The organism is bacterium (assembly GCA_035549195.1).
Classification (GTDB): Bacteria; Oederibacteriota; Muellerivitia; order Muellerivitales; family Muellerivitaceae; genus DASZRK01.
The window spans coordinates 1-57,671 of record DASZRK010000012.1; the positions used below are offsets into that span (position 1 = coordinate 1).

The following is a 57,671-nucleotide window of genomic DNA, read 5'->3' on the forward strand; positions in this document are numbered from 1 at the left end:
GTATTCACCGGCCAAAATCTTGACACGGACGCCGTTCTTTTCAACGATCGGGAGTTTTTCCGAGGCAATGTCCTGGTATTTGGGTTCGGTCATCTTGAATTGACCGGGAAGGTTCAACCAAAGTTGATATCCCCAGGCGAGCCCATCGGTCTGTTCAGGCATCTCGCTGTGGATGATGCCGCGCCCTGCCGTCATCCATTGGACCGAACCGGCGGTCAGGTGTCCCTCGTGGCCTTTCGAGTCCCGATGCGTGAAGGCCCCGGCCATCATGTAGGTAATGGTCTCGAAACCCCGGTGCGGATGGTCCGGGAACCCGCCGGCGTAATCGTTCGGATCGTCGTTCTTGAATTCGTCCAAGAGCAGGAAGGGATCCAATTGGTTGAGCTCAGGAGAGCCCAGGATCCTCTTGAGCTTGACCCCGGCCCCGTCGGATGTATCCATTCCCCGGATGATCTTGGTGATTTCCCTTTGATTTTCCATGGTTTTCTCCTTATATCTGTCCCTCAATGTAAGGAAAAAAGCGGGAAGGTCCAGGGAAAGGCCTTTCAATCGGGTCACCCATGGGAAACCGGACGTTAAAACTAATTTATTTTTCATGTTTTTCAACCGATTTGGTTTAAATCCCGGCCCAAAAAATAGCACGATTAGTGTCGTATTTTGCAAATGACCGGAAAGAGAAATCCAAATCAAATTCGTTCCTGGTTAGAATAACGCACAGACGATTAATGCCTTAATCGACCAACCCATCGGTCAACCGACCTCAACTTCCGGTTAAGGACAGAACATGCGGATACCCTCGATTTTCAACTGCGGTCGTTCTTCTTCCCTCGATAAGTTCTTTCGCTCGAATTTTTTTCTTCCTTTTTCACGCCGGAGTGCGGGGTGCCCGCTCTTGTACGCATCATTGCGTATTAAATCCAGGAGGAGCGAACTTATGGATCCGACCGGCTTTAAAGCCGTCGAAAATTCCCAGGCCGATTCGCGGGTCGGGGTCTTTTCCGGTCGGAAGCCGCTTCTTCCGTGGATCTTTGGCGCATTGGCGTTGCTGCTCTTCGTCCAAACCACACCGCTTGGCGCCCAAACCCTGGAGGACGGGTCCTCGCCTACGGATTATAAGAAGATGAGCCTGGAAGACCTGATGAACATGGATGTCACTTCCGTGGAAAAACAGGCGGTCCCTTATGGGCGGGCGCCGGCCGCCATCGTGGTCGTCACGGGGGATGAGATCCATCGGTCCGGCGTTTCGAGCATTCCGGAGGCCCTGCGGTTGGCGGATAACTTGGAAGTGGCCCAGCTCTCTTCCTCGGGTTGGAACATCAGCGCCCGGGGGTTCAATGCATCCGTGGGCAATAAGATCCTAGCCCTCATGGACGGCCGCAGCATTTATACCGCTCTTTTTTCGGGTGTGATCTGGAGCTCCCAGGATTACTTTCTTCAAGACATTGACCGGATCGAGGTCATCAGCGGTCCCGGGGGGACCCTTTGGGGCGCTAATGCGGTCAATGGGGTCATCAATATCACCACCAAGAGCGCCAAGGACACCCAAGGGTTCCTTTTGGAAGGAGGGGGAGGGACCCAACCGCGGGATTTCTTCGGGGCAAGATATGGGGGGGTGTTGGCGGAGGGTTTGTATTACCGGGTTTACGCTAAATATTTCGACAGGGCTTCGGAAAATTATCCGGATGGGACCGACGCCCAAGACCATTGGGACCGTGGTCAAGGAGGTTTCCGCATCGATAATGATCCAACCTCAACGGATTATTTCACTCTCCAGGGCGATCTTTTCGGGAGTGATACGAGTGTCATGCCTGGCGGGGAAGGGATGAACAGGGCCGACGGTTCGTCGGTCGGGGGGAATTTGCTGGGGCGGTGGACCCGCCGTTTCACGCAAGAGGATGACCTCACGGTCCAGGTTTATTTCGATCGTAACCACATGGAAGCCCCCTTCCAAGGGGCTGATGCTTTTCCGGCGTTCCCTCCCTTCTACCCCGCTTCTCCCGCGATCCCACCGGGGACCCTGAAGGATGACCTTTCCACCTATGACCTCGACCTTCACGACCGGTTCCCGCTCGACGATAGGAATCGGGTCGTCTGGGGCCTGGGATACCGGTTCACCCACGAGGCCATCGAGAATGCACCGGTGGTGGGTTTTGTTCCTGGGACGCGGGACCTGAACCTTTTCAGCGGTTTCGCCCAGGATGAGGTCAAAGTTTGGGAGGATTTCTTTCTCACGTTGGGGAGCAAGGTCGAGCACAACGATTATACGGGTTATGAATTTGAACCGAACGGCCGCCTCCAGTGGAACGTTTCGGACAAACAAATGGTCTGGGGGGCGGTCTCGCGGGCGGTTCGGACGCCTTCGCATTATGACCGGGACCTGGAACAACCGGGACCCGATCATCCTTATATCTTCAAGGTCATCCCCAATTCGGATTTCGTCTCGGAGAACGTGGTGGCCTATGAACTGGGCTACCGGGCCCAGTTTGATCCAAAAACAACCGGTTCACTCTCCCTTTTCTTCAACAATTATGACCACTTGCGCAGCCAGGCCAGCACGATCGTTATGGGCGATCCCAATGCCCTTATCCAGCTTTATTTCCAAAATGAACTGATGGCTCAGACCTATGGATTGGAGCTCGCCACCGATTATCAAGCCCTGGATGGATGGCGCCTCCATTTCGGCTATGACCTGCTCCAGGAGAACATTTGGGTGGGGCCCGGGGGCGATCAGAATAACGGACTCAATGAGACGGCCGATCCGATCAATCAAGTTTTCCTGCGGTCGGCGATGGACCTGCCGGCCGGTTTCGAACTGGATGGGTCCTTCCGTTGGATCGATGCCGTTCATAACAATGACGCCAGTACCCCAGGATTGGTGCCTGACTACGCTGAATTGAATGTCCGTTTGGGATGGAAGGTCGACAAGGGCGTTGAGATATCGGTGGTGGGACAAAATCTGCTGCATGATCACCATGTGGAAGGTGGATATCCTGGACCGGCCCAGGAAGAGATCGCTCGCAGCGTCTATGGAAAGGCGGACTTGCGGTTTTGAACTGGAGCCTTGGAAGGAAAACCTATCTAGTCCCGGCTCTTTTCCTTGTCTTGAGCCTTCACCCGGTCGTCATGGGTTTTGCGCGAGCCGAGATCTCCAAGGAGTACCAGGTCAAGGCGGTGTTCCTCTTCAATTTCGCCCAATTCGTCCAATGGCCGAAAACGGCCTTCGAAAAACCGGACGCGCCCTTTTGCATCGGGGTCCTGGGCGACGATCCCTTCGACGGATTCATCGATGAGACCATAAAAGGGGAGAAGGTGAACGGTCATCCCATGGTCATCCACCGCTTTCATAGTTCCGAGGAGGCCAAGAACTGCCAGATCCTTTTTGTCAGCCATTCGGCGGAAGGGGAGGTGGGCCGGATCCTGCGGGACCTAAAAGGGCAGGACGTCTTGACCGTGGGCGACGACTCGAGGTTCACCGATAGCGGGGGCGTCATCGGCTTCTTCCTGGAAAACAACAAGATCCGTTTCAAGATCAATCTGGAAGCCGCCAAAAGGGGACATTTGGTCATCAGTTCCAAGATCCTGAGGCTCGCAGAAGTCTCCGGACCCGGCAAGGAGTAAGGAATGTTCCTGGACAACATGCCCATCCGCCGAAAGCTCATGATGGTCCTTCTATTGACCAGCGGGTCGGTCCTGTTGCTGACGTGGGTCTCCTTCATCACCTATGAAGTGGTGACCCTTCACCGGGGCATGGTCGACAGTTTAACGACCCGTTCCCGCATCATCGCCTCCAACGTGACCGCGGCGTTGGCTTTCCAGAACGAATCGGACGCCACGCAGGTCCTGGCTTCCCTCAAGACGGACCGGCGGATCCTCGCGGCCTGCGTTTATGACCTGAAGGGGAGGATCTTCGCCCGCTATCCGGGCGACAAGCCTGCCGCCGATTTTCCCGATAGCTCGGGGACCACCGGATACCGGAACGGCTACCTGGAAGTCTTCGCCCCGGTCACGGAAGGCGACCACCCCTACGGGACCATTTTCCTACGATCCAACCTTTCCGCTTTGACCGACCGCTATTGGGCCTATGCCTGGCTCTCGGCCTCCGTCATCGCGGGGTCCTTGCTGTTGGGTTACCTGCTCGCCGTTGCCCTGCAAGCACAGATCTCCGGGCCCATCCTGGCCCTTTCGGAAGTGGCCCGGAAGATCACCCGGGACCAGGATTTCTCCCTCCGCATCCCGAAGGGCGGTCGTGACGAGATGGGGACCCTCCAGGATTCCTTCAATCGGATGCTGGAGGAGGTCCAGACCCAACAACGCATCGTGCTCGAAAGAACGAGGCTCCTGGACCTGGTCATGCGCAACATGTCGGAAGGCATCGTGGTGGCGGACCAAGAAGGGCGTATGACCTATTTCAACCAGGCGGCCGAAAGGATCGTGGGGAAGGGCATCTCTTCCCAAGGGCCGTCCCAATGGACAAAGGAATATGGGGTCTTTCGGGAAGACAAGGTGACCCCTTATCCTGAACAGGAATCGCCCTTGGTCTTGGCCGTGCAGGGGAAGGAAGCGAACGGCGTGATCCAGTTCCTCAGGAACGCGGGCAATCCGGAAGGGGTGTTCATTAGCGTTAATGCACGGCCTTTGAAGGACGAGGATGGCAAAGTGAACGGTGGGTTGGTGGTGTTGCATGACCTGACCGCGGCCTTGAAAGCGGAAGCGGATTTGCGGGCCTCGGAAGCCAATTATCGTGAGATATTCGAGAAGATCAGCGATACGCTTTATGTCCACGACCTGAAAACGGGGCGGATATTGGACGTGAACAACCGGGTCACCGAATTGATCGGCTATACCCGGAATGAAGTGCTTGGGTCCGATCCCGCCCTGTTCACCACCGGCAACCCCGGCTATACCCTGGCGGATGCGGCCGCCTGGATGAAAAGGGCCCAGGACGAAGGGCCCCAGATCTTCGAATGGCAGGCGCGCCATAAGAACGGGGAGGTCCGTTGGGTTGAGGTCCATTTACGCCGGACCGTCATCGGGGGGCAGGATCGCCTGTTGGCCATGGTGCGGGACATTTCGGAACGCCGCCGGTTACAAGAGACCTTGAAGGCGCAGGACTTCGTATCCTCGATCCTCGAGAACGTCCCGAACATGATCTTCGTGAAGGAGGCCAAGGACCTCCGTTTCGTCATGTTCAATAAGGCCGGGGAGGAGCTCCTGGGCCTTTCCCGGGCCGAGCTGATCGGTAAGAACGACCATGACCTTTTCCCCGCCGAACAAGCGGAATTCTTCATTTCCAAGGATCGGGCCGTCCTGAACGGGGGAAAGCTCCTGGATATCCCGGAAGAATCCATCGATACCAAGGAGAACGGCCGAAGGACCCTCCATACCCGTAAGATCCCTGTCATGGGAAAGGACGGGAAACCGCTCTATCTTCTCGGGATCTCCGAGGACGTCACGGATCAGAAAGAACGGGAAAGGCTCAGGGTCTATACGGCGGCCCTGGAGGTCAGCAACAAAGAGCTCCAGGATTTCGTCTTCGTCGCTTCCCACGACCTGCAGGAACCCTTGCGGAAGGTCCAATCCTTCGGGGAGTTCCTCCGGGACGAGTTCCAAGAGGTCCTGGGCGAGACGGGCCGCGGCTACGTGGACCGGATGCAGAATGCCGCGGGGCGGATGCAGAGGCTCATCAACGACCTCCTGGCCCTGACCCGGGTGACGACCAAGGCCAAGCCTTTCCTTCCCGTGGATATGGGCCCGGTCCTGAAGGACGTCCTTTCGGACCTTGAAGTGAGGATCGGCGAGAGGAAGGCCAAGGTCGAGGTCGGGGAAATGCCGAGGATCGAGGCCGATGCCACCCAGATGCGTCAATTGTTCCAAAACCTCATCGGGAACGCCTTGAAATTCCAAAGGCCAGGGGTGGAACCTGAGGTGAAAGTGGGCGCCCAGATCGCGGGGAACGGAAAGACCTGCCGGTTCACGGTCGAGGACAACGGCATCGGTTTCGACAACAAATACGCCGACCAGATCTTTAAGGTCTTCGAGAGACTTCACGGGAAGGACGAATATGAGGGGACCGGCATCGGGTTGGCGGTCTGCCGTAAGGTGGTGGAAAGGCACGGAGGGAGCATCCGGGCGGAAGGAAAGCCGGGGCAAGGAGCCTGTTTCATCGTTGAGCTGCCGGTCCATCACAAAGCTTGAAGCAAGGGGGGGATATGTCCGAGGACAAATCGATGCTGCCGATCCTGATGGTGGACGATGACAAGGACGACCGGTTCCTGACGGAAAAGGCACTGCGGGCGAACCGGGTCATCAATCCGATCCGATTCTTGGAGGATGGGGAGGAAATGCTCGAATATCTCCAGCGGAAGGGGAAGTTCCTGTCGCCGGGGTCCGCTCCGAAGCCTTGCTTCATCCTTTTGGACCTGAACATGCCCAAAATGGACGGCCGCCAGGCCCTGGAGATCCTCAAGGCCGATCCCGAGCTACGCCGTATCCCGGTGGTGATCCTGACCACCTCCCAAGCGGAGGAAGACATCATCCGCAGCTACAACCTGGGGGCCAACTCCTTCATCACGAAACCGATCAATTTCGACCGTTTGGTCGAATTAATGGCTTCCTTGAAAGAGTATTGGCTGGAGATCGTTGAATTGCCCACCGCGGCAACGGAGCCCGGCCATTGAGCCCATCCGGAAAGAAAACGAAGGAGGAAGGTCATGCAGGGTGATCCAACGAAAGCCCGCCCCATACTGGTGGTGGACGATGATGCCGACGACCGGATGATGATCGAGAAGGCCTTGCGGAAGGAAGGGGTCGAGAACCCCATCCGGTTCCTGGGGAACGGCGAGGAACTGATGGATTACCTTAAACGGAAAGGTGATTTCTCCAAGATCGAGGACCTGTGGCCCTGTTTCATCCTTTTGGACCTGAACATGCCCCGTATGGACGGGCGGAAGGCCCTTCTTTTCATCAAGGCCGATCCAGAGGTCAAGAAGATCCCGGTGCTGGTCCTCAGTACCTCCAACGCGGAGGAAGACATCATGAGGAGTTACAACCTGGGCGCCAACTCCTTCATCCGCAAACCGGTGAATTTCGAGGACCTGCTGGCCATGGCCCGGTCCCTCAAGAACTATTGGTTGAAGCTCGTCGAGTTGCCGCCCGGCAACAGTTTGGCCCATCCGTGACGGCGGCTCCGGTCCGGATCCTGGTCGTCGAGGACGACGCGGATGACTTCCTCATCCTGCGGAAGATCTTCGATGGCTTGAAAAGAGGGACCTACGAATTGGACCGGGTGGAGACCTATGCCTCGGCCTTGAAAAAACTGGAAAGCGGGGGTCATGACCTCTGCCTGTTGGATTTCCGCCTGGAAGGCCGCAATGGCCTTGAACTTCTCCAAGAATTAAGGCGAAAAGGCTCGACCCTGCCGGTCATCTTCCTGACGGGCCTCGGCTCCGGGGATATGGACCTGGAGGCCATGCGGCTGGGGGCCTCGGATTTCCTCCACAAGGACAGGCTCGATCCCGATTCCCTGGAACGGTCGATCCGCTATTCTCTGGAGCGCCGAAAGGCGGAGGAGAACCGCTTCCGTCTCGCCTCGATCGTAGAATCCTCCCACGATGCCATCTACCTGGTCGGCTCCGGGGGCGAGATCCTGAGCTGGAACCCCGGCGCCCAGAGGACATATCGTTATACCCCCGATGAGATCATCGGACGTCCCGTGCTTTCGTTGGTCCCGAAGGAACGGCAGGAGGAATTCGATCGACATCTGCGGGTGACCCGACAAGGGAAAAGCGCGGTCAACCTGCTGGAAACCCACCTGACCAAAAATGGGGGCAAGGCACGCCTTTCGATCTGCCTGTCGCCGGTCCAGGATCCCGGGGGAAAGGCGATGAATGTCTCGGTCATCGCCCGGGACCTGACGGAAAGCGAAAGGTCCCGGCTGACCCAGGAAACGTTGAGGGCCGAACGGGACATCCTGCTGGAGAGGCTCCAGACCTACCTGGAAAAAATGCCCCTGGCCTTCATCCTGACCGACCCCAATTTCAACTATACCTATTGGAACCCCGCCGCCCAGCTCCTGTTCGGATATACCTTCGATGAAGTGGAAGGGAAACAGGGTCTCCTGATCGGGCCGGAGGCCATGGCCGCCTTGGGCGCCGAGATCCGGGAGACGGTCCAAAAAGGGGGTGGCTTGCGGGGAAAGGCGATCACTTGCCGGCGGAAGGGCGGCAAGGAGCTCCTTTGCGAGTGGTACGTTTCCCCCCTTCGGGACGAAGTGGGGCAATTCTCCGGGATGATGTGCATGGCCCTGGATATCACCGATCGGGCGGCCTCGGAGAAGGCCTTAGCGGAGAGCGAGGAAGGATTCCGCAAGATCTTCCAGGAAAGTCCGATCGGCCTGGCGCTCGTGGACCTGGATTCGAAGCTCCTTTTCGCCAACCCGGGCCTTGAACATTTTTTGGGTTATGGAAGCAAGGAACTGGTCGGCCGGCCTTTTGGGGAGTTCACCCACCCGGAGGATAGGGACAAGGACCTCGAACGTTACCGGGAGCTTTCCGAAGGCAGGATCCACAGTTACGAGATGGATAAACGCTATATCCGGAAGGATGGACGGGTGGTCTGGGGACACTTGACGGTGACCCTCATCCGCAACGCGGACGGGAAGTCCCTTTACGCCTTGGGGATGGTCATCGACATCACCGAACGGATCCAGGCGGAAGAAGCCCAGCGGCGGCTGGCTTCCATCCTGGAACAGACCCAGGACGGGGTCGTGGTCTCGGACACCCGGGGGACCATCCTGGACTGGAACCAGGGCGCCGAGAGGATCTATGGCTACAAGGCCCGGGAGATCATCGGCCGTTCCAGCGACATCCTGGAACCTTCGGGAAAAAAAGGCGAGATCGACGAGATGCGCCGAAAGATCATGACGAGTTTGGAGCCCGTCAGTTACGAGACCAACCGGCTCCGCAAGGACGGGCGCCTGATCCATATCGCGGCGACCTTGAGCCCCATGCGGGACATGGAAGGACGGGTCACCGGTTATTCGGCCATCATCCGGGACATCACCGAACAGAAAAAGGCCGAGGAGGTCCGCGCCCAATTGGCGGCCATCCTCCAGCAGACCACGGACGCGGTGGTCGGAACGGACCTGGACGGCAATATCTTCAGTTGGAACCGCGGGGCGGAAAACCTGTTCCAATACAGTTTCGAGGAGGTCCTGGGCCGTCCGGCCACGATCCTCTCTCCCGAGGACCGTAAGCATGAGGCCCAGGAACTGCGGGCCATCGTCCTGGCGGGGGAGAACATCTCCGATTTCGAGACGGTCCGGATGCGCAAGGACGAAAAGACCATGGACGTCTCCATCTCCATGTCCCCCATCCGGGACTCCTCGGGAAAGATGATCGGCGTTTCGGCCATCCACCGCGACATCAGCGAGCGCAAGAAGTCCGAGGAATCCCTGCGCCAACACGAGGAGCAACTACGCCAGATCGAGAAGATGAACGCCATCGGCCGGCTGGCGGGCGGTGTGGCCCACGATTTCAACAACCTGCTTTCGGTCATCGGCGGGAACGCCGAGTTCCTGAAGTCCAGCCTGGACGCCAAGAGCCCCAATCAGGAGGAGGTCGGCGAGATCCAGAAGGCGGTCCAACGGGGGGCCGACCTGGCCAAACAACTGCTGGTCTTCGGCCAGAAACAGGTCTCCCAGCCCCAGCCGGTGAACCTCAACGAGGTCTCGGCGGACATGAAGAAGATGCTCAAGCGCTTGATCGACGCCAATGTGGAGCTGGCCATCATCCAGGACCCGGACCTCCGTCCCATCCTGGCCGATCCGGGCCAGATCCAGCAGATCATCCTGAACCTGGTCATCAACGCCCGGGACGCCATGCCCCAGGGCGGGAACCTCATCCTGGAGACGAAACGGGTGCCGGCGGAAAAACTGGAGGCCGAGGGCCGGCCGACGCTCCCTGTCGGGGATTATGTCCGCTTCGCGGTCACCGACACGGGCACGGGCATGAGTCCCGAGGTCCAGCGGCATATCTTCGAGCCCTTCTTCACCACCAAGGCCAACAAGGGGACGGGGCTGGGGCTGGCCACGGTCTATACCCTGACCCGCAAATGGAGCGGGCATATCTTCGTCCATTCCTCGCCGGGGATCGGGACCACCTTCACCCTTTATTTCCCCGCCATGGTCTCGGTGGAGGGTTTCGAGGAAAAGCCCAAGCAGGCCACCTTGATCCCGGTGGGGAGCGAGACCATCCTCCTGGCGGAGGACGAGGACCAGGTCCGCAAGGTCCTGGTCCGTTCCCTGGAACGCTACGGCTACAAGGTCCTGCCGGCGGCCAACGGGTTGGAGGCCGTGAAGGTGGCCTGGGATCACAAGGGGGACATCGACCTGCTCTTGACCGACACCATCATGCCCAAGATGAACGGCCGGGAATTGATGGTGGAACTCAAGAAGAACCGGCCCAAGGCCAAGGTGATCTTCATTTCCGGCTATCCGAAAGAGGTCCTTTCCCAACAGGGCATATTGGATGCCGGGATCCATCTGATCCAAAAACCATTCGAATTGGAGGACCTGGTCCAGCATATCCGCCGGGTCCTGGACGAGAAATAGGACCGGGGCCGACCTTAGAGCCGTTCCCCTTCGTCGATCCAAAGCCGGATCTCCAGGGGAAAACCCTCGATCTCCATGGTCGCCGCGGACCGGGTGGTCTCTTCGGGCCAATCGGCGGGGATGGATGGGAAGGGATGGATAGGGCCCAGGAAAAAAAGGTGGGGCTTCCAGAAGGAATGGACCAGGTAAAGGCAGAAGAGGGAAACCAGTTCCTCGAAGATGTCCTCTTCCGGATAACGCCCCAGGACGGTGTTCTCCCGGCGCGACCGAAGCCAAAGGGCGAATTCCCGGGTGCTGCGGACCACCAATAAGCCCTTCACCGCTCCCGACAGGGTCACCATCCGCTCCATGGGCAGATAGGCCGGTCCTTCCGCCGGGGTCCCCTTATGAAGGATCCGGCCCACGCCCCAGATCCGCAGGACCCGTTCGAGGAGGTGGGAAAGGTCCAGGAAGAGGAAGGCCCGGGGGTCCAAGGTCCTGGTCCCTTCGGTCCCGATGGTCATGACGCCCTCCTGGAAGCCGGGTTCGGGTCCAGCCAACAGCGGATCTCCAGGGGTTCCCCTTTCATCCAAAGCCGGCTGTAGGTGTGGCATTGGAAGGGAGAAGGTCTTTCAACGGTCCCGACGGGCCGGGCCATGAGCGGGTCCAATCCCAGGAACCGGTCCTTCCAAAGGGATTGGGCCAAATAGGTGGCATAGAGCGCGGCCAATTCACGGAAGGCTGATTCCGCATCGGGGAAATCCCGCCCCTTGAAGCTCTGGGCCTCCCAAAGGGCGCCGACCAGGCGGCGGGTGGTCTTGAGGGTCAGCATGCCTTGGAGCGAGCCGTGGAATGAGACCTGCCATTCCTTCCAATCCCGGGAGCCTGCCACGCGGCCTTCCTCGTCCAGGTGAACGGGCCATCCGGCCCAATAAGAAAGGAAATCCTTGAAAAGGATCGAGAGCTCCAAGCTATGGGGTGCCCGGAAGGGCTTGTGGGTGATGGTCGGGAATGCCAGGGATGGGCTCATGGTCCGCTCCTTCGGATAGGTTCTTGACCTTTCCTAGGGCAAAAGGGATGCCATGGCGGGGAGTGAAAAAACGGCATTTCCTTCGATCAAGGGGCGGGATAGGGCGTATTTATTCCCAAGGCGGGTAAAAAGGTAACAGATCGGATCAGGCCAGGAACCAGACCAATCCGGAAAAAGCCAGGCAGTAGACCCCGAACCAGGCCCAGCGGCCTTTTTCGAGCCATGAGGAAAGCAGGTGCAGGGCCAGGAGTCCGGCCCCAAAGCTCAAGATCATCCCCAAAAGGCTCGGGAGGAAAAGCGAAAGGACGTCCGAGGCGCCCATCCCCCAAAAGGCATGGGTTTTCATCAGGCGATGGGCCTCCCGAAGGACCACCGGCGGGGTGAGGACCAGGGCCAGGGCAAAACTGAAGTCCTCGGACCTCTTCTTGTCGATGCCAAGGATGAGCCCGGCCGAAATGGTGGCCCCGGACCGCGAGAACCCCCGGAAGGGCAGGCAGAGCCCCTGGAACATCCCGATCCAATAGGCTTCCGGGATCCCGAAGGTCTTCTTGGTGCTGGTATGTCCTTCCCGGAACGCCGCGATGAGGATGACGGCCCCGACCGTCGCCAGGGAAAGGGAGATGAGCTTCAGGTTCCCGAAGATCATCTCGATGCTCGCGTCCGGGATCCCTTGGAGCGAAATGTTCTCGATCAGGGATTTGAGGCCGAAGCCCAAAAGGCCGGTGGTCAACGAGGAAAGGAAGACCAGCCTGAGCAGGGACAAGGTGTTTTTCCGGTCGCGGAAATAGGTTTTTTTCCAATCCTTCCCGAAAAAAACCAGGACGGACCCCATGGTCCCGGTATGAAGCATGACCAAAAGAAGGGTCATCTCAGGGGAGGTGGGGTCGATCCCCATCATTTTTTCGGCCACGATCACGTGGGCGGAACTGGAGACGGGAAGCAGTTCGGTGAAACCTTGGATCACGGCCAACAGCAGGATCTGGAAAAAGTGCATGGCCGACCTTTGGGAAAATCCGGGCGACAAAGGAGGATACCATATTTCCTTTCGCAAATTCATCCGGCGCTCCTTCGCGGGGCGTGAACGGCCTGTTACAATAACGCCCTTTCAGAAAGGGTCCCTTTGGTCACCAAGATCGCTTTCCTCTATTTCGCCTCCATGGCTTGGGGTTGCCTCGTGCTCCTTCCCCTGGTGAAGCTCCGGGAGGTGGGCCAGGGCTTCTATCGTTTCTTCGGTTTTACCTGCGTGGCGCTCGATACCTTGGCAGTGGGGCTGGCCCTTTTTTCCGGGCCCGAGTTCGAGCCCGCCTACCGTCAGGCGGCCTGGGCCTTGGGCGCCTCCCTTTTCTTCACCCTTTGCTTCACCATCGCCTTGAAGGTGCGGGTCCGCTGGTTCCTTTGGACCTGTTTCATGGGGGCCCTATTGGCCGGACTACCGGCCATCGCCTATTGGCCCTGGGAAGGCCAGGGGGCGCTGGGGTGGCTGGCGGTCCGAACCCTTTCCTCGGCCCTTCTCCTGGGCTCGGTGACCCTGGCCATGATGCTCGGGCACTGGTACCTGGTGACCCCCAAACTCTCGATCGCTCCCTTGAAGCGCTATTCCAACAGCTATATCCTCCTCACGGTTTGGATGGCCCTTTTGATCGCCGGGGGTTATTGGAGCAGCAAGGCCGTCCAGGAAAGCCAGGGCCTTCCCCTTTTCGTCCGGGAAGAGTTCATCTTCATCCTGTTCCGGGTGGCTTGGGGCCTGCTCCCGCCCTTGGGGATGGCCTATTGGATCTGGGAGACGGTCCGTACCAGGTCCACCCAATCCGCGACCGGGATCCTTTATGCGGCCATGGTCTGTACGCTGATGGGGGAGGCCATGGGCCTTTACCTTACCTTGAGAACAGGACTGCCCTTTTAATGGAGATCAACACCTATTGCCCTGAGTGCGAGAACGGCATCTTTCTCTCCGAGCTTCCGGGAAGGGGCCTGATCCCCTGCGCCCGATGCGGAAAGGGCCGGGAAGCGACGGGCGACGGCCGGCTGGACACCAAGGGCTCCGTGGAAAAATGTTACCTTTGCGGTTGTACCGAGTTCTACCGGCAGAAGGATTTCAATACCAAGCTGGGCCTCTGGTTGATCGTGCTCATGATCGCCGCCGCCCTCATCTTCAACCGGTGGTTCATGCAGATCCTCATCGGCTTCGCCTTGTTGGACCTGGCCCTCTATTTCGGCTTGGGCGACATCGTCATCTGCTATAAATGCGGGGCGATCTACCGGGGGTTCCCGATCCCGGACAAGGTCGGCGGTTTCGACCTGAAGGTCCACGACCAGTATGTTTTCAAAAAGAAAGCCGCTGAAGGAGATGAAAAGTGACCGAACCCAATCCAGGACCGGGCCCCCAGGGCCCCGTCTATGCGCCCGAATCGGGGTTGTCCCTCTTCGTGAAGCTTTTCCTTATCCCGGCGGGCATCGTGCTGGTCGCCCTGGGGATCTTCTTCCTGGGCACCCTGGCCCTCCAGCATCCCAAGAGCGCCGAGCAATACCTGCAGGAGCTCAAGAGCGACAGCACCAGCCGCCGTTGGCAGGCCGCCTATGAGCTTTCCCGGATGTTGAACCAGGGGGAAAAGGTGCAGTTCGACGAGAACCTGCAGGGCGAATTGGTGAAGACCTTCCAAGGCGCGGCCCAGGACGATCCCCGCATCCGCGAATACCTGGCCCTGGTGTTGGGGCGCCTCAAGGTGAAGGGGGCCGTGCCCGCCCTTTGTTCCGCCTTGAAGGACGAATCGGTGGACGTGAAGGTCTATAGCCTCTGGGCCATTGGCAACATCGAGGACCCTTCGGGCGGCGCTTCGGTGCTATCGGCCCTGTCCGACCCCGACCTGGGGGTCCGCCGCATGGCGGTGGGGGCTTTGAGCGCGTTGCGTTACGCACCGGCCAAGTCCGCGTTGGGATCCTTATTGAAGGATGAGAACGCTGGATTGCGCTACGACTCCGCGGTGGCCCTCGCCCGTCTGAAGGATGAAAAGGCCCTGCCGGTCCTCAAGCAAATGATGGACCTGAAACCGACCGGCAAACCCGAGGATGACGAAATGGTCCAATCCGCCAAACTGGCGGCGATCGAAGGCTTCAAGGCCATGCCGGATGCCTCCTTGCGGGGGAAGGTCGTGGACCTGAGCAAGAACGACCCGGACTTGAAGGTCCGGGAAGCGGCCCTGGACGCCCTGAAAAAATAATTTCGAGTTCTGAAATTAAGAATTAAAACTAAGAATTCAAAATGGGGGTCCCCATGATCCTTTCCGAAACACAGGTCCAAGGCCATTCCTGCTTGGTGCTGGACCCTCCCATCATCCCGGCGGGCGCCCCGGTCATTGTCATTCTCCATGGGTTGGGCACCAACGCGGACGACCTGGCCCCCTTGGCCGATGAATTAAGGCTGGAGGGCTGCCGTTTCGTCCTCCCGGACGCTCCCCTCCATTTGAAGGGTTATCCGGAAGGGGCCTATGCCTGGTATGACTTCCAGGCCCATGACCGGGAAGAGATCGTGGAAAGCCGGGAATATCTCTTCAAGGTCCTGGACCGTTTTTCTAATGATCCGAATTTGAGGCCCGCGCCTGGGGTCGAGAAAAAACCTTCGCCGGTGGTCTTGATGGGGTTCTCGCAGGGTGGGGTCATGTCGCTGGAAGCGGGCTTGAACTACAAGGGGAAGGTCGCCGGGATCGTCTCGATGAGCGGTTATATGCCCGATCCCTGGTCCACCTTGACCAAGGCGGAAGCCCCCTTGGACCTGCCGATCCTCTTGGTGCATGGCACCCTGGACGATGTGGTCCCGGTGGACGGCTCCCGGCACGCGGAAGAGTCCCTGAAACAGACCGGTTATTCGGCGGTGGAACGGAAGGAATTCCCCATGGGCCACACCATCAGCCCGGAATCGTTGGACGTCGTGCGGGAGTTCTTGAAGAAGGTCTTGGGACGTTAAGGTCCTTGTGCCCATCGAACAAAAATCGTTAAAAGTCCTGCGTTCCGGAAAATCTTGTCAGGTCCAACCGCCTTGAAATGCCCTGGGTGCGTCAGTAACTTGAATCCGGCGTCCCAAGACTTCAGAATCCTGATCCGTTCCGGAGGAATTCCATGATGTGGTTCCGTCGCATCGGTCTTTTCCTGGCCGTCAACCTGTTGGTGATGGTCACCATTTCCATGATCGTCCATTTCCTGGGGTTGGAGAATTTCCTGACCCAGCGGGGCGTCGACTATGGCTCCTTGATGATTTTTTGCCTCGTTTGGGGTATGGGCGGGTCGTTCCTCACGCTGATGATCTCCCGTTGGTCGGCCAAGACCATGATGGGAGTCCAGGTCTTGGATCCGGAGAACCCGGGTGGGGCCGAAGAGCGCTGGTTGGTGCAAACCGTCCACAACTTGGCCCAAAGGGCGGGGCTTACCACCATGCCCGAGGTCGGGATCTATGAAAGTCCCGACCCGAACGCTTTTGCCACCGGGCCCGATAAACATCATGCCCTGGTGGCCGTTTCCACGGGACTTTTCAATGCCATGGAACGTGAGGAGATCGAGGCGGTCCTGGGCCATGAGATGACCCACATCACCAACGGCGACATGGTGACCCTGACCCTCATCCAAGGTGTCATCAACGCCTTCGTCATGTTCCTGGCCTACGCGGTTTCCATCGCCTTGACCCGTGGTAGCGACAACGACCGCCGGGAGGGTAGCCCAATGGCCCAATTCTTCCTGCGGATGGTCCTGGAAATGGTCTTCGGGATCCTGGGGATGATCCCCGTGATGGCCTTCTCAAGGTGGCGGGAATACCGCGCGGACGCCGGTGGGGCCGGTTTGACCAGCCGCCAGCAGATGGCCAACGGCCTACGGGCCCTGCAACGCTACATCCATCAACCCAAACCCTCGGAACCGGCCTCCATCGCCGCCTTCAAGATCTCCGCGCCCGGAGGATCCCTTTTCGCCTCCCATCCGCCGCTGGAAAAGCGGATCCAGAGGTTGGAGGCAGGGGGAATGACGGACCCGGGTTTTTGAGGAGTCGATAAAGCGAAAGGCGACCTTTTTGGGTCGCCTTTTTTGTTTAAGGTCCGGGTGGTCTCAGGGCCAATTGATGGGGAAATCGATAGGGAAAAAATCCGAACCGGCTCTTCGGTAATGTCCCCTTAAGTCACGGACTTTTCCGCCTGTTAACGCCCGGACATGCAGGTTTTCCCAGGTGAAATGACTCTGGTCCGCGATCCTCTTGGCCTGACGCCAGGAATCCATTCCTTTGTTCCGATGCTTTTGGAGGAACCGGACCTCGGCGAAACCAAGCAGGGCATAGATGCGTCCCCGGGTGTCCCCGGTCTTCCTGAAAAGATCGTCCGCTTGATGAAAGGCCAGGATGGCTTGGGGATATTCTCCGAGCATCTTGTGGGTGGTCCCGATGGACCAAAGGGTGTAGGCGTAGCTGACCCGGTCGCCGATGGTCCCATAAAGCTTTTCGGCCTTTTTGTAGAAGGGAAGGGCCTGGCGGAATCGGTCATTCATCCGTTCGACGTTCCCCAACCCGCAATAGGAGTAGGCGATGCCGAAGGTGTCCTTCCGTTGGCGCATCCGGCGGTTGGCTTCCCGGTAATATTTCCCGGATTCGTCATAGCGGCCCAACATGCGGAAAATGCCGCCCAGGGCGCAGCAGGTATAGGCGATCCCTTCGGGATCCCGAAGCTTTTTGAAGGCCCGCAGGGCGATGAGCAATTCCTGCAGGCCCTTTTTCATGTTCCCGGCGATGCGCCAGGTGCCGCCCAAAGCCCAATGGGAGAAGGCTTCGCCGCCGGGATCCTTCTCTTTTTTATAGAAGGCCTGGGCTTTTTGGAGGATGGCGAGGGCTTCCATCGGCCTTCCACAAGCCCGGGCGGCCAGGGCCCAACCGACTTGAGCGTCCCAATAGAGGGCGGGATCCTTTGTGCGGAGGGTTCGGGCCCCTTGGGCGTAGTGCCGTAGGGAGTCCTGGAAATCCCCCTGGATGCGTTCCATATCGGCCAGTCCGAGCAACGCTTGGGCCCGGTCGAGGGCGTCCAATCGGGGATGGGCCGAGAGCTTTTTGTAGATCCTTGCCGCATGGGCGAAATGGGAGGACGATCGTTCTTCCTCGGCTTGTCGAAGAAGTGTTTCCAAATGGTGGACCGAAGATCCCAAGGTTCTTTCCTGATGCCGCGAAGACCCGGATGGGTCCTCCGTTTGAAATGCCGGACGCCGGTAGTATACTCGGCACGCTTGGGACCACCTAGACGACCGAAGGACGGAATTTGAAGCGTTACGCCTTCCTGTTTTTCTTTCTGACCTGCCTCCCGGCCTGGGCCGGGGATGGGTTTCCAGTGATCGAAGTGGCGCCCTGGAACGGCCACAAGGCCGCGACCTCCCTGACCTTCGATGACGGCGATCATTCCCACTTGGACGTGGCCATCCCCGAGCTCGACCAAAGGGGGATGAAGGCCACTTTTTTCCTCATCGCCAACCAGATCGACCGCAAGGATGAATGGCGGCGGATCATCGCCAAGGGCCATGAGATCGGGAATCACAGCTTGGACCACCGGCATCCCGCCGAAATGACGCCCCCGCAGCAGGAAGCCCAGGTGGTGGGGGCCAATCACGTGCTCCAAAAGGAGTTCGGCGTCCAGGTCCGGAGTTTCGCCTATCCCTTCACCGAGATCACCCCGGAATTGCAAAAAGCCCTGGGAAAGACCGATCTTTTGGCCCGGGGAGGTTATGGGAAGGACTATGTCCTGACGCCGGCCATGGATCCGGATTGGCTCGACATTCCCGCCCGGATGACCGAGACCAAGCTCCCCCTTTCCACTTACCGCCGATGGATCGTGGAGGACGTCAAGAAGGGCGGGTGGTTGGTCTGGATGATCCACGGATTGGAAGGAACGGTCTCAGGGTGGAACCCCATCTTGCGCAAGAACTTCACGGCCATCCTGGACGACATCGCGGCCAAGGACATCTGGGTCGGGACCTTCACGGAAGTGGGCAGCTATTTTATGGGGGCCAAGATCCTCGGGAAGGCCGGGGCCAGGACCGAAGGGAACCGGAAGACCTACCGGTGGGACCTGCCCGAATTTTTCCCGCCCCATGTTTTTTTAAAGGTCCGCTTGAAGGGCGAGGGCGTCCTGTTCCAGGACGGGAAGCGGCTCCGGCCGGACGAAAGCGGGCTCTATCCGGTCGATCTTGACCAAAAGTCGTTGACTCTCGGGCGGAAATAGCCCGCGGCCTCCTGAAAAGTCTTCCTGAAATCAATTCAAGTTCGTTTGCCCGTAAAATGACATCCATGAAAAATTTTGCCTGAACTTTCCTTCTTTGTGGCCCTTGCCTGTGGTTTTCCCGTCTAAAAAGTGCTAAGAAAAGCTGTCTAATTTTTCACTTTTTTGTCGTTTTCCGGAAAACCAAGGAGTCGAACGTGGCTACCATCAAGGATGTCGCCAAACGAGCCGGGGTCACCATTGGAACCGTTTCCAGGGTCCTCAACAACAAGAAGTGGGTCAGCGAAGATTGCCGCAAGCGCGTGCTGGTGGCCATCAAGGACCTGCATTACAAGCCCCAGGCCCATGCCCGCCGCCTGCGCCAGAAACATTCCAAGATCTGCGGGGTCATCGCACCCCACCACACCTCGGTTTTCCGCAGCCCCTTCTTCACCCACATTATGCGGGGACTGGAGGAAGTGGCCGCCGAGAAGCAGTACCGCCTCCTGCTGCATCCTTTGAGCGAGACCGCCCGGGCCCAGATCTCCTACCGCGCCCTGCTCGGCGACGGCAGTGTGGACGGCATGTTCGTGTTGAACGCCTGGTCCACCGACGCCTCCATCCGCGAACTGGCCGAGGCCCAGGTGCCTTTCGTGCTGGTGAACGGCAAGATCACCGGCCAGGAGGACCTTCCTTATGTCGGGTTCGACAACCGGGGAGGGGTGAGGATCGCCATCGACCATCTGGTCAAGCTGGGCCACGAGCGCATCGGCATCATCAATGGGAAGATGACCACCACCAACGCGTTGGAGCGCTTCCAGTCCTTCCAGGAGAACCTGGCCGAACATAAGCTGGAGTTCCAACAGGAATGGGCGGCCGATGGGGATTTCGAGGAGGAGGGCGGTTATAAGGCGGCCCTGAAGATCCTCGGCGCGGTGCGCCGTCCCAGCGCCATCCTTTGCGCCAGCGACCTGATGGCCATCGGGGCCATCCGGGCGCTCCGGGAGAAGGGCCTCAACGTGCCGGGCGACATCTCGGTCATCGGGTTCGACAACATGGACGAGGCGGCCTACCATGAGCCGGCCATTACCACGGTCGCCTTCTCCGCCTATGAAATGGGGAAACTGGCCGCCCGGAAGATGTTCCAGATGATCTCCCAGGAGGACCTGGCCGAAAAAGCCTCCACGCTCCAGCCTGAGTTGCTCGAACGGGAATCCACCCGCAAGGTCCACTAAGGCCCAAAAGGGATACAATGGCCCTGCCGGGTTTCCCGGCGGGGCTTTTTTATTTTGTGGGAGTAACCTTCCGGACGGACCAAGGGGTAGAACCAGGCATGAAAATCCTCAAGACCCTCGCGGTCCTTTTGGCGCTTTCCGGTCTCCCGGCTTGGGCCCTGCAGGACAGTTCTCGGGTCGTCCAAGTCGAGGCTTATCCTTCCCTGAAGCCGGTCCATCCCGACGCCCTTTTCACCGTCGCGGTCCGGTTGCGGATCCAAAAGGGCTGGCATGTGAACGCCCACGAAGGATTGCCCGACTATTTCATTCCCCTGGAACTTTCCCTGCCGGCCGGCGGCGATTTCTCGGCTTCGGGAGAGGTCCGCTATCCGGCAGGGGAAAAAAAGGCCCTGGGTGGATCGGCCAAGGCCTTTCCCGTCTATGAGGGGGACCAGGTCCTTTACCTGGACATCCGGTCGGCGCCTTCGGCCAAGCCGGGCAGCGCCGTCTTGCCGCTTTCGCTCAAGCTCCAGGCCTGCAACGATAAGGTCTGTCTTTCCCCCGCCACCGTCCCCGTGACCGTCCAGGTGCAGGTCGGGGACCTGAAGGCCCCGGTCGCGCCCTTCCATCCGGAGCTTTTTCAGGGCGCCCTGGCGAGCCAACCGGCCTCCGGGCTTTCCGAGAACATCATCGCGAAATATCTCCGCAATAACGGGATCCTGCTGACCTTCGTGCTCATCTTCCTGGGGGGGCTGGCCCTGAACCTGACCCCCTGTGTCTATCCCATGATCCCCCTCACCATCTCCTACTTCGGGAACCAGAAGGCCGAGAAGCCGGGCGTCATCCTGGGCCGGGCGGTGGCCTATGTGGTGGGCATTTCCATCACCTATTCCTCGTTGGGCGTGACCGCGGCCCTGACGGGGAAGATCCTGGGTTCCTCCCTGCAGTCGCCGGCGGTGCTCGTGGGCATCTCCCTGGTGCTGGTGGTCCTTTCCTTTTCCATGTTCGGGCTCTACGAGATCCAGGCGCCGGCCTGGCTCCTGAACAAGATCGCTTCCTCCAGCACCCAAGGCTGGTTGGGGGCCCTGGGGATGGGGCTGGTCTTCGGGATCGTGGCGGCGCCTTGCGTGGATCCCTTCTCCATCGGCCTGCTCACCTTCGTCGCCGCCAAGGCGAACCCTTACCTGGGCTTCATCATGTTCTTCACCCTTTCCCTGGGTTTGGGGTTCCCCTATGTGTGGCTCGGGTTCTTCTCCACCGAGATCCAACGCCTTCCCCGGTCGGGCATGTGGATGGTCTGGGTGAAGAAGATCTTCGGAATGGTGTTGTTGGGCATGCCCCTTTATTTCTTGAGCCCGCTCTTGCCAAAGGGCTGGGAACATTTCCTGGTACCGGCCTACCTGGTCCTTGGCGGCCTTTTGTTGGGATGGGTCTTCTCGGGGAAGGGCGTGACGGAAGGGTTCAAACGTTTCCAATGGGTTTTCGGGGCCGTCCTTTTGGCCCTCGGGATCGTGGTCTTCCAAGCCTGGCCCCAGCCGGTGGAACTCCCCTTCGCCGCTTACGACCCGGCTACCTTGACCCGGGCCGAAAAGGACGGGAAACCCGTCTTCATCGACTTTTCCGCCAGTTGGTGCGCGCCCTGCAAGGAATTGGAGATCAAGACCTTCTCGAACCCAAAGGTCCACGAGGCCTTGAAAGGATGGGTCCTTCTCAAGGCGGACCTGACCCAATTCTCCTCGGGGCCGGTGGAGGAATTGAAGAGGACCTACGGCATCATGGGGGTCCCCACCTTGGTCTTCGTGGGGAAGGACGGGAAAGAGAAAAAGGACCTACGGGCGGTGGGGTTCATCAACGTGGAGGAGATGCTCCAAAAGACCGCCCACATCGGCGATTAATCCTCTTCCACCAGCGCGAATTCATTTTGGGGCGCCCCGCAGGAGGGGCAATGCTCCGGAAGCCCTTCCTTGCGGTGGACCAGCTCCCCGCATTTCAGGCAACGCCACATCAACTCGGTCTCTTCCGTTACCGCGTTATAGCGGTATTGGTCGAGGATCTTGATCTTGGGGATAAAACCCGGAATAGGGCCCATGATCGCCTCCGATCCCTTACGCCTTCAACTTAGGCCGGAAGCGAATGGAAAAGGAAGAGGGGAACCGCGGAAATCCCTAGGCTTTTTGGGGCGGTTTTTTGCCCCGGATCCACAGGAAAACGCTCAGGGCCAGGACGACCCATTGGGCCAGCAGTGTTTCCCGCGTGGGGTAGAGCCCCAGCCAATCCGAATGCAGGGCCAGGGGTGAAAGGGTCACGGACAGGAGATCCACTTCCTGGAAGGAGTGGGCGGCCTTTCCGGTCAGGATGACCGCCAATAGGACCATGATGATCGAGGAGATGTTGAACAGGGTCTTGATGGGGATCCGGGTGCTGAAGTGAACGAGGACCCAACCCAGGACGAGGACCGCCGCAAAGGCCGCCACGACCCCGGCCCCGAGCGCGGTCTTGGTGTCCATGCCGCCCTCCAGCCAGATGGCCCTCAGGAAAAGGACGGTCTCGATGGCCTCCCGGAAGGCCGCCAGGAACGAGATGAAGGCCAGTTGGATGAGGTTCCGTTCCTCCACCGCGGCCTTGACCTGGACCTCAATGAATTGTTTCCATCGGGTGATCTCCGTGCGGCTGTGGAGCCAGAAGCCCAGGTAAAGAAGGATCAGGACGGTCACCACTCCGGTGACGCCTTCCATCAATTCACGCCCCATCCCGCTCAAGCCCATCAGCCATCCCGAAAAGAACCAGGCCAGGATGCCCAGCCCCACCGCCGCCAGCCAGCCGCCATGCACCCAGCGGGCCGCTTTTTGCGCGCCCGACACCCGGATCACGCCCAGCAGGGCCACGATAAGGAGGGCGGCCTCGAAACCTTCGCGAATGAGGATGCCGAAGGCGAGCAGGAAGGTCAGGCCGGGGGAGGAACCCTGTTGTCCCAGGGTCTTGCGGGCCTGTTGGATGAGGTCCTGGGCCTTGGTCACGGCCAAGGCCACTTCCTTGGGCGGCTTTTGGGAATTCATGCCGGAACGCACCAAGCCCATCGCTTCCTCCAGGTCGCCGACCGCCCGGGGATCGTCGGCCCTCAAGCGGGATTCGATGGGTTCGATGCCTTCCAGATAGGATCGGACCGCCTTTTTGGCCGCGGAATCGAAGTGGAAGGCCTGGTAATCCCGGAAGGCCGCGTCCAGCAGGGAAGAGGCCAGGTCGAGGGAGGCGGCCGGGGAATTCTGGTTGGAGTGGAGCCGGAGGGCCGCCAGGGTTTTCCCTCCTTGGTCCGCGGAAAGGGAGAACCTCTGGGCAAGGGCTTCATCGGAGGAACTGGCGACCGATTTCAGGAGATCACCATCCTTCAGCTTGGAGCGGGCCTTCAATTCCTGGAAAAGGGCGGCGGTGTCCTCCGGGTTGTCCTGGTAGCGCAGGGAGATGATATAGAAGGCCAGGTTCCAGGTGTCCTCATCGGAGAAATTGGGGAATCCCGCCATGGGTGTGTTGGGGACCCCGAGGCGTGCCGTGTTGAAGACCTGGAAGGGGGAGAGTTCCCGCATCTTGGTCAGGTCCTGGAAGTTGGCGGGTTTTGTCTCCAAACCCTTGGCGCTGGGGCCGTCGCCGCGGCCCTCGGTTCCGTGGCACTTGGCGCAATTGTTCTGGAAAAGCATGCGCCCTGTGGTGAGGTTGGGCCATTGAGCGGGGGCGACGGGAAGGTCCACCCATTGGATGACCTTGGCCTGGGCCTGCCGGGCGGCGGCGGCCACGGTCTGCGGGTCGGCCTTGGCCCGGATCAATCGGTCCACGTGTTCGACGAGCAGGGGGATCTCGGTGGAGGCCTTTAGTTCCGGAAGGGAGCGGGCTAGGTCCAGGGCGGTCTTGGAGAAGTCGGTCTGTTCCTTGTATTCGCTCAGGCTGATGACCTTGCCGTTCTTGACCGCCCCGCCATAATCCACCGCCAGGTAGTCCATGAGATGGACGAGGAACCGGGGGGATTTCTCCGGGCTTTCCTCGGCCTGGGCCGGATGCCGGGTAAGACTTGGAATGAGAAAGGCACCCAGCAAGAAGAGAAGGGCCAAGGTGCCGGCGAGTTTTTTCAAAAGGGTTCTCCTGAAGGTCCCTTAGAATATTGATAATGATTATCAATATCAAGGATGAAACCTGAAGGGATGGTAAAGGAACGAGGGCTGGGTCTTTTATGACCTAGATGGGTCTGGGGAACCGGAAGACCGTGAATTTTGCCGGGATCTTATTCCCCGAGTTTGCGCAGGGTCTCGAAGGAATAAAGGCCCGTCCCATGGCCGTCGGACCATTGGAAATGGAGGGCGTAACGTCCCACGGGGGCGACCCCCACGATGCGTACCGCCGGGTCGATGGAGGCAAGGTTGATCATCCGTTCGCCCGTCACTTCGTTCACGCATTGGGCGCAGGGACACATGCTCCGCAGATAACGGTTGGGGTAGCGCATGAGGCTCCCGTCGTCCCAGGTGATGGTGGTGACCTGGGGATCCTTGGTGTCCACTTCCCGGGGACGGTTGGAGACCTTGCCGGTCGCCTCGTTGATGATCGAGAGCTGGGAGGCCATTTGACGGGCGATGAGGGCGTAGGCCTTGCCGGAAGGGGAGTCGGGGTGGGCGGCGACCGTGGGCACGCCGTAGTCCCCGTCAGCGGCGATGGTGGGCTCCAGGGGCAGTTCACCCAGGAAGGGCACCACCACTTCCTCCGCCATCTTCTTGCCCCCGCCCTTCTTGAAGATGGGGGTCACTTCATGACAATGCTCACAGACAAAGCCGCTCATGTTCTCCACGATACCGATGATGGGCACCTGGACCTGCTGGAACATCCGGAGACCCTTTTGGGTGATGGTGCGGGCCACGTCCTGGGGGGTGGTCACGATGACGGCCCCGGCCAGGGGAGCGGATTGGGTGAGGGTCAATTGGATGTCCCCGGTGCCCGGGGGAAGGTCGATGAGGAGGTAGTCCAACTCGCCCCATTCCACCCCGCCCAGGAACTGCTGGATGAGCTTGCTGGCCATCGGTCCGCGCCAGATAAGGGCGGTGTCGGAATCGGCCTGGAGCATGCCGACGGACATGAACTTGATGCCGTGCTTCTCGAAGGGGACCATCTTCTTGGTCAGGGGGTCGGTGGCCGGCTGCTGGCCCATGACGCCCAGCATGCGGGGGATGGAGGGGCCGTAGACGTCGGCGTCCATGAGCCCGACCTTGGCGCCGGTCTTGGCCAGGGCCAGGGCTAGGTTGGCGGAAACCGTCGACTTGCCCACGCCGCCTTTGCCCGAGGCTACCGCGATGAGGTTCTTCACTGAAGGCATGTTGAGGTTCTGGATGCCGGTGGAGGCCTGGCGCACGTTGGAGGTCATCTTGACCTCGACGGCGGAAACGCCGGAGAGCTTCTTCACCTCGGCCTCGGCTTGGGTCTTGAACTGGTCCTTGACCGGGCAGGCGGGAGTGGTGAGCTCGATGTCGAACCGGACCTTGCCGTTTTCGATGGCCAGGTTCTTGATGAAACCGAGCGACACGATGTCCTGGTGGAGGTCGGGATCTTTGATGACCCGAAGGGCGTCGAGGATGGCTTGTTCGTTGAGGCTCATGGATATTTCTCCTTGGTAAACCGGGCCCTTAAAATCTGCGCTAAGGCCTGAAAAAGCAAGTGGGTTTTGAGATGACGCTATCTTGTCAGCCACCGTCGCATGGCAGGGGCGGGAGCCAGAAAATTCCTATTTTCCCGTTTTAAATGCGTTAAAATGCCGCTGTTAAGGCCTCCGCTTCCCATTTTTCATCGTTATCCCGGGTTGTTCGCGCGAAAGGCACCCTAGCATGAAAGCCGTCATCATGGCCGGCGGGTTCGGAACCCGCATGCGGCCCCTTACCATCAATATTCCCAAGCCCATGCTCCCCATGGTCAACCGGCCCATGATGGAGATCATCGTGGACCTGCTCAAGAAGCACAAACTCAACGACATGATCAGTGTGGTCTTCTACCAGCCCGAGATCATCACCGAGTATTTCCGCGACGGGGCCGACTTCGGCATCCAGATGGCCTACAAGGCCGCCGAAAGCGACCTGGGGACCGCCGGATCCGTCAAGAACTGCCAGTCGATGATCGGCAAGGAACGCTTCGTCGTCATCTCGGGGGACGTTCTGACCGACTTCGACCTGACCGCCGCCCTCAAGTTCCACGAACAGAACAAGGCCAAGGCCACCATGGTCCTGACCCGGGTGGAGAACCCGCTGGCCTTCGGGGTGGTCATCACGGCCAAGGACGGCAAGATCGAGCGCTTCCTCGAGAAGCCCACCTGGGGCGAGGTCTTCTCGGACACCGTCAACACCGGCATCTATATCCTGGAACCCGAGGTGCTGGACCTCTTCCCCGAAAAGACCGAGTACGATTTCTCCAAGAACCTTTTCCCCCTGATGCTCAAGGAGGGGATGCCCCTTTACGGCTATATCGCCCAAGGCTATTGGGCGGACATCGGCAACCTGGACCAATACCGCATCGCCCACCAGGACATCTTCGCGGGCAAGGTGGAGGTGGGCATCCCGGGTTCCCGTCAGAACAAGATGGGCAAGGAGATCTGGACGGGGAAGGGGTGCCATATCGACCCCTCGGCCCAGCTCTCGGGCACGGTGGTGCTGGGGGACAACTGCAACATCGGGAAGAACGCCAGGATCAGCAACTCGGTATTGGGCGACGGTTGCCAGGTGGAAGAGGGCGTGGTGCTGACCAACGCCACCGTTTGGCGCAATGTCCAGATCGGAGCCGAGGCCCAGGCGAGGGAATGCGTCATCTCCTCGGGCACCGATGTGCACGAGAAGGCCTCCATCTTCGAGGGTGCCATCATCTCGGACAACTGCTCGATCGGGAAGGAAGCGGTCATCAAGGCCGGCGTCAAGGTCTGGCCCAACAAGGTGGTGGAGGACGGGGCCCAGCTTTCCACCTCGCTCATTTGGGGCGACAAGTGGTCCCGGTCCATCTTCGGCCAGCACGGCGTGACCGGCATGGCGGGCATCGACATCACGCCCGAGTTCGCGTCCAAGCTGGGCGCGGCCTACGGGGCGTCCCTCCCCAAGGGCTCCACGGTCGTCACCGCCCGGGACATCCACAAGACCAGCCGCATGATCAACCGGGCCCTCATCTCGGGCATCCTCTCCTCGGGCGTCAATGTGCACGACCTGCAGGACATGCCCATCTCGGTGGCCCGCTACGCCGTGCCCAAGCTCTCCAACGCCGGGGGCCTTCACACCCGCAAGAGCCCCTTCGACAAGCAGTACATCGACATCAAGTTCTTCGACAATCGGGGGTTGGCCCTTTCCTCCGGCAAGGAGAAGGGCATCGAGAACCTCTTTTACCGGGAGGATTTCCGTCGGGCCACCATGGAGGAGACCGGGGAACTGTCCTTCCCGCACCGCCTGCTCGAGTTCTACCACGAAGGCTTCCTGGAAGCCCTCGACGTGAAGGCCATCGCCGAGGCCAAGCCCAAGGTGGTCATCGATTACGCCTTCTCCGCGGCCGCCCCCATCTTCCCCTGGCTGTTGGGCAAGTTGGGCTGCGAGGTGGTGGCCTTGAACGCCTATATGGACGAGACCAAGCTCACCAAGACGCAGGACGAGTTCAACGCGGCCCTCAAGCAATTGTCCGATATCGTGCCGACCCTCAAGGCCAACTTCGGCGTGCTTTTCGACGCCGGGGCCGAGAAGATCTTCGTAGTGGACGAGAAGGGGCACCTGCTCCACGGGACCGAACTCCTGGCCCTTTTTTCCCTCTATACCTACAACCGGACCCCCGGGGCCAAGACGGTGGTGCCGGTCAACGGATCCCAGATCCTGGACGACCTGGCGAAAGCCAAGGGCGGCAAGCTCCAGCGCACCCGCATCAACTATTACTCGCTCATGGAAGCGGCGGCGCAAAAGGACGTGGCCTTCGCCGGGGAATCGGACGGCGGGCTCATTTTCCCGAAGTTCGCGCCCATCATGGATGCCATGATGTCCACGGCCAAATTGATGGAAGTGATCGCGCTGGAAAAGAAGCCCATTTCCCATTACCTCGAGCAACTGCCCAAGAAGATCCAGGTCAGCCAGAAGGTGCCCTGTTCCTGGGAAATGAAGGGCACCATCATGCGCCATCTCATCGAGGACACGGCCAACGAGAAGCGGGAGCTCATCGACGGGGTCAAGCTCACCTTGAACGGGTCCTCGGTCATGATCCTGCCCGACGCCGACATGGCCATCTTCCACGTGAGCGCCGAGTCCGAGACCGAGAAGAAGGCCCAGGAATTGGTGGCGTCGTTCTCGGAGAAGATCAAGAAGTGGCAAGGATGAGACGACCCTAAGGCCCTTGCCGCCGAACCAAAGGCGTTGTTGCCTTCGACCTTTTTTCGTAAACTTTCCACGATTTCCATGTCCACTCCCTCATTCAAGGAAACGAACTTGGCCAAGATCACTTTCGGCAACTCCGGCCCCTCGCGTGCCTCAGGGCAGCCTAATTGCGATCTTTCTTCATTTGAAAGTGTGAGGCCCAACCGTGGCTAAAATCACCTTTGGAACTTCAGGTTGGCGGGCCATCCTGGCCGATGAATTCACCTTTGCCAACGTCCGCATCGCCGTGGCCGCCATCGCCCAGCACCTGCAACAGAGCGGGGAAGCGGGCAAGGGCGTGGTGGTGGCCGGGGACTACCGGTTCCTCTCCGAAGAGTTCATGAAGGTGACCGCCCAGGTCCTGGCCGGCCATGGCATCAAGTCCTTTGTCTGCCCGGTGGGGACGCCGACCCCAACCGTTTCTTATGAGCTCCTGCGTCGTGGCTGTGCCGGCGCCATCAATTTCACCGCTTCCCACAACCCGGCCCAGTACCAGGGCCTCAAGTTCAACGGCTCCGATGGAGGCCCGGCCCCGGTCCAGGTGACCATGGCGCTGGAGGCCCTCACCGAGAGCCTTGCGGTGAAGAACGCCAAGGTCCCCGAGATGAACGAGGAGCAGGCCCGGGAAAAGGGATTGATCGTCGATATCGATCCGAAAGAGGAATATTTCAAGCGCATCCGCGAGTTCGTCCGGTTCGACGCGCTCAAAAAAGCCCGCATGAAGGTGGTCGTGGACCTGATGCACGGCAACGGGGCCGGTTACCTGGACGCCCTTCTCCAGGAGTCGGGGGTCACCTTGAAGGTCCTTCATTCGAACCGGGACCCTTTCTTCGGCGGTCATCATCCCGAACCCGGGGGGGAAGAACTGAAGGAAGCCGTTCAGATGGTGCGGACCTGGCCCGCCCATATGGGCCTTGCCAATGACGGGGATGCGGACCGGTTCGGCATCATCGATTCGGATGGGACCTACATCACCCCCAACGAGGTGCTGGCCATCCTCTTTGACCACCTGTTGGAGACCCGGGATTGGAAGGGTTGCGTGGTGCGGACCGTGGCCACCACCCACCTGATCGACGAGATCGCCAAAGCCCACAACGTGCCGCTGAAGGAAACCCCGGTGGGATTCAAGTACATCGCCGAGATCATGGCCAAGGAACCCATCATCATCGGAGGCGAGGAATCGGGCGGATTGACCGTCCACGGCCACGTGCCGGAAAAGGACGGGATCCTGGCCTGCCTGCTCATGGCCGAAGTGGTGGCCAGCGCGGGCAAGAACCTCTCGGCCGTCCTCAAGGGCCTTCACCAGAAATACGGCGCCTTTTATTCGGACCGTTTGAACCTCAAGCTCCGGGACGGCCTGAAAGAGGTCATGACCGCCAAGCTCAAGGACAACCCGCCCGCCGAGATCGCGGGCCTCAAGGTGGCCCAGATCGTCCGAAAGGACGGGACCAAGTTCCTCCTCGAGAACGGCGAATGGCTGATGGTGCGTTTTTCCGGGACCGAGCCCCTGATGCGTTGTTATATGGAAGCCAGGACCTTGGAGGGCCTGGAACGCCTCCGCCAGGCCGGCCAGGAACTGACCCGTGCCTAAAAGGCCCTATCCGGGGGCTTTCCGAAAACCCCTGCCAAATCCCTTGCCGCGACCGAATTGCGATAAAATTGGGCTCGGTCGATCCGTTTACCTCTTCCTGGGGGTTCGGTCCCATGCTCAAGCATTTTCCCGTCCTCGAAAAGATCCTGCCCAAGTTGAAGGCTGCGTTCCCTATGGCCGTTCTGTGGCTTCTCTTGACCGTGGGCGCGGGCATCCTGGCCGCCCAGTTCATCGATGATCCGGTCATCGTGGAAGTCTTGGCCCTGATGGTCGGTGCCCTGCTGCTTTTCTGGTGGGCGTTACTGGCCTGGCGGATCCGCAACGCCGTTCTCCTGGAGACCCAGGACCTCTTTTTCACCCACCAAATGGTCTCCTACAACTTCCCCAAGGTGACGGGGTCCATGCCGTGGAACACGGCTCTTCTGATGGAGAAGCTCGTCGAGGGAAGCGCCCAGGAATACCGGACGCTCCAGGAAAAAGCCAAGCTCTCGAACCAGACCCTGGAGAAATACGTGGGGACCTCCGTGACGGAAAGGGCCACCAAGAAGGCCCTGGGCTCCGAATTGGGCGGGGAGCTCCGGAAGGTCTATGTGCTTTTCTCCGACGTGCGTGGTTTCACCAGCATGACCGAGCAACTGAAGCCCGAGGAAACGGTGGAGATACTGAACAAGATGTTCCAGGGGATGGAGGAAGTGATCACCCAGGGTGGGGGGGACATCAACAAGTACATCGGGGACGCCATCTTCGCCTATTTCCGCCGCCCCTATGGGAACGAGGAGGAGCCCGCTCGGGCGGTGCTACGCACCGCGATCCGTATGCAGGACCGGTTCGAGCTTTTGAACCAATCCTTCAAGGTGGCCTATAGCCGGGAGGTGAAGATCGGCCTGGGGATCGGCATCACGGCGGGGGAGGCCATCGTGGGCAATCTGGGCTCGACCAACCGGATGGAATTCACCCTCATCGGTGACACGGTGAACATGGCCTCTCGGCTCTGCGGGGTGGCCAAGCACGGACAGGTGCTGGTGAACGAGGAGATGGCCAAGGCGTGCCGGGATTCCTTCACCCTTTCACCGCTTTCGCCCATGCAGATCAAAGGTAAAAGCGAGATGCAGACCCCCTATTTGGTGCAGGGAGAGCGATTGGGCATCGGCCGGTAGCACAAGGTTTTCGGGCCGTCCCCTTTCCACCGGTCCTTCCCTGGGGAATAATGGTCCATCCCCCTTGGAAGGCGCCCATGGCTTCCCGCAAACCCAAGAAGAACAAAAAGAGCCTGCCCAATGGAAAGGTCCTGACCGCCTACCGCCATTTAGGACTGAAGCAGGACCCTTTCACGACCCTTTCGCTCCAAGGCCACAACCTCGATTTTTTCATCGGTCGGGAAGACCTGTTGGACCGGCTCCTTTCCCTGGCCCTGTCCGTTTCCAACGTGGGAGTGGCCGGCGAGCCGGGGGTGGGGAAGAGCAGCCTGATGCAGGCCTTGCGGGCGCGGGTCCCCTCGGCCTACCACACGGTCGCCATCGGTGTGCCCCTGGACGACGCTTCCTACTTCCTCAACGAACTGTTGCGTGAGATCCTGGTGGCCATCCCGAAGGTCCCGGGCATCAAGGCCCAGGACCTGCACCGGAAACTGGAATCGGGCGAGTTGAGCAAGAACGCCGTCTTTTCGGTCATCCGTTCCCTGGTCTCCAAGCTCCGGAAACCCCTCTTGGTCTTTGTGGATGATCTGGAGAAGATCAAGGGCGACCGGGTCCATCACCTGACCCGGTCCGAGAAGACCCTCCAGCTTTTGGAGGAATTGAAGGCCCTCCTCGAGCTTCCCAACATCGCTTTCGTCATGGCCCTGCAGGAGGAGTTCTATTCCAAGGTGAACCAGGTGGTCCGGGAGGGGGCGGAGCCCACGGTGCTCGGTCTTTTCAAGAACGTGGTGCTGGTCGAAAAATTCACCCCGGATCAGTTGAAGGACATCCTGGCCTTGCGGCTCTCCAAAGCGGGGTGGAAAACCCCCGTGGAGGATTTCCTGGAGCCCGAGGCCCTCACCCTGGCCCTGGCCCTGTCCTCGGGCAATGCCCGGCGGTTCGTCTTCCTGCTCTCCGAGGCCATGTACCGGGGCTTCAAGCGCGGGGGGAGGCGGGTGGAGTTCCAGGACCTTTTCGAGGCGGTGAACGAGCACCTGAAACTGGACCTGGTCTGTAAGAAGCTCCTTTACTTCCTGGCCAAGTCGGGGCGGGCGGTGGCTTCCAACCAGGACCTGCAGGCCTTCATGGGGCTGGACATGATCTCGATCGCCCGCCGCCTGGAGATCCTCACCAAGAACCGCCTGGCCGAGATGGTGGATGTGGCCGGCGGGGCCAAGGTCTACGCCCTTCCGGGCCAGGGCCAGGGACCGGCCCCGACCCCTTCCGCCCAGGTCCAGGTCTCCCGGACCGCCGAAGGGGAGAAGGTCTACCGCCTGTTGGACGAGAACTCGAACTGAACGGATCCCGAGGTCCCCTATGAAATACCTGGTCGTCCTAGTGACCACTCCCGACCGCAAGACCAGTGAAAAACTTTCCCGGGGCTTGGTGGCCCATCAAATGGCCGCTTGCGTGAACATCGTGCCGGGCGTTCGGAGCCGTTACCGCTGGAAGGGAAAGGTCGAGACCGCCCGCGAGGAATTGCTCCTCATCAAGACAGGCCGATCGAAATTGTCCGCCCTCACCCGGTGGGTGCGTGAGAACCATCCTTACACCGTTTGCGAGGTCGTGGCCCTGCCCATCCGGGGCGGGAGCGAAGCCTACCTAGATTGGATCGCCGCCAGCCTGGCCTGAGCCGGACCACCCTGCCATCGAAAGAGATCCATGCCCTCGGTCGAGACCAATGTTCAAACCTTTCGCACCCTCCTGCTGACCCGGACCGTTTGCGTGGTGATGATGTTCTTGCTGTTCAGTTTCACGGAGGCGCGCCACGCGGCGGCGGGCGTGGTCCTGGGTTGGGATATCCTTTTTTTGGCCCTTTTTTTGAGCCCTCTCTTTTGGGCCGTCGGCCGCATCAAACGGCTTTTGGGCTGGTTGATGCCCCTGATGTTCCTGGTGGACAGTCTTCTGGTGGGCGCCTGGGTGACGGCCTCGGGGGGCGCGGTGAGCTTTTATATGCCCTATTTCCTGCTCCTGTTGGTGGCGGCCATCCTGATCCTACCCCGCACCCAGGCCATCCTGGTGGTGCTGTTGATCTTCGGCGTCTTTTTCGGGACCCTTTACCTGGACCTCACCCTGGACCTTCCACGGACCTTCGAGGCGGGCAAGATCAATTTTGTGGACGGGATCCTGGACCAGCTCAGCCCGCCGGTGCAGGCGGGGCTCTACCTCGAACAGGCGGTCCGTTGGTCCTTCTTCTTCCTGCTGATGAGCGCGGCCTGCGTGCTCCTGATGCGCCAGGTCTGGGCGCGGGAGGAAAGGCTGCGGGCGCGGGAAAAGACCCTGGAGCAGAAGCGGCATCTCATCCAGATGGGGGAACTGACCGGGCGCCTGGCCCACGGGGTGAACACACCACTCGGCCTCATCTCGGGGCATCTGGAAATGCTCTTGGCCGCCACCCGCAAGGGCACCAAGATCCAGAAGGAACTCCAGCAGATCGATCAATACACCCAACGGGCCATCCGCACGGTGCGGGACATCCTGGATTACGGCCGCCAGACCACCTCCGAGATCGGGCCCGTGCGCCTCCCCCAGGTGGTGGAATCGGTGGTGGCCTCGGTCCAGGGCAAGCTCCAAAAGACCGGCGGCCGCCTGGTGCTGGACCTGGCGCCGGATATCCCGCCGGTGCGGGGCTATCCGGAGGGCATCTACCAGGCCCTCCTGAACCTGGTCGAGAACGCCATCGATTCCATCCAACCCAACGGCATCGTCACCCTTTCGGTGGGGTTCCAGTTCCGGGCCATGCGCTTGAGCGCTGCGGACCGACGGGGCGAGATCCGTGTGGTGGTCCGGGATACGGGAAAGGGCATCCCGGAGGAGCGGCTGAAGCGTCTTTTCGAGCCCTTCTACTCGACTAAGGAATTCGGGAAGGGGACGGGCCTGGGGCTCTCCATCGTGAAGCGGATCGTGGACGAGCACCAGGGGAGCATCGAGGTGGAGAGCCGCGTGGGGGAGGGGACCGTCTTCACGCTCCTGTTCCCGGCGGGGGAGTTCGCGTCCCGGGGGGACGAAGCGGGCGAGGTTTTTGACTATAATAAGGTCATTGAGAAGCGGAAGGGACCCGATGAAGAAACCTAAGACCCGAAAGAAGAAGGCCCGCACTCCGAGGAAGGGGTCGGTGGGCAAGGCCCGCATCCTGGTGGTGGACGACGAGGTCGATTTCGGGAAGATGGTGGCCAAGACCCTGGTGGACGCCGGATACCGGGTGGACCTGGCGGTGAGCGCGACCCAGGCCATCGCCTATCAACGGCGCCAATCCTACGACCTGGCCCTGGTGGATATCCGCATGCCCGAGATGACCGGCCTGGAACTGCTCCAATACCTGAAGGTCCGGGACAAGGGGATCTTCGTGATCATCATGACCGCCTATGGCTCCTTCTCGGTGGGGATCGAGTCCCTCCGCCGGGGAGCCTGCGATTATCTTTCCAAACCTTTCTCCCTGAAGTCCATGAAGGAGAAAGTGGCCGAAGCCCTCAAACGACGGGTCCAGTTCCTCGAGGAACAACGCATCTTTCCCGAACGAGCGGCCTTGGACGAGTGGTGATCCACCGAAGGACCTAAGGGACATTCCTTGCAAAAAAAAACATCCGGTTCCCCCAAGCACCGCAACATCCCCGAGCCCACGATCGCCCGGTTGCCGCGTTACCTGCGCGGCTTCACCAGCTTCCTTCACAAGGGCCAGGAGGTCATCTCCTCCAAGGAGTTGGCGGCCTCCACGGGCATCAACCCTTCGCAAGTGCGCAAGGACCTGGCTTACTTCGGCCAGTTCGGACAGCGGGGCATCGGCTACGACGCCAAGACCCTCGACGCCAAGATGCGGGAGATCCTGGGGCTCCACCGGCTTTGGCGCATCGCCCTGGTCGGGGCGGGGAACCTGGGCACGGCCCTCCTTCAATATGGCGGGTTCTCCAAGGCCGGGTTCAAGATCGAGGCCGCCTTCGACGTGGACCCCTCCAAAGTCGGTTGGGAACTGGAGGGAGTGCGAATTTGGGCCACGCCCGCCATTCGGCAGATCATCCGGGAAAAGAAGATCGAGATCGGGGTCATCGCGGTGCCCGCCAGCCAAGCCCAGCGGGTGGCCGACGACCTGGTCGATGGAGGGGTCCGTGCCATCCTGAATTTCGCCCCTTGCGAATTGACGGTCCCCAAGTCGGTCCTGGTGCGGGGCGTGGACCTGGCCTCGGAACTGGAACATCTGACCTATTTCTTGGAAAAGTCCAGTCGTCAGAAGGGCGAGGGTTGACCCCTAAAACAAGGGTTTTCAACGATTTAAGGTTCCCAAGGGGTTAACGGCGTGATACCGTAACGCGGTCGCGGCGGGCTCCCATATCCATGTCGGGGAAGAAATGGACAAAGCACAAAAAGTCATCGAAACCAAGACCTTCCAGGGCTTTCGGAAGATGTACCACGTCCTGGCCTCGTCCCTTTTTCCCTTGGCCTATCTCTACCCCCCCTTTGGGATGGATGCGCCCCTGGTCAAAAAGTGGTTGTTGATCGTTTCGGGGAGTTGCTTCCTTATTTCCTTCGTTTTTGACTTCATGCGTCTCCGGGACCACCGGTTCAATTCCCAATTCATGAAGTTCTTCTCCGCCTTCATCCGCCGTACCGAGACCAACCGTTATAACGGCTCCACCTTCCTTTGTTTGGCCTTTTTCATGGTCATCCTGGTCTTCTCCCGGGAAGTGGCCATCATCGCCATGTTGTTCCTGTCGTTGGGCGACGCCGCCGCCGAATTGGGCGGTAAGAACTTCGGCCGCGTGAAGATCTTCGGCAAGTCGCTGGAAGGGACCACGGCCTTCTTCATGGTGGCCTTCCTCATCGCCTTCATGATGCTGCTGGATTGGCGCATCGCCCTGGTGGGGGCCTTGGCGGGTGCCCTCGTGGAACTTCTTTCCTTCGAATGGGACGATAACCTGACCGTTCCCATTGGTTCGGCCATTGCTTTGGCCTCCGCTTTCTTCATCTTCCATTGGGGTTCCAGCCCTCTTTCCTTCTAAAAAGCCCTATTTTCATGGCGAATTCTAAGCGGGTTCAGTTATCTGCTTGTGTTTTACCGTTAAAAATTGGACTAAAAGTTCAATAATGAACAGGTAAAATTTGATCAAAATTGAGGAAAATTTGGGAATCCCAGTTTTTTTCGAAAGAAAATGCCGACCGACCGTCAAGATCAGTGGAAAATGCTTAAAAAGTCGAAGGTTAAGCCTTTTCCTTTTTGGCACAAATGATGCACTTTAATTGAAGCGATCACCCTGGGAACGCTCAAAAGGACCCAGGAGAAAATTGAACGTCGAAATGAAAGGGAATGGCTGAGCCACCCGCTTGCCAGCGATGTCTCGGAACCCAGAAGTCTTAGGTACCCGCCCAATCCTTCGCCAAAAGGACTGGGGCGCCCGGCCACCCGAAAGGGACCGGGGGGAAGTAGCCCAATGCTTACCCGCCCATCCTTCCAAAGGGGATGGACGAACGGATGCCGGAAAGCGAGGAGAGCCATGGATGAAAATTGCCATCGGATCGGGAGGTTGCTGGACCTCTACCGCGCGGGAAAGTTGAACGACCGCGAAAAGGCCGACGTGGAATATCACCTGTTGTATTGCCCAGAGTGCATGTTCCTGTTGACCCTGGTCCCTAGCCTCAGTAACGAGTAACCGAGGGCGTTGCCGCCCGAAGCCCGCCGGGTCCTCCGGCGGGCTTTTTTTGTTCCCGCCCATTTACCCTTAATTTGTCGGGGCCCATGTTAAGATGGGCCGTCTTTCATCCAGTCGTGAAAGGAATGTTCATGAACGGTTTCGATCCGAACCATTTCGATCCGTCGGTCTTCATGGCCACCTTCGGGGCCCTCTATGGGGTCATCCTGGTCGTGGCTTTGGCGATCGCGATCTTCATTTGTTACCTCCTCTATAAACTTTACGAAGCCGTTCCGGCCCAATTCCGGGCCATGGAGCCGGGCAAGGTCTGGTTGTTGCTCATTCCCTGCTTCAACATCGTCTGGATGTTCTGGGTCTATCCAGGGCTCGCGAAATCCTTCAAGGCCTATTTCGATTCGGTCAAGGACGACTCGGTGGGGGACTGTGGGGCCAAGCTGGCCCTTTGGTATTGCATTTGCACTTGTTGTTGCATCATCCCTTGCGTGGGAGCGATCGCGGGGATCGCCGCCCTGGTCCTCATGATCCTCTTCCTGATCAAGGCCCATGAGTTGAAGAACAAGATCAAGACCGCCTGATGGGCCGTGGATCCCTCCTGGATCCAGACCGGACCCTTTGGGCCTGTTGCGTCCTCGCGGTGGGGGCCAGCCTTTTGCTGGCCCCTTCCGCCCTCCCTTCCCTGGATCTTTGCTGGTTCAAGTCCCTCACCCACCACCCTTGTCCGGGTTGTGGATTGACCCATTCCTTCCTGGCCATCGGTCATGGGCGTTGGGCCGAAGCCTGGGCTGATAACCCCTTCGGTTATGTTTGGTACGCCCTCGCCATCTATGGGGCCCTTCGGCCCGTCTTGCGCAGGGCGGTCCCCGGCCTTGCTCGAAAGGCGGATGGTTGGCTCGGGTCCGGTCCTTTTTTTCCCTTGTTGGTCGGGGTCATGATCCTGGTCTGGCTGGTGCGTTCCTTCGCCTGAGCCGTTCCCTTCATTGACATTCGGGGCCCGTTCGTCCAGAATCCAGCGACTTTCATTTTTCCATTCGGGTTTCCTGCCTATCCAGCGGGAAGCCCTTTTTGGCGTTGGGGCTGAACGTGACGAACGACACCAATTCAACCACGGGGCCTTTCCGGTTCGAACGGGCCGCATGGCCGAACGCGGCCGCGGCGGCCGAAAAGATCAGTGACGCTTCGCGCCGGGTGCTCCTTCACGGCGTGCCGGGTTCCGCCAAGGCTTTCCTTTTGGCGTGGCTCTACCGCCGGTCAAAGGAAGAGGCCCCTTGGTTCCTTTTGACCCCCACCCGGGAAGAAGCCCTCGTCCTCCAGGACGATCTTTCGACCTGGCTGCCGGACACCCCGATCCATCTCTGCCCCGCTTGGGAGACCCTGCCCCAGGATTTTGAGACCCCCGATCCCGAACTGGTGGGGGACCGCCAAAGGACCTTTTACCATCTGCTCCAGGGGGGGGCCGGGATCGTCATCTCGCCTTTGATGGGCGCGCTCCAGCGCACGATGGCGCCCGAAGCATGGCTGGACCAGGTGATGGAGCTCAAGGTCGGCTCCGACGCGCCGGCCGACCTCCAGGAGAGGCTCCAGGCCCTCGGCTATGAGCGGGTGAACCAGGTCCTGAAGCTCGGGCAGTTCGCCGCCCGGGGCGGCATCCTGGACCTGGCCTCGCCGGGATCACCCTCGGGGCCCGTGCGCGTGGAATTTTTCGGCGATACGGTGGATTCCATCCGTCCCCTCGACATCCTCAACCAGCGTTCCAGCGGCCAATTGGGGGAATTGCTGGTCTTCCCGGCCCATGAGGTCGTGATGGGGGACGAGACCCGCTACAACCTCCGTCAGGCCTTGAAGGAAAGGGCCAAGGCCGATTCCCGTTGGGCCCAGGACGCTCTGGAACTTTTCAACCAGACCCACCAGTTCCCAGGCTGGCAGTGGCAGGCGGTGGCGGCTTTGGAACAAAAGGCCTGTCTTTTCGATTACCTGCCGGGGAATGCGCACCTGGTCCTGATGGAACCGCTGGCGCTGGAACGAAAAGCGGAGGAACTATTGGAACTGCTGGCGGGTTGCGACCGCCAGGCGGCTGAGAATGGATCGGACCTTTTCCCTTCGAAGGACCTTTTTTCGGACCTGGCTTTCGCGGAAAAGGCCTTGGAAAAAGGCAGGGCCTTCGCGGTGGGCCAATTGGACCAGGATCTCTTCGGGGAGGAGCCGGACTTCAAGTTCGCCTTCCAGGGAAGGTCCCTGACCCCTTATTACGGCAAGTTCGCCACCTTCAGCAACGACCTGAAGCGATGGTTGACCGAGCCTCCCTTGGAGGCCCAGGACGGGAGCCGGCCCCAGGTGCTGGTCTTTTGCCACAACAAGGGCGAGCGGGAGAGGCTCTCGGAGCTGTTGCGGCAGGAGAAGATCGCCACTAAGGAGAACCCGGCCTTGGGGTTCCCGTTGGGTGAGATCGAACAGGGTTTCGCCTTGGACGACCTGGGGCTGCACGTCCTTCCGGACCATGATCTTTTCCGCCGCTACCGGGGGAGGCGGCACAAGCGCACCCGGGCGGTCTCGGGGGGGAAACCCCTGGGGTCCCTTTCCGAGATCGGCATCGGCGATTGGTGCGTGCACGTGGACAGCGGCATCTGCCTTTACCGGGGGCTGACGCCGCTGACCATCGACGGCATCACCCGGGAGTACATCCAGCTCGAATTCGCTGATAACGAGAAGATCTACCTGCCCACCGACCAGATCGCCCTCATCCAGCGTTACATCGGGAGCGAGGGCTCCCCCGTCCTCTCCAAGCTGGGCGGGGAACAATGGAGCCGGGCCAAGAGCAAGGTCAAACGGGAGATCGAGGCGGTGGCCCGGGAACTGATGGCCCTCTACTCGACCCGGCAGGTCCTGAAGAAGCGGCCCATCGCCGGCGACAGTCCCTGGCAGCATGAGTTCGAGGATTCCTTCCCCTACGAGCTCACCCCCGGCCAATACAACGCCGTGCGGGACCTGAAGCGCGACATGGAGTCGGAGCGGGTCATGGACCGCTTGGTCTGCGGGGACGTGGGCTACGGCAAAACGGAGGTCGCCATGCGGGCGGCCTTCAAGGCGGTCCAGGACAAACGCCAGGTGGCGCTCCTGGTCCCCACCACCATCCTGGCCCAACAGCACTACCAGACCTTCAAGGAACGCATGGCCGAATACCCGGTCGAGGTGGAGGTGCTTTCCCGTTTCCGGAGCCGCTCCGACATCAAGAAGGTGTTGGACCGGGCCAGGGAAGGGAAGGTGGACATCCTCATCGGCACCCACCGCCTGCTGGGCAAGGACGTGAAGTTCTCGCGGTTGGGCCTGCTCATCATCGACGAGGAGCACCGCTTCGGGGTCTCCCAGAAGGAAAAGTTGAAGGCCCTCAAGCATGACGTGGACGTGCTGACCCTCACGGCCACCCCCATCCCCCGGACCCTCCACATGTCCCTTTCCGGCATCCGGGAGATCTCGGTCATCGACACTCCCCCCAAGAACCGCCGGTCCGTCCTGGCCCAGGTCTCGCCCTTGGACGACCGGCTGGTGGCCGAAGCCGTGCGGCGCGAGATGAACCGGGAGGGCCAGGTCTTTTATGTTCACAATCATGTGAAGGATATCGAACGCATCGCCGACCGCCTGCATAAGCTCGTTCCCGAGGCGAAGCTCGCCATCGCCCACGGCCAATTGACCGAGCACGAGCTGGAATCGGTCATGATGGATTTCGTGGACAAGGAATACGACGTGCTGGTCTGTACCTCCATCATCGAGTCCGGGCTCGACATGCCCAACGTCAACACGCTCATCGTGGAGAGGGCGGATTCCTTCGGGCTGGCCCAGCTCTACCAACTCAAGGGCCGGGTGGGCCGGACCGACCGGCAGGCCTATGCCTACTTTTTCTACCCCCGCTACATCACGTTGCGGGAACTGGCCCAGAAACGGCTGGAAGTGCTCCAGGAATTCTCCACCCTGGGGTCGGGCATGCACGTGGCCATGAAGGACATGGAGATCCGGGGAGCGGGGAATGTGCTGGGTACCCAACAGCATGGCAACATGGATTCCATCGGCTTCGACCTTTACAGCCGCATGCTGAGCTCGGAGATCGCGTCCTTGAAGGGCGAAGCAACCGGGCCGGACTTCACGCCGCTCCTGTCCCTCGGGGTCACCGCTTATTTCCCCAAGGAATACATCCTGGACGAGGCCCTCAAGATCGAGTTCTACCGCCGGCTCGCCGAGGCCAGCGAGGACGAGGTGCTGGCCCAATTGGAGGAGGAACTGAAGGACCGTTTCGGGCCCTTGCCCCTGGAAGCCCAGATGCTCCTCAAGGTGGCCTCCTTCCGGCCCAAGGCGAAAAGACTGGGGCTCCAGCGGCTCGAACTGCAGAACGGCTGGGCGGCCCTGCAGTGGCATCCGGACCTGACCCCCACGGCCGAGAGGATCCAGAAATGGATGAAGCAATGGCCGCCAGCCCGCCTGCGGTTCAATCCCCAGGATCCCAACGCCATTTCCTTCCGGGTCATGAAGGGGGATCCGTCCCCCGGGACCCCGGCGAAGGGCGACGAGGGCCCCGAGAAAAAAATGGAAGCCGTCCAGCGCCTGCTGGAGGACCTGGGCCGGGAATAGGTCCCCCGGAAAAGGTTTTCAGGCGGCGCGTGGCGTCACGATCCCGCCGTTCCCGGTGCGGCTTGCGGCCCCGGAAGGCCCATGCTAAGCTACCGCCTTCTTTTGCCGATCCGACCAAAAACGAATCGAGGGACCGTCATGTTCTCATCCGTGAAGCGCATCTCCTTTTACCTGGTTGCGGGTATCAGCCTGTTCCTGGCGGGCTGGGCCTGCAGCAGGTTCTCCAACCCCGCGGGCATCTCCGACGACACGGTGGTGGCCGTGGTGGGTAGCACCCAGATCACCTTCAAGGACTGGATGCGCCAGATGGACCTGCTGCGCGTCTTCGCCACGCCGATCGATCCGGACAACAAGGACCAGGTGAAGGCGGTGCTGGACAGCCTCATCGACCAGCAGGTCGTGCTCCTGGCGGCCCAGAAGGACAACTACTCCAGCGGGGCCTTCGACGAGGCCATGAAGAAGAAGCTCCTGGAGGCCGACCTGAAGATCAAGGAACTCAAGGACAAGCTCCAGAAGGACATGGACACCCTCCATCGCATCGAGGGCCACTACCAGGATCCCTATAAGAAGATGTTGCTGGCCCGCCAATACGCCAACAGCAAGGTCGGTGGCGTGGTGGTGACCGACAAGGACCTGCGGGACTGGTACGACGACTATTCCCAACAGGCCATGGCCGCCGGCCAGAAGATGCCCCCTTACTCGAAGGTGAGCCAGAAGGTGAAGGACGAGAAAATCAAGCCGGCCCTCCAGGCCGAGAAGTTCATCAAGCAGCTCCAGGACGCCACCAAGATCGAGCGCAAGAACGACGTGATCGACAAGTACCTGGCCAGCCTCTCCATGAGCGCCAAGATGCTGGGCTCGGACAACAACCCGATGCCGATGGGCGCGAAGGACGACGGGAAGAAATAAGCCGTCCCGAAGGGCAGACCTTGACCCTTTTGCCGCGCCCCCTCCGGGGGCCCCTCTTTTGCCTGATGGTCCTGTTCGGGGGCTGCGCCCAGGATGGCTACCTGGACCTGGCCCCGGCCCCCGTTCCCCCCGAGAAGGTGCTGGTCAAGATCAACGGGGAACCCCTTTCCATCGATGAGTTCGACAGCGAATTCCTCATGATGCGCATCCATTACAGCGCGGTCACCGAACGGGACATGCGGGCCATCAAGAAGCGCCTTTTCGAGCAGATCATCAACCGCCGGATCCTGGTCCAGCAGGCCAGGAAGGACGGCATCCGCCTGACCCAGGCCGAAGCGGACCAGGCCCTCAAGGACCTGCTCAAGGACGGCCCGGAGGCCCCTTGGCAGGTCCTCAAAGCCCGGGGGATCTCGCGGGATTCCTGGAAAAGGAAGGTCCTGCAGGAACTCCTTGCCAAGAAGGTCGTCGCCCGGGAGGTGGACCCGCAGGTCCGCATCACCGACAAGGAGGTCGAGGACTACTATTGGTCCCATCTCTCCGACTATTGGACCCCGGAAGCGGTCCACGTGAGGCATTTGGTCGTCCAAAGAAAGGCCGACCTGGAGCGGGTGGAAGCGGGCCTGGCCCAGGGCGAGGAATTCCCCAAGTTGATCTCGGTCTTTTCGGCGGGGCCGGAGCGGTCCCAGGGCGGCGACTGGGGGATGATGGACGTCGACCGGTTGCCGGCGGCCTATCTTTCCGCGTTGAAGCCGTTGAAGACCGGGGAGATTTCGAAGCCCCTCAAGGATGTTTTTGGCTATCATCTGTTCCAATTGCTCGGACGTTCCCCGCGCCGTATGCGGCCCTTCGCCGAGGTCCGTGACCGGATCCGGACGTCGCTGGAGAGGGAAGAGAAGGACCAGCGTTTCGATGAATGGATGGCGGGCCTGAAAAAGGCCTCGACCATCGAGATCAATAAAGACATGGCCCCGGTGGTCGGGGTCGTTTGGGAGGAATAAATTGAGGAATCCTTGGTTCAAGTCGGGTTTGGCGGCCCTTGGCCTGTGGGGCTGCGTGGCCACGGCCCTGGCGGTGACCCCGCGCAAGATCGATCAGATCTACCTGGTCGTGGACCAGGACGCCATGACCAAGGGCGAGATGGACGAGGAGATCGCGGGTTTCTTCATGGCCCAGGGCATGAAGCCGCCCTCCCCGGGCAGCGCCGATTACGAGAAGGTGAAGGAACAGGTCCGGGACGCCTTCGTCCGCGAGGTCCTCTTGGCCGAGGCCGCCGACCGGGAGAACGTGGAAGTCCCCGATTCGGAGCTGCAGCAGGCCATCGATTCCCAATTCGACGCCATGAAGAAGCGTTACCCCAGCCAGGACGACTTCGAGGCCGCCCTGAAGCAGGAGGGGATCACTTCCGACGACCTCAAGCAGATGCTCCACGACCAGCTCCAGCGCCGCCTGAAGGCCAACCGGATGCTCCAGTTCAAGCAGCATCAGGCCCCCGGGGCCAGCTTCGTCTCCGACGAGGAGGTCCAAGCCTATTACCGCAAGCACCCCCATGATTTCGACCAGATCAGGTTCTCCTTGATCCTTTTCCGAATCCCTCCCAAGTCGAAGCCCGCCTATGCCAAAGAGGTCGAAAGGCAGGGACGGGACCTTTTGGACCAATTGCGCAAGGGGGCGGATTTCGCCGCCTTCGCCAAGAAATATTCCGAGGATCCGGTGACCGCCGAGAAGGGCGGGCGGATGGAGCCCGTCTATCGGGCGGACCTCACCCCCAAAATGGCCGACGGCCTTTTCGCGCTTTCCGCCGGTAGTTACGGCATGGTGCGTTCCGAGGACGGGGTTTACCTGGTCCATGTGGAGAGCAAGAAGATCGCGACCCTGGACTCCGTTTCGGCCGCCATCAAGGACCACCTGCGCCGCAAGAAGCAGGCGGGGGCCTTCGACGAGTGGATGGCCCAACTTCGCAAGAACGCCACCGTGCTGGAGGACGGCAAGGTCGTCGCCTACCAGCCTCCCCCGGAGAAGAAGGACGAGGATAGCGGGCCGGCGGGGGGCCGGACCGCGGGATCGAAGGACAATTCGGGCAACGCGCCGGTGACCAGCGACGGAGCCGCCGCCAGCCTGGCTTCGTCCGGGACAACGGGGACGGGCAACGAGATCTATCCCACCCTTCCTCCGCCGGGACTGTTGGTCCTGGACCTGGGATTGGAGGGCTTCACGTTCGGCAACAAGGACCTGTCGGACTTCTATGGGCCCGGCACCGACGTCACCCAGGGCTTCCCCTTCGGGTTCGGGTTCGACGGGGCCTTGGACCTGGCGGTGGACCCCACCCTGGAGGTCGGGTTGACCCTCAAGGGAATGAACCGCATCGCGCAAACGGTGAACTTTTCGCCCGTCAGCGGCTCCTATACCGAGAGCTGGAGCGCGGCCGCCGCCGGTCCCGGCTTGGAGGGGAAGATCCTCATCCCCCTGGATGAAAGCACCAACTTCAACCTGACGGCCGGGGGCGGTTATTACTTCCTCCTGGGCGGAGGGGTGACGGTGACGGGATCGGGCATCACCGAGAACGCCAACTTCACCGGCTCCAATTTCGGGGGGGAAGCCGCCGGGTCGGTGGAATTCTTCCTGGACGGCAACATGGATTCGGCCCTGGACCTGACGGTGGGCTACCGGTTGCTGCAGTTCAACCCCGTGACCACGAACCTGACCGTCAACAACGGCGGTCCCTATGTCACCTTCCCCTCTCCCCTCACCAACCAGGACGGGAGCAAGGGCATGATCGACTTCTCCGGGGCCCGGGTGGGTTTTTCCTTGCGTTTCTACCTCGACAAGAACAACTGACGGTAGGCTTTGCGGGTCGACCTTTTCCTCAAGCTCATGGGATTGGTCAAGACCCGCATGGCCGCCAAGCGGCTTTGCGAGGCCGGCAAGGTGGCCGTCGGCCCCAAGCCCGCGGAACCTTCGACCGATCTTGCCGTGGGGGCCCTGTTGACCGTGGAGCTCCCCTTTAAAAGGATCCAAGGCGAGGTCCTGGCCCTGCCGGGTTCCCGCTCGGTGGCCAAGAAGGACCGGGCCATTTATTTCCGCGCCGATTCCATCGAGGACATCTAAAGGTTTTGAACCAAGGGCCGCCTTGTGCGGCGCACCGGGGTCAAAGGGAAAATCCCTGATTTTTAAAAAGAAGGGTCCCTTCTCGGTGCCCTCTGTGGTTGGGCAGGGTTTGTCGTGGGGAGCCTGTTACAATACGGGCATGCGCCAAAGGCTCCCCTTCCTCGCGTTCTTCGCCTTCTATCTGCTCTTTTCCCTGGCGACCTTCCGGGATTTCGGCCCCACCTGGGATGAACAGGACACCTATCTGGAAGGGGCCCGGCTCTATGACCTTCTGGTCCAGGGCAAACCCATGCCCTTCATGGACCCGGAGCATAGCTACCCCTACGCAGCCTTCCTCCACCTCTTCACCGCGCCGGACCATTACGAAACCCTTCACCTTTTGAACCTGTTTTTTCATGTCCTGGTCTTTTGGGCGCTCTTCGAGTGCCTGCTTTCCTTTTGTGGCTCGGGCCTTTGGGCCCTGGCGGGGCCCGTTTTCCTGTTCCTGGACCTTCCCTATATGGGGAGCATCCCGGCCAACCCCAAGGACATGCCCTTTTCCCTTTTTTATTTCCTGAGCCTGGCGGTGCTTTACCTCTTCGAGAGGGTATTTCCCCAATTGCGTTTTCGTTGGGTCTTCCTGGGCCTGCTTTTCGGGCTGACCATGGGCTCCCGCATCCTGGGCTTCACCCTCCTACCGCTCCTGGTCGCCTATGACACCGCCCTTTTTCTCATGAAAGGAAAGAAGAAGGGGAAAGGGAGGAAGGGATGGTGGAAGAAAAAGGCCTGGGAATGGGCGGGGGTTTTCCTCCTGTCCCAACTGGTCTGCGCCCTGGCCTGGCCCTTCATCGGGGCCGATTACTTCCAACATCTTCCGGTGGTGCTTTGGTTGAGCGCCCACTTTCCCCCGAAATTCTCCTTCCTCTTCATGGGCGGCATGTCCGATTCCTTGACCTATCCCTGGTATTACCTGCCCCTTTGGATCCTGGTGACCATGCCCCTGTTCCTGGTGGGGTTCCTGGCGGCGGCTTTGGCCGGGCTCCCGAAGGGCTGGAAGGATCCTTTCATCCTCCTCCTGGCGGGGGCTTTGGGCATGAACTTGGGGCTTTATTTTTTGCTCCACCCGGCGATCTATGACGGCTTGAGGCATTTTCTGTTCCTGCTCCCGCTCCTGGCGGCGCTCTCGGCGGCGGGCTTCATCTCGTTCTTCCAGGACCGCAAGTTCGACCTGCCCCGCAAGGGGGTCCTGGTGCTGGGGGCCATCAGTGTCCTCTCGACCACGATGCAGATGGTGCGGTTGCACCCCTATGAATACACCTACTTCAACGAATTGGTCGGGGGGTTCCCGGGCGCTTATGGCCGCTATGAGACCGACTATTGGGTGGCCAGTATGAAAGAAGCGGCCCTGTGGTTGCGGGAGAACGAGTGCAAGGACCCGGCGAAGACCTATCGTGTCTATGCCGACGGCAAGAGATTCCAGTCCGAAACCTATTTCGGCCCCAACATGGTCTTCGAACCCAAGAAGGAGAAGGCCGATTACGCGATCATCATGACCCGGGCCGGGTTCAAGCCGGATGTCTCTGAGATGCCCAAGGTTATCCACCGGGTGGAGCGGGAGGGAGCGCCGCTCAGCTTCATCGTCAAGGAACCTTGAGGATCAGGCGAGTATCTCGATTAATTCTTCGAGGGAATCCACCAGCCCTTCGACTCCCGTTGGTCGCTCAGGGCTACGTTAATATTTCTATGAATTCTTCAAGGTTATTCACTAGCCAATCCGGGTCGGCGGAAGCCAGATGTTCCCGGGCCACGAATCCATGTTCCACCACCCCCACCAGCATCCCCGCCGCGCGGGCGGCTTGGATGTCCACCGGCGAATCCCCGATCATGACGGCCTCGGCGGGGCCCACACCCATTTTCTGGAGGGCGACGAGGAGGGGTTCGGGATGGGGTTTCTTGTTGGGTGTGGCGTCCGCCCCGAGGGCGACCATGAAGTAGGGCATCAGTCCAAGTTTTTCCAGGGTGATCAAGGTGAACTCATGGGGTTTGTTGGAGACCAGGCCCATCTTCACGCCCTTCGCCTTCAGGAAATCCAATAGCTCCTTCACACCCGGGAAGATCAGGGTCTGGTCCACGCAATGGTCCCGGTAGTGGGCCTTGAGCACCTCGAGCCCCTCGGCCAGGCGGGCCGGGTCCTCGGTGCCGAGGGTCTTGCGGTTCAAGTGGTCGATGCCCCAGCCGATATAGCCGGTCACCACTTCCAGGGGCAGGGCAGGCATGCCGAAATGCACCCGCGCGGCATTGGCCGCGGCGGCGATGTCCTTCTTGGAATCGATCAGGGTCCCATCCAGGTCGAACAGGACCGCCTTCAGCTTCACGTCAACGCCCCGACAGCGCATGGCATCTCCGGACCCAGGGATGAATGGGCCCTAGGGTAGGGGAGGCTTTTCCTTTTGGAAAGCCCCGGTTTTGGCGGTTCCTGGGCCCCGCGGCCCCGGTTAAGATGGGGCCATGGAGATCGTCCTTCTACGCCTCGACCGCATCGGTGACTTCGTCCTGGGGATCCCCGCCTACCGGGCCCTCCGGAAGGCCTATCCGAACGACCACCTTACGGTCGTCGTGCCCCCCGCGGTCGCCGAACTGGCCAAACCCTGTCCCTATTTCGACGAGATCTATCTTTACGATGCCCAATGGCTCAAGCCCGGGGCCCTGAGGATGGACCGTTGGGGTTCCGCCCTGAAGCTGATCCGGTTCCTGCGCTCCAAGGAGATCGGGCTCCTGCTCGATTTCCGTTACCAGAACCGGATGGACCCTTTCATCACCGGCTTGTCCGGCGCCAAGGAAAGGGTCGGCTTCGACGTGGGTTTGCCCAGTTGGTTCCTCACGAAAAAGGCGCCCCAACCCCCGCAGGGGATGCATCAGGTGGACCGGAACCTGTCCCTTCTCGCGGCCTTGGGGATCATGGCGGTCGATAAGAGGCTGGAGATCTGGTGGGATGAACATGACCTGAAGACCGCCGAGGCCCATCTTCCTTCCCAGGAACTCCTGCCGGGTATCCCCCGGATCATGGTCCACATCGGTTCGGGAGCCCCCTCCAAACGTTGGGGGGAGGAAAGTTTTGAGGTGCTCCTCCACGAGCTCCACGCCTCTACCCAGGCGGAGATCCTGGTCATGGGCGGGGAAGAGGACCTTCCTTTCGCCCACGACGTTTTGGACGGCCTGGAATGTCCCGTGGTGAACCTGGTAGGGAAACTCTCCTTGCGCCAGATGGCCGCCCTGATGAAGGACTGCAAGCTCTTCATCGGCTGTGACTCGGGCCCGGCCCATGTGGCGGCGGCCAGCGGGGTCCCGGTGATCTCCCTTTTTTCCGCGGCCAATGAGGTGGAGGTCTGGAAACCCTGGGGGGACAAGGTCACGATCATGACCCGCCACCCCGAGTGTTCCCCCTGCCGGCGGCACGAATGTCCCCGGACGGACGGTTATTTCTGCATGTCGGAGATCGGGGCCGATGAGGTGGTGGAGGAAGCGAAGAGGATCTTGGGGAAGGCCTGAATTCGAGGAGGATATATGAACAAGCCGGTCAAGGTGGTTTGGGGTATCGCGACGGTCATGCCGCTGATGATGACCTTTTTGGGGATCGTTTGTTTCTTCGCCTTCTTCATCACGAAGTTCCCCGAACTCACCAAGAACGCCACCCCGCCTCCCGATTTTCCCAAGGAAATGTTCGTCGGGATCTTCCTGTTCTATGGGCTCATCCTGGCCGGGGTGGCCCTGGGGTTCCTGATCGTCATTTCGTATTTCATCCACATGGTGCGCACCGACCGGCTGAACAAGGACCAAAGGACGATGTGGGCGGTTCTTTTCGTCATCTTTCGCACCCTGGCCATGACGGTCTATTGGTTCATCCATGTCTGGCCGGAAGAAGAGGCCGCAGCAGGGGAGACCGCGCAACCGGTCCGGCGTAAGAGGAAGGATTAAAGAAGTTTTTTCTCGTCGGGACCTTCCAGGAACCGCCACTGGCCCGATTGGACATCCAAAGCCAGGTTTCCGATCCGGGTCCGCTTCAGGTCCACCACCTTCAAGGGCGTCCCGAACTTGGGGTCCTTCAAGGCCCCGAACATCCGCCGGATATGGCGGTTCTTGCCTTCGTCCAATTCGACTTCCACCCTTGTCTTGGGTCCAGCCCCGCCTTTTAGGTCGATCCGGATGGCTTTGAGGACCTCATCCTTGTCCCTGATCCCTTTGAGCATCTTCATGACATGTTCCGAATTCACGTGGCCCCTGACCCAGACCTCATAGGTCTTGGGACAGGAACCGGGCCGGGTCAGGCGCTCGGAAAGCTTGGCGTCCTGGGTGAAGAGGAGAAGGCCCTTGGAGTCCAGGTCCAAGCGGCCCACGGGCATCCATAGGTCGTTATAGGCCCAGTCGGGGAGGAGGTCATAAACGGTCTTTCGACCCTTCTCATCGGATCGGGTGACCACGTAACCCTTGGGCTTGTTCAGCATCAGGAGACGGGGAGGTTCGTTGGCGTGGCCCATCAGTTCTTGATCTTGATGGAGGAGATCATGCGGTTTGTAATGTGTTCAAAATCAACTTCTCCTTTATTGCGAAAACTCGTTAACTCCCAAGAAAAGATCCAGTACTGGGAAGTTTGCGCAACGAATAAATGCTCTTCATGGTTTTTGCATAAAAATTTACCGTCGTGATAAGTTTCATTTTCTATTGTAAGCAAAGCTGCTTTTAATCCCGAACAAGATGTCCTTTCTATTTTGTACTTTGAATTTTGAAAATATTTATTCCCCAGACTCTTCAAAATTTTTACACGACGTTCGGCCATTTTTTCTGGATCGTATTTGGACCCGTGCATCGAGACACGTCCTTTATCGATGCCTTTTGTCGAGGAAACGAAGAAAGAAGGGAGGTCTGGCGGGACTGGTCTTTGGTGTTTTGGTAGTTGCTCGAATGTTTTTAAAAAGCTTAGGAAGTTGGAAGGGGGCTCCGCAGTCGTGGCACTATCAAGCACATTCAGTCTCGAACCATCATCATTGAAGACTTCTCGTGTCTCGAATTCCAGGGGATAGGGCGAATCGATGGAAAAACCGAATTCTTCCGAGCTGTAAGTCTTCCATTGGCTTTTCGAGCAGCCGGAGAAAATAAACGCCAAGATCGAAATGGCAAATAAGAAGTGACGATTCATATCCTTGATTATAGCGCCTCGAAGATCTTCTCCGCGGCGGACCGGCCAGCCGCGATGGCATCCGGGATACCGACCCCTTTGAGGCCGTTACCCGCCAGGTAAAGGCCCTGGGTCTCGGCGGCCTTCTGTTCCAGCCGCGCAGCCAGGCTCAGGTGGCCCGGGCGGAAATAGGACATGGAAGCTTGGTAGGTCGCCAGGTGGTGGGCGATGGGCCGGTCCCGCAATTGGAGGATGGGTTTGAGTTCCTCCAGGACCTTCTCGACCAGGGCTGCTTCGCCCTCGGCCTGGGCCTTCCCGACCGCGTCAGCGCCCAGGAAAGCGCGCAACAACACATAATTCTCCGGGGCCCGGCCCTCGAATTTCTGACTGGCGAAGGTACAGCCCACGATGAGCTTTTTCTCCCGGGCGGGGACCACGAACCCGAAGCCGTCGAGGGGATGGGCGATGTCCTGACGGCGGAAGCCCAGGTTCAGGGTGGCCGAGTCATGGGCGGGTATGGCCGAGAGGAGCTTGTCCCATTCCTTATCCAAGCCGCCGATCAAGGCGCGCATCTTGGCGGGTTGGATGGCCAGGACCACCGCGTCGGCCTCCTGGGTGCCCCGGTCGGAGGTGATCTCCCAGGTCCCGTGGCCCGAGGGTTGGAGGGCATGGACCGGAGTTCCCAGCCAAAGCGATTCGCCGGGGATGGCGTTGGCCATGGCCTGGCCCAGTGTGGTCATGCCTTTCTTAAGGCTGACGAAGAGGGAATAACGAGCTCCCGAGACCTGCGCCTGGGCGTTCAAGCGGCGGGCCGCCATGGCTTTCAGGAGCGAACCATATTTCAGTTCCATCTCCCGGAAACGGGGGGTGCAGGCGTTGAGGCTCAGGTCGTCCGGATCGGCGTTATAGACCCCCCCGACCAGGGGCTGGGCCAAAGCCTCCAGGACCTCATTCCCCAAACGGCGCCGGACGAAGGCGCCCACGCTCTCGTCCTGTGGGTCCTTGCGGACGGGGATGAGCGGTTCCAGGGCCGCCCGGAGCTTGCCCCAGGGGGAGAGCAAGGGTGTGGTCATGAGGGGCATCAGGCGGGAGGGGGCCAGCATGTAGAAGCCCTCGGGGATGGGATGGAGCCGGTCCCCCTTGAGGATGTAGGACTGTTTCAGGTTTGGATTGGTACGGATGAGCTGGTCCTCGAGGCCGAGCCTCTTGCAGATCTCCAGGCCTGCCGGTTTCTCGGTGATGAAACAATCCGGGCCTTCCTCCATGACAAACCCGTTCTTTTCCACGGTGGTCAGGGTCCCCCCCGCCTTGGAGGCCCCGTCGAGAACGTTCAATTCCAGGGAAATGTTCTTCTCTTTGGAAATTTCCAAAAGACGGTGGGCGCAGGCCAGGCCGCTGACACCTGCCCCGATGATGGTCACTCTTTTTGAATTCATATCCGTCCCAGATGATTTTTGAACCACAGAGAACTCAGAGTTCCCAGAGTAAGGCAAAGGCCCATTTTGTGATGGAACCCCTCAAAAGGCAAAAGATCCGAAGTCTTGGCAGTCTCTGTGTTCTCTGAGCACTCTGTGGTCAAAGAGGGTTTTGCGCTTCTTCCACTAAAGAGGCGAGCATGGCGATGAAGGAAGGATGGGTCCCGACGGTCTTGGCCCGCACCATGTGGAGCCCTTTCCACTTGGCCTTGTCCTGGGCCAGTACGTCGATGTCGTAAAGCACTTCCACGTGGTCCACCAGGAAGCCGATGGGGGCCACCACGCAGGCGGCCAGTGTCTCATAGGTGCGCCGGTCGATGAACTCCGTCAGGTCGGGTTCCAGCCAGGGATCCTCGGGGCGGCCCGAGCGGCTGGTGAAGGCCGTCTGGTAATAGGGCATGCCCACCTTTTCGGTGACCAACTGGCAGGTCTCCTCGAACTGCCGGGAATAGCCCGAATCGTGGGCCATCTTCCGGGGGATGCTGTGGGCGGTGAGGATGAGCTCGGCCCGGTGACGGGCCTTCTCCTCGGCGGACAGTTGGGCATAGCCTTCCTGCACGTGGGCGGCGATGGCATTGATGAAACCGGGCCGCTTGTGCCATTCGGGCGCGTAGGTGACGCGGGGGACGGGACGGCGCTGGGCCGCGATCTCCGCCAGGGCCTCGTCCACCTTCTTCAGGTATTTTTCGAAGGAGGCGGGACTGCGGTGGGGGGCCATGACGATGGCGAATACCTCCTTCTTGTCCTGCCGGGAGAGGTCCAGGAGGGCGTCCTGGATGCGGGGCGCGTAATGGGCGAACCCGACGGAGACGGGAATGTCGAGGCCCCGGGCCTTGAGGAGCTTTTCGAGGGCCTGGGCCTGGTCCCGGGTGAGGCGATTGTAGGGCGAGACCCCGCCGATCCTCTCATATTGCTTGGCCACGAGCTTGAGGCGCTCCGGCGGGACGCCGCGACCGGCGGTCACGTCCTCCAGGAAGGGAACGACGTCCTCGGGCCGTTCCGGGCCGCCGAAGCCGATGAGAAGGACCGCGTCGAAATTTTTCATGCTAAGACCTATTGACCGCGAAAGTGCGAAGGCACGAAGAAAGACCCCGAAAGATAGTTGAAGCAAAACGAGAAAAATATCCTTTGGATCTTGTCGATTCTCTTCGCGTCTTCGCTCCTTCGCGGTGGATCATGGCTTCCAATTTTTCACCGTTTCGATCATGGCCCAGACGTTCTCCATGGGGGTCTTGGGCAGGATGCCGTGGCCCAAGTTGAAGATATGGCCCGGTTGACCCGCCGCCTGCCGGAGGACCTTTTCGGTCTCCCGGCGGACCGTGTCCGGGTCGGTCAGGAGGATCTCGGGGTTCAGGTTGCCCTGAACCGCGAAAGGCCCCAGCAGCTTCCAGGCCTTGTCGAGGTCCATGCGCCAATCCACCCCGAAGACCGAGGCCCCCATCTGCCGGAAATAGGGATAGAAAGGAGCGGTTTGGGTGCCGAAATAGATGAGCGGGATGCTGGGCTGGAGCTTCTTCAACTGTCCGAAAAGGAGCTTCAGGTAGGGAAGCACGAGCCGCTGGAATTCCTCGGGGGCCAGGATACCCACCCAGGAATCGAACAATTGCAGGGCCTGGGCCCCCGCCTCGGCCTGCCCGTTCAAATAGGCGACCGTGGCCGCCACCAGTTTCTTCATCAGCTCGTCCCAGACCTTGATGTCGGTGAGGACCGCACGGGTCTTCAGGTAGTCCTTCGAGCCGCCCCCCTCGATGAGATAGGAGGCCAGGGTGAAAGGGGCCCCGGCGAAGCCGATGAGGGGGATATGGGGCTTGAGGCCCGCGCGGATGAGCCGGACCGCCCGCATGACGTATTCCAATTCATAGGTAATGTCCGCGTTCTGGATGCGGGCCAGGTCCTGGCCGCCCCGGAAGGGATTATGGATGACCGGGCCCTCGCCCTCCCCGAAGGTGAGCTGAAAGCCGAGCGGTTCGGCGATGAGCAGGATGTCGGCGAAGAGGATGGCGGCGTCCACATCCAGCACCTGTTGGGCGGTCACGGTGACCTCGGCGGCCAGTTCGGGGGTCTTGCAAAGCTCCAGGAAGGGGACCTTCGAGCGGATCTCCCGGTATTCGGGCAGGTAGCGCCCGGCCTGGCGCATGATCCACATGGGGGTGCGGTCCACCGCTTCCCTCCGGCAGGCCTTCAGGAAGGAGCTCTCGGAAGGGGAGGCCAGGGTCTTGGCCGGGCGCCTGTCCATGGTCTGGATCAACTGGGCGGCCTTCTTTTGGCAGAGCTCGAAGGACCGCTCGGCCGTTTCCTTCACCAGGAAACCCATCTTGGGATGTCCGGGTTCCAGGTCGGGCTCGAGGCCGAATTCCCTCAGCGCCTCCGAGCAGACGCTCCCGACGGAGCCGATGACCAGGCGCTGGAAGGCATCGTTCAGTTCGGCGGACTGGCCCATCTTTTGGGCCACCTCGAAGACATTGCGGACCTGCTGGGCGCTGGTGAAAAGCGCCACCTGGGCGTCGCCCTCGATGATGCGTTCCAGGAGGGCCTGAAGGGGCCGGGGATCCTCGGGCAGCGCCCACTTATAGACGGGCACGCTCATGGCTTCGCTTACGCCCTGCTGCAGGAGCCCTTCCATGAACTCGGTGTTGGTCACGCCGTATTCCTGCACGGCGACCCGCTGGCCCTTCAAGGGCCGGAAGGTGGCCATGGTCTCCAACACCTCGCGCCAGGTGTTGGGCTCGGGGACGGTCACGGAGGACTTCAGGCCCTTCTCGGTGAGCGCCTTCACCGACTTGGGGCCCCGGGCCACCAGCGCCGCATGCTTGAAGGCCTGTTTGATGCGGCTGGGCGCGAAGTTGGCTTCCAGCACCTCGAAGAGGGCCCGGGTGCCCACCCCGGTCATGAAGACGACGATGTCGATCTGGCCCTGCTGGAGGGTCTCGAAGAAGCGCAGGGCCTTCTTGTTCTCGGAGAGGGGCACTTCCCGCATGGAGGGGGCGACCAGGGCCTGGCCGCCGTGACGGGTGATGAGGGCTTCCATTTCCCCGGCCATGCGGCTTTCGAAGGCGGCGACGCGGAGGCCGTTGAAGCCGGTCGTTTCGGTATCTGGGGCGGGGGTGGTCATGTGGGGAAAAGTATAGAAGTGGGGATGGGCTAAATCCAGTTTCAGGGCTTGGGGAGGGTGGCTCCGACGGTTTGGACCGCCTTAAGGTTCGAAAGGGCCGGCCCGAAATCGGGAGCCATTTGGACGGAACGTTCGAAGGCCTTTTGTGCGCCGGCCCTGTCCTTGGCCAGCCAGAGCAGACAGCCCAATTCGTTGAAAAGATGGGCGGCCGGGTAGCCTTTTGACAAGGCCTGGCGCAGATCCTCCAGGGCGGCTTCAAAATTCTCCCGCTTACGCTGGTCCCCGAAAGCACTGTTCTGCAGATGTAAATAGTAGGATTTCTCCCAAAAACAGGATTCCAGGAAAGGGTCCTTCTCGGTCAAGGAGTGAAGGTGTTCCAAGGTTCCCAAAGGCCCTGAATAGTCCCTGCCGGTCGGCCGGTTCAGGAAGACGTAAGCCACCTCACCGAAGGCGTCGTTGGCCGCCATCCAAGCTTTCAAGACATTTTGCGGGATGGATCCACGTGGGAAGAGCCCGAGGCCCAGGCCTCCGTCCTCTGCTCCCAGGTCCTTGGACAGGGAGAACCAACGACCGCCGGGGAATCGCTCTTGAAGGAAGGAGCCGTAATGATCGTTGGCTAGGACGGCGATCCAAGGCGCTTTCAAGGGTCCGCCTCCTTCCTCAACTGCGCGATCCAAAGGATAGTCGGCCAAGGTCAGGGATTGGTCGAACATGTCGCTCGGGAAATTCTGGAGGACGCATCCCGGCCCCCATTTCTTTTCCATGGCCTCGATGATCCGGAAGGCCCGGGCGTTCGCCGCCGAACGGTAGCGCTCCCAGGAGGGTCCGGGGGTCTTCCAACGGTCCTGATAGGGGCCCAGGAAGTGATAGAGGTTGAAAGCGGCCATCCCTATCAGGACCAGCCCTAAGAACCAGGGTCTCTTTCGGGAAGGGAGTTGGGAGGCAAGGCCGTCACATCCCCAGGCGGCAAAACCCAGGACGAGCGGAAAGGTCAAAAAAATCCGGTAGAACTCCAGATTGGCGGAAAGGATCCCCGGGAGCAAGGCCAACACGAAAGCCAAACCGACGCATTTCCAGAAGGGGTCCTTACGAGCCCTGATGGCGAAGAGAACGCCCATAACGAAGAGGCTTGCGGTCAGGGGATCGAACAAACCTCCCCAATAGGGGCCGTAATAATCGCCATCCATCTTCCCCCAAAAAAGGCCGGTCAAATAGGAACTCGAAACAAGGACTTGGAACATCGGGTTGAAAGAATCCGAACCCCATCGAATGGTGTTGATGTAGCTCCCGTAATGGTTTTGGAAAGCGAAAAAAACAAGGGGAGAAAGCAGGGCCGTGAGCGTGCCGAGAAAAAGGACCAGGGCGCCCTTATCCTTCCAAAGGGTGGGCAAGGCCAAGAGGATGATCCCTAAGGCCATGGGGCCCCAACCGGGAGGATAAGAGTAGAAGCCAAGGCTGAGCGCCAAGCCCAGGGCGAAAGCGAAGGCCCGCCGCCGTCGGGTCCGGGGCTCTTTTAGGACCTTGCCAAGCATCCAGAGGGAGGAACATTCGGCCCAAGGGAGCAGGATCGGGGCGTTGCCATTACGCCCCGTAACGAGACCCCACCAGGCCAGTGCCCCGAAAGCGGTCAAGATCCAGGAGACCCCTTTCGTGAAATAGGTGCGCGCTGTGAGGAAAAGGAGGGGGACGACCAGTGCGGATATGAGGGCTGTGAGGAGCCAAAGGCTGGATGGGCCGGGGCCTACGAGCTTGAACCAGAAGGCCAACAGCCATGTGAAAAGGAAAGGGGCTTGATTGCAGGTATAGAAAAAATGGAGATCTCCGAAACGCTCCAAATGAAAGGCGTTGAGGGAATGCATGGATTCGTCGGGATCAGGCCACCCAGGGATGGAAAACAATCGATAGAAACGCATGAAGAGGCCCAACGTGATGAAGGCCAGGAACAACATGGGCGATGGGTCCAAAAAAGACCGGTCCCTCGTCAAGAGGTTGGGAAGGTCCTTGGGTCGGTTAGGAACGCGAAGGGCAAGAAGAGCACCGAGCGTCAAGGCGGCCAAAGCGCACCAGGATTTCGTCGCTGGGGAAAAGGGAGCCAGCGCGAGGACGAGGTTGGCGGACAGGATCAGAGAGAAATAAAGCCAAAGGATGGGGAAGGGGTGGAGTCGGGTTCTCACCCGGAAAAGTATAGATTCATTGCCGAGGACGGCAAAGTTCTAAAGGACGGCGTTGCTCTTGGAGGAGGGTTCCAGGTTCCGGATCTCCACCTGGTAGTCCAGTTTGGAAAGCGCGTCCGAGCCGCGGAAGGTGCCGGAGACCGCGGCGGCCTCCGTGGGCGAGGGGCCGGCGGCGATGGGGATATGAAGGTCGGACACGGCCAGGCCCCAACTGGGGTCGTAACCCCGCCAGCCCGCGCCGGGCAGGTAGATCTCGGTCCAGGCGTGCAGGTCGTGGGCGTCC

The 57,671-nt window shown here is 60.2% G+C and carries 50 protein-coding genes (1 of these 50 running past the window's edge); 34 read left to right on the forward strand and 16 right to left on the reverse strand.

All coding sequences use genetic code 11. The features are described from left to right. Window positions 1-480, reverse strand: a 480-nt coding sequence (locus VHE12_01885) for a pirin family protein (protein HVZ79533.1), incomplete at its 3' end; no start/stop codon positions are given. A gap of 454 nt (window positions 481-934) precedes the next feature. Here VHE12_01885 and VHE12_01890 point away from each other — a divergent pair. From VHE12_01890 to VHE12_01915, 6 genes are all read left to right on the forward strand, one after another. After that, a complete protein-coding gene (locus VHE12_01890) occupies window positions 935-3,052 on the forward strand; it encodes a TonB-dependent receptor (GenBank protein HVZ79534.1) in 2,118 nt (705 codons plus the stop codon). Window positions 3,053-3,123: 71 nt separating this feature from the next. Beyond that, on the forward strand, window positions 3,124-3,618 hold the full coding sequence (locus VHE12_01895) for a YfiR family protein (protein HVZ79535.1): 495 nt from the start codon (window positions 3,124-3,126) through the stop codon (window positions 3,616-3,618). Window positions 3,619-3,621: 3 nt separating this feature from the next. After that, complete coding sequence (locus VHE12_01900) at window positions 3,622-6,195, forward strand: PAS domain S-box protein (GenBank protein HVZ79536.1); 2,574 nt, start codon at window positions 3,622-3,624, stop codon at window positions 6,193-6,195. Between the two features lie 14 nt (window positions 6,196-6,209). Continuing rightward, window positions 6,210-6,677: a response regulator gene (locus VHE12_01905; GenBank protein ID HVZ79537.1), complete on the forward strand. Its 468-nt coding sequence runs from the start codon at window positions 6,210-6,212 to the stop codon at window positions 6,675-6,677. A gap of 33 nt (window positions 6,678-6,710) precedes the next feature. Beyond that, the gene (locus tag VHE12_01910; protein HVZ79538.1) at window positions 6,711-7,178 is read left to right on the forward strand and encodes a response regulator; all 468 of its coding nucleotides are present in this window, start codon (window positions 6,711-6,713) and stop codon (window positions 7,176-7,178) included. Beyond that, window positions 7,175-10,609, forward strand: a complete 3,435-nt coding sequence (locus VHE12_01915; protein ID HVZ79539.1) for a PAS domain S-box protein — start codon at window positions 7,175-7,177, stop codon at window positions 10,607-10,609. The genes VHE12_01910 and VHE12_01915 overlap by 4 nt, the downstream gene beginning before the upstream one ends. A 14-nt stretch (window positions 10,610-10,623) precedes the next feature. On the opposite strand, the gene VHE12_01920 is transcribed toward VHE12_01915, so the two are convergent. The 3 genes from VHE12_01920 to VHE12_01930 form a co-directional block, all read right to left on the reverse strand. Further along, complete coding sequence (locus tag VHE12_01920) at window positions 10,624-11,112, reverse strand: hypothetical protein (GenBank protein ID HVZ79540.1); 489 nt, start codon at window positions 11,110-11,112, stop codon at window positions 10,624-10,626. Further along, a complete protein-coding gene (locus VHE12_01925) occupies window positions 11,109-11,618 on the reverse strand; it encodes a hypothetical protein (protein HVZ79541.1) in 510 nt (169 codons plus the stop codon). Before VHE12_01925 ends, VHE12_01920 begins: the two co-directional genes overlap by 4 nt. A 145-nt stretch (window positions 11,619-11,763) precedes the next feature. Continuing rightward, window positions 11,764-12,612: an undecaprenyl-diphosphate phosphatase gene (locus VHE12_01930; protein ID HVZ79542.1), complete on the reverse strand. Its 849-nt coding sequence runs from the start codon at window positions 12,610-12,612 to the stop codon at window positions 11,764-11,766. A 126-nt stretch (window positions 12,613-12,738) separates the two neighbouring features. On the opposite strand from VHE12_01930, the gene VHE12_01935 reads away from it, so the two are divergent. From VHE12_01935 to htpX, 5 genes are all read left to right on the forward strand, one after another. Next, window positions 12,739-13,521: a hypothetical protein gene (locus VHE12_01935; protein HVZ79543.1), complete on the forward strand. Its 783-nt coding sequence runs from the start codon at window positions 12,739-12,741 to the stop codon at window positions 13,519-13,521. Continuing rightward, on the forward strand, window positions 13,521-13,976 hold the full coding sequence (locus VHE12_01940; GenBank protein ID HVZ79544.1) for a hypothetical protein: 456 nt from the start codon (window positions 13,521-13,523) through the stop codon (window positions 13,974-13,976). The genes VHE12_01935 and VHE12_01940 overlap by 1 nt, the downstream gene beginning before the upstream one ends. Beyond that, window positions 13,973-14,836: a HEAT repeat domain-containing protein gene (locus tag VHE12_01945; GenBank protein HVZ79545.1), complete on the forward strand. Its 864-nt coding sequence runs from the start codon at window positions 13,973-13,975 to the stop codon at window positions 14,834-14,836. Before VHE12_01940 ends, VHE12_01945 begins: the two co-directional genes overlap by 4 nt. Window positions 14,837-14,889: 53 nt before the next feature. After that, window positions 14,890-15,579: an alpha/beta fold hydrolase gene (locus VHE12_01950; GenBank protein HVZ79546.1), complete on the forward strand. Its 690-nt coding sequence runs from the start codon at window positions 14,890-14,892 to the stop codon at window positions 15,577-15,579. 155 nt (window positions 15,580-15,734) lie between these two features. Beyond that, on the forward strand, window positions 15,735-16,643 hold the full coding sequence (gene htpX / locus VHE12_01955; GenBank protein HVZ79547.1) for a protease HtpX: 909 nt from the start codon (window positions 15,735-15,737) through the stop codon (window positions 16,641-16,643). 63 nt (window positions 16,644-16,706) lie between these two features. Here htpX and VHE12_01960 read toward each other — a convergent pair whose 3' ends face one another. Further along, window positions 16,707-17,786: a tetratricopeptide repeat protein gene (locus tag VHE12_01960; GenBank protein HVZ79548.1), complete on the reverse strand. Its 1,080-nt coding sequence runs from the start codon at window positions 17,784-17,786 to the stop codon at window positions 16,707-16,709. 110 nt (window positions 17,787-17,896) lie between these two features. Here VHE12_01960 and VHE12_01965 point away from each other — a divergent pair, with 110 nt between their 5' ends. The 3 genes from VHE12_01965 to VHE12_01975 all read left to right on the forward strand — a co-directional run bounded on the left by VHE12_01965 (window position 17,897) and on the right by VHE12_01975 (window position 21,938). Continuing rightward, window positions 17,897-18,853 (forward strand): polysaccharide deacetylase family protein, encoded by a 957-nt coding sequence (locus tag VHE12_01965; GenBank protein HVZ79549.1) that lies wholly within the window; start codon window positions 17,897-17,899, stop codon window positions 18,851-18,853. Between the two features lie 194 nt (window positions 18,854-19,047). Then, window positions 19,048-20,064, forward strand: a complete 1,017-nt coding sequence (locus VHE12_01970; GenBank protein HVZ79550.1) for a LacI family DNA-binding transcriptional regulator — start codon at window positions 19,048-19,050, stop codon at window positions 20,062-20,064. Window positions 20,065-20,162: 98 nt separating this feature from the next. After that, entirely contained in the window at window positions 20,163-21,938 is a 1,776-nt protein-coding gene (locus VHE12_01975; protein HVZ79551.1) for a cytochrome c biogenesis protein CcdA, read from the forward strand. Here the strand turns inward: VHE12_01975 and VHE12_01980 are convergent. The 3 genes from VHE12_01980 to apbC all read right to left on the reverse strand — a co-directional run bounded on the left by VHE12_01980 (window position 21,935) and on the right by apbC (window position 25,672). After that, on the reverse strand, window positions 21,935-22,132 hold the full coding sequence (locus tag VHE12_01980; GenBank protein HVZ79552.1) for a hypothetical protein: 198 nt from the start codon (window positions 22,130-22,132) through the stop codon (window positions 21,935-21,937). The two genes, VHE12_01975 and VHE12_01980, sit on opposite strands and share 4 nt — an antisense overlap. Before the next feature lie 76 nt (window positions 22,133-22,208). Then, on the reverse strand, window positions 22,209-24,164 hold the full coding sequence (locus VHE12_01985) for a cytochrome c/FTR1 family iron permease (protein HVZ79553.1): 1,956 nt from the start codon (window positions 24,162-24,164) through the stop codon (window positions 22,209-22,211). 149 nt (window positions 24,165-24,313) lie between these two features. Continuing rightward, window positions 24,314-25,672: an iron-sulfur cluster carrier protein ApbC gene (gene apbC / locus VHE12_01990; protein HVZ79554.1), complete on the reverse strand. Its 1,359-nt coding sequence runs from the start codon at window positions 25,670-25,672 to the stop codon at window positions 24,314-24,316. 226 nt (window positions 25,673-25,898) lie between these two features. On the opposite strand from apbC, the gene VHE12_01995 reads away from it, so the two are divergent. The 18 genes from VHE12_01995 to VHE12_02080 all read left to right on the forward strand — a co-directional run bounded on the left by VHE12_01995 (window position 25,899) and on the right by VHE12_02080 (window position 47,108). Further along, window positions 25,899-28,400 (forward strand): mannose-1-phosphate guanyltransferase, encoded by a 2,502-nt coding sequence (locus VHE12_01995; protein ID HVZ79555.1) that lies wholly within the window; start codon window positions 25,899-25,901, stop codon window positions 28,398-28,400. A 202-nt stretch (window positions 28,401-28,602) separates the two neighbouring features. Next, window positions 28,603-30,027 carry a phosphoglucomutase/phosphomannomutase family protein gene (locus tag VHE12_02000; GenBank protein HVZ79556.1) on the forward strand — a complete coding sequence of 475 codons (1,425 nt, stop codon included), beginning with the start codon at window positions 28,603-28,605 and terminating at the stop codon, window positions 30,025-30,027. 113 nt (window positions 30,028-30,140) lie between these two features. Further along, window positions 30,141-31,184 carry an adenylate/guanylate cyclase domain-containing protein gene (locus tag VHE12_02005; GenBank protein HVZ79557.1) on the forward strand — a complete coding sequence of 348 codons (1,044 nt, stop codon included), beginning with the start codon at window positions 30,141-30,143 and terminating at the stop codon, window positions 31,182-31,184. A 77-nt stretch (window positions 31,185-31,261) separates the two neighbouring features. Beyond that, window positions 31,262-32,500, forward strand: coding sequence for an AAA family ATPase (locus tag VHE12_02010; GenBank protein ID HVZ79558.1), 1,239 nt, complete (start codon window positions 31,262-31,264; stop codon window positions 32,498-32,500). Window positions 32,501-32,519: 19 nt separating this feature from the next. Then, the gene (gene cutA / locus VHE12_02015) at window positions 32,520-32,834 is read left to right on the forward strand and encodes a divalent-cation tolerance protein CutA (protein HVZ79559.1); all 315 of its coding nucleotides are present in this window, start codon (window positions 32,520-32,522) and stop codon (window positions 32,832-32,834) included. A 30-nt stretch (window positions 32,835-32,864) separates the two neighbouring features. Then, a complete protein-coding gene (locus VHE12_02020; protein ID HVZ79560.1) occupies window positions 32,865-34,277 on the forward strand; it encodes an ATP-binding protein in 1,413 nt (470 codons plus the stop codon). Then, complete coding sequence (locus VHE12_02025; protein HVZ79561.1) at window positions 34,264-34,743, forward strand: response regulator; 480 nt, start codon at window positions 34,264-34,266, stop codon at window positions 34,741-34,743. The genes VHE12_02020 and VHE12_02025 overlap by 14 nt, the downstream gene beginning before the upstream one ends. A 27-nt stretch (window positions 34,744-34,770) precedes the next feature. Beyond that, window positions 34,771-35,442 (forward strand): redox-sensing transcriptional repressor Rex, encoded by a 672-nt coding sequence (locus tag VHE12_02030; protein ID HVZ79562.1) that lies wholly within the window; start codon window positions 34,771-34,773, stop codon window positions 35,440-35,442. A 103-nt stretch (window positions 35,443-35,545) separates the two neighbouring features. Beyond that, window positions 35,546-36,196 (forward strand): hypothetical protein, encoded by a 651-nt coding sequence (locus VHE12_02035; protein HVZ79563.1) that lies wholly within the window; start codon window positions 35,546-35,548, stop codon window positions 36,194-36,196. A gap of 492 nt (window positions 36,197-36,688) precedes the next feature. After that, complete coding sequence (locus tag VHE12_02040) at window positions 36,689-36,844, forward strand: zf-HC2 domain-containing protein (GenBank protein ID HVZ79564.1); 156 nt, start codon at window positions 36,689-36,691, stop codon at window positions 36,842-36,844. 131 nt (window positions 36,845-36,975) lie between these two features. Continuing rightward, window positions 36,976-37,419 carry a hypothetical protein gene (locus tag VHE12_02045; protein HVZ79565.1) on the forward strand — a complete coding sequence of 148 codons (444 nt, stop codon included), beginning with the start codon at window positions 36,976-36,978 and terminating at the stop codon, window positions 37,417-37,419. After that, the gene (locus VHE12_02050) at window positions 37,419-37,808 is read left to right on the forward strand and encodes a DUF2752 domain-containing protein (GenBank protein ID HVZ79566.1); all 390 of its coding nucleotides are present in this window, start codon (window positions 37,419-37,421) and stop codon (window positions 37,806-37,808) included. The genes VHE12_02045 and VHE12_02050 overlap by 1 nt, the downstream gene beginning before the upstream one ends. Window positions 37,809-37,906: 98 nt before the next feature. Beyond that, the gene (gene mfd, locus VHE12_02055) at window positions 37,907-41,461 is read left to right on the forward strand and encodes a transcription-repair coupling factor (protein ID HVZ79567.1); all 3,555 of its coding nucleotides are present in this window, start codon (window positions 37,907-37,909) and stop codon (window positions 41,459-41,461) included. A gap of 138 nt (window positions 41,462-41,599) precedes the next feature. Then, window positions 41,600-42,370, forward strand: a complete 771-nt coding sequence (locus VHE12_02060; protein ID HVZ79568.1) for a hypothetical protein — start codon at window positions 41,600-41,602, stop codon at window positions 42,368-42,370. A 20-nt stretch (window positions 42,371-42,390) separates the two neighbouring features. Then, window positions 42,391-43,368 (forward strand): peptidyl-prolyl cis-trans isomerase, encoded by a 978-nt coding sequence (locus VHE12_02065; GenBank protein HVZ79569.1) that lies wholly within the window; start codon window positions 42,391-42,393, stop codon window positions 43,366-43,368. A 1-nt stretch (window position 43,369) separates the two neighbouring features. Further along, window positions 43,370-45,205, forward strand: coding sequence for a peptidylprolyl isomerase (locus tag VHE12_02070; GenBank protein ID HVZ79570.1), 1,836 nt, complete (start codon window positions 43,370-43,372; stop codon window positions 45,203-45,205). Window positions 45,206-45,214: 9 nt separating this feature from the next. Then, window positions 45,215-45,475: a S4 domain-containing protein gene (locus VHE12_02075; protein ID HVZ79571.1), complete on the forward strand. Its 261-nt coding sequence runs from the start codon at window positions 45,215-45,217 to the stop codon at window positions 45,473-45,475. Window positions 45,476-45,614: 139 nt separating this feature from the next. Beyond that, the gene (locus VHE12_02080) at window positions 45,615-47,108 is read left to right on the forward strand and encodes a hypothetical protein (GenBank protein ID HVZ79572.1); all 1,494 of its coding nucleotides are present in this window, start codon (window positions 45,615-45,617) and stop codon (window positions 47,106-47,108) included. Between the two features lie 73 nt (window positions 47,109-47,181). Here the strand turns inward: VHE12_02080 and gph are convergent, their stop codons facing one another. Continuing rightward, a complete protein-coding gene (gene gph, locus VHE12_02085) occupies window positions 47,182-47,850 on the reverse strand; it encodes a phosphoglycolate phosphatase (GenBank protein HVZ79573.1) in 669 nt (222 codons plus the stop codon). Between the two features lie 112 nt (window positions 47,851-47,962). On the opposite strand from gph, the gene VHE12_02090 reads away from it, so the two are divergent. Beyond that, window positions 47,963-49,003 carry a glycosyltransferase family 9 protein gene (locus VHE12_02090; protein ID HVZ79574.1) on the forward strand — a complete coding sequence of 347 codons (1,041 nt, stop codon included), beginning with the start codon at window positions 47,963-47,965 and terminating at the stop codon, window positions 49,001-49,003. 15 nt (window positions 49,004-49,018) lie between these two features. Continuing rightward, window positions 49,019-49,429: a hypothetical protein gene (locus VHE12_02095; protein HVZ79575.1), complete on the forward strand. Its 411-nt coding sequence runs from the start codon at window positions 49,019-49,021 to the stop codon at window positions 49,427-49,429. On the opposite strand, the gene VHE12_02100 is transcribed toward VHE12_02095, so the two are convergent. The 7 genes from VHE12_02100 to VHE12_02130 all read right to left on the reverse strand — a co-directional run. Continuing rightward, the gene (locus VHE12_02100) at window positions 49,426-49,989 is read right to left on the reverse strand and encodes a pseudouridine synthase (protein HVZ79576.1); all 564 of its coding nucleotides are present in this window, start codon (window positions 49,987-49,989) and stop codon (window positions 49,426-49,428) included. The genes VHE12_02095 and VHE12_02100 overlap by 4 nt on opposite strands. Beyond that, a complete protein-coding gene (locus VHE12_02105; GenBank protein ID HVZ79577.1) occupies window positions 49,989-50,648 on the reverse strand; it encodes a hypothetical protein in 660 nt (219 codons plus the stop codon). The genes VHE12_02100 and VHE12_02105 overlap by 1 nt, the downstream gene beginning before the upstream one ends. 8 nt (window positions 50,649-50,656) lie before the next feature. Continuing rightward, window positions 50,657-52,063 carry a protoporphyrinogen oxidase gene (gene hemG, locus VHE12_02110; protein ID HVZ79578.1) on the reverse strand — a complete coding sequence of 469 codons (1,407 nt, stop codon included), beginning with the start codon at window positions 52,061-52,063 and terminating at the stop codon, window positions 50,657-50,659. A gap of 139 nt (window positions 52,064-52,202) precedes the next feature. Next, window positions 52,203-53,147 (reverse strand): ferrochelatase, encoded by a 945-nt coding sequence (gene hemH, locus VHE12_02115; GenBank protein HVZ79579.1) that lies wholly within the window; start codon window positions 53,145-53,147, stop codon window positions 52,203-52,205. Window positions 53,148-53,276: 129 nt separating this feature from the next. Next, window positions 53,277-55,214 carry a uroporphyrinogen decarboxylase gene (gene hemE / locus VHE12_02120; GenBank protein ID HVZ79580.1) on the reverse strand — a complete coding sequence of 646 codons (1,938 nt, stop codon included), beginning with the start codon at window positions 55,212-55,214 and terminating at the stop codon, window positions 53,277-53,279. Window positions 55,215-55,255: 41 nt separating this feature from the next. Continuing rightward, on the reverse strand, window positions 55,256-57,388 hold the full coding sequence (locus VHE12_02125) for a glycosyltransferase family 39 protein (protein ID HVZ79581.1): 2,133 nt from the start codon (window positions 57,386-57,388) through the stop codon (window positions 55,256-55,258). Window positions 57,389-57,427: 39 nt separating this feature from the next. Then, window positions 57,428-57,671 carry the final stretch of a transglutaminase family protein gene (locus VHE12_02130; protein ID HVZ79582.1) on the reverse strand. The gene runs 626 nt beyond the window's last position, so the window shows 244 of its 870 coding nt (coding positions 627-870); the start codon falls outside the window, past its right edge — the gene reads right to left on this strand; it ends in the stop codon at window positions 57,428-57,430.

What these genes read in the sequence shown, in the direction of transcription:
- VHE12_01890 (HVZ79534.1), top strand. Translation starts at nt 935, where the DNA reads ATGGATCCGACCGGCTTTAAAGCCGTCGAAAATTCCCAGGCCGATTCG.
- VHE12_01895 (HVZ79535.1), top strand. Translation starts at nt 3,124, where the DNA reads ATGGGTTTTGCGCGAGCCGAGATCTCCAAGGAGTACCAGGTCAAGGCG.
- VHE12_01900 (HVZ79536.1), top strand. Translation starts at nt 3,622, where the DNA reads ATGTTCCTGGACAACATGCCCATCCGCCGAAAGCTCATGATGGTCCTT.
- VHE12_01905 (HVZ79537.1), top strand. Translation starts at nt 6,210, where the DNA reads ATGTCCGAGGACAAATCGATGCTGCCGATCCTGATGGTGGACGATGAC.
- VHE12_01910 (HVZ79538.1), top strand. Translation starts at nt 6,711, where the DNA reads ATGCAGGGTGATCCAACGAAAGCCCGCCCCATACTGGTGGTGGACGAT.
- VHE12_01920 (HVZ79540.1), bottom strand. Translation starts at nt 11,112, where the DNA reads ATGACCATCGGGACCGAAGGGACCAGGACCTTGGACCCCCGGGCCTTC.
- VHE12_01925 (HVZ79541.1), bottom strand. Translation starts at nt 11,618, where the DNA reads ATGAGCCCATCCCTGGCATTCCCGACCATCACCCACAAGCCCTTCCGG.
- VHE12_01930 (HVZ79542.1), bottom strand. Translation starts at nt 12,612, where the DNA reads ATGCACTTTTTCCAGATCCTGCTGTTGGCCGTGATCCAAGGTTTCACC.
- VHE12_01940 (HVZ79544.1), top strand. Translation starts at nt 13,521, where the DNA reads ATGGAGATCAACACCTATTGCCCTGAGTGCGAGAACGGCATCTTTCTC.
- VHE12_01950 (HVZ79546.1), top strand. Translation starts at nt 14,890, where the DNA reads ATGATCCTTTCCGAAACACAGGTCCAAGGCCATTCCTGCTTGGTGCTG.
- htpX (HVZ79547.1), top strand. Translation starts at nt 15,735, where the DNA reads ATGTGGTTCCGTCGCATCGGTCTTTTCCTGGCCGTCAACCTGTTGGTG.
- VHE12_01975 (HVZ79551.1), top strand. Translation starts at nt 20,163, where the DNA reads ATGAAAATCCTCAAGACCCTCGCGGTCCTTTTGGCGCTTTCCGGTCTC.
- VHE12_01980 (HVZ79552.1), bottom strand. Translation starts at nt 22,132, where the DNA reads ATGGGCCCTATTCCGGGTTTTATCCCCAAGATCAAGATCCTCGACCAA.
- apbC (HVZ79554.1), bottom strand. Translation starts at nt 25,672, where the DNA reads ATGAGCCTCAACGAACAAGCCATCCTCGACGCCCTTCGGGTCATCAAA.
- VHE12_01995 (HVZ79555.1), top strand. Translation starts at nt 25,899, where the DNA reads ATGAAAGCCGTCATCATGGCCGGCGGGTTCGGAACCCGCATGCGGCCC.
- VHE12_02005 (HVZ79557.1), top strand. Translation starts at nt 30,141, where the DNA reads ATGCTCAAGCATTTTCCCGTCCTCGAAAAGATCCTGCCCAAGTTGAAG.
- VHE12_02010 (HVZ79558.1), top strand. Translation starts at nt 31,262, where the DNA reads ATGGCTTCCCGCAAACCCAAGAAGAACAAAAAGAGCCTGCCCAATGGA.
- cutA (HVZ79559.1), top strand. Translation starts at nt 32,520, where the DNA reads ATGAAATACCTGGTCGTCCTAGTGACCACTCCCGACCGCAAGACCAGT.
- VHE12_02020 (HVZ79560.1), top strand. Translation starts at nt 32,865, where the DNA reads ATGCCCTCGGTCGAGACCAATGTTCAAACCTTTCGCACCCTCCTGCTG.
- VHE12_02025 (HVZ79561.1), top strand. Translation starts at nt 34,264, where the DNA reads ATGAAGAAACCTAAGACCCGAAAGAAGAAGGCCCGCACTCCGAGGAAG.
- VHE12_02035 (HVZ79563.1), top strand. Translation starts at nt 35,546, where the DNA reads ATGGACAAAGCACAAAAAGTCATCGAAACCAAGACCTTCCAGGGCTTT.
- VHE12_02040 (HVZ79564.1), top strand. Translation starts at nt 36,689, where the DNA reads ATGGATGAAAATTGCCATCGGATCGGGAGGTTGCTGGACCTCTACCGC.
- VHE12_02045 (HVZ79565.1), top strand. Translation starts at nt 36,976, where the DNA reads ATGAACGGTTTCGATCCGAACCATTTCGATCCGTCGGTCTTCATGGCC.
- VHE12_02050 (HVZ79566.1), top strand. Translation starts at nt 37,419, where the DNA reads ATGGGCCGTGGATCCCTCCTGGATCCAGACCGGACCCTTTGGGCCTGT.
- VHE12_02060 (HVZ79568.1), top strand. Translation starts at nt 41,600, where the DNA reads ATGTTCTCATCCGTGAAGCGCATCTCCTTTTACCTGGTTGCGGGTATC.
- VHE12_02080 (HVZ79572.1), top strand. Translation starts at nt 45,615, where the DNA reads ATGCGCCAAAGGCTCCCCTTCCTCGCGTTCTTCGCCTTCTATCTGCTC.
- gph (HVZ79573.1), bottom strand. Translation starts at nt 47,850, where the DNA reads ATGCGCTGTCGGGGCGTTGACGTGAAGCTGAAGGCGGTCCTGTTCGAC.
- VHE12_02090 (HVZ79574.1), top strand. Translation starts at nt 47,963, where the DNA reads ATGGAGATCGTCCTTCTACGCCTCGACCGCATCGGTGACTTCGTCCTG.
- VHE12_02095 (HVZ79575.1), top strand. Translation starts at nt 49,019, where the DNA reads ATGAACAAGCCGGTCAAGGTGGTTTGGGGTATCGCGACGGTCATGCCG.
- VHE12_02100 (HVZ79576.1), bottom strand. Translation starts at nt 49,989, where the DNA reads ATGGGCCACGCCAACGAACCTCCCCGTCTCCTGATGCTGAACAAGCCC.
- VHE12_02105 (HVZ79577.1), bottom strand. Translation starts at nt 50,648, where the DNA reads ATGAATCGTCACTTCTTATTTGCCATTTCGATCTTGGCGTTTATTTTC.
- hemG (HVZ79578.1), bottom strand. Translation starts at nt 52,063, where the DNA reads ATGAATTCAAAAAGAGTGACCATCATCGGGGCAGGTGTCAGCGGCCTG.
- hemH (HVZ79579.1), bottom strand. Translation starts at nt 53,147, where the DNA reads ATGAAAAATTTCGACGCGGTCCTTCTCATCGGCTTCGGCGGCCCGGAA.
- hemE (HVZ79580.1), bottom strand. Translation starts at nt 55,214, where the DNA reads ATGACCACCCCCGCCCCAGATACCGAAACGACCGGCTTCAACGGCCTC.